Annotated in this window: 49 protein-coding genes (2 of these 49 running past the window's edge); 22 read left to right on the plus strand and 27 right to left on the minus strand. The window is 72.2% G+C overall.

Going from position 1 to position 56,592, the window contains the following annotated elements; genetic code table 11:
- The 5 genes in view from AABA78_RS32130 to AABA78_RS32150 are tightly spaced (at most 53 nt apart) and all read right to left on the minus strand, a layout consistent with a single transcriptional unit that may run on beyond the window.
- Positions 1 to 181, minus strand: partial view of a sensor histidine kinase gene (locus tag AABA78_RS32130; RefSeq protein WP_370469498.1) — the 5' end (the start) only. Its footprint begins 1,130 nt before the window's first position; the window shows 181 of its 1,311 coding nt (coding positions 1-181); its start codon is at positions 179 to 181; the stop codon falls past the left edge of the window.
- Positions 182 to 234: 53 nt separating this feature from the next.
- On the minus strand, positions 235 to 1,653 hold the full coding sequence (locus AABA78_RS32135) for a sigma-54-dependent transcriptional regulator (RefSeq protein ID WP_338269065.1): 1,419 nt from the start codon (positions 1,651 to 1,653) through the stop codon (positions 235 to 237).
- Between the two features lie 30 nt (positions 1,654 to 1,683).
- On the minus strand, positions 1,684 to 4,104 hold the full coding sequence (locus AABA78_RS32140; RefSeq protein WP_338269066.1) for an ABC transporter permease: 2,421 nt from the start codon (positions 4,102 to 4,104) through the stop codon (positions 1,684 to 1,686).
- A 19-nt stretch (positions 4,105 to 4,123) separates the two neighbouring features.
- Positions 4,124 to 4,867, minus strand: a complete 744-nt coding sequence (locus AABA78_RS32145; protein ID WP_440588519.1) for an ABC transporter ATP-binding protein — start codon at positions 4,865 to 4,867, stop codon at positions 4,124 to 4,126.
- Complete coding sequence (locus AABA78_RS32150; RefSeq protein WP_338269070.1) at positions 4,867 to 6,111, minus strand: efflux RND transporter periplasmic adaptor subunit; 1,245 nt, start codon at positions 6,109 to 6,111, stop codon at positions 4,867 to 4,869. Before AABA78_RS32150 ends, AABA78_RS32145 begins: the two co-directional genes overlap by 1 nt.
- 220 nt (positions 6,112 to 6,331) lie before the next feature.
- Between AABA78_RS32150 and AABA78_RS32155 the strand changes: the two genes are divergently transcribed.
- From AABA78_RS32155 to AABA78_RS32165, 3 genes are all read left to right on the plus strand, one after another.
- Positions 6,332 to 7,435 carry a hypothetical protein gene (locus tag AABA78_RS32155; protein WP_338269072.1) on the plus strand — a complete coding sequence of 368 codons (1,104 nt, stop codon included), beginning with the start codon at positions 6,332 to 6,334 and terminating at the stop codon, positions 7,433 to 7,435.
- A 114-nt stretch (positions 7,436 to 7,549) separates the two neighbouring features.
- The gene (locus tag AABA78_RS32160; protein ID WP_338269075.1) at positions 7,550 to 9,097 is read left to right on the plus strand and encodes a class I adenylate-forming enzyme family protein; all 1,548 of its coding nucleotides are present in this window, start codon (positions 7,550 to 7,552) and stop codon (positions 9,095 to 9,097) included.
- A gap of 201 nt (positions 9,098 to 9,298) precedes the next feature.
- The gene (locus AABA78_RS32165) at positions 9,299 to 9,667 is read left to right on the plus strand and encodes a response regulator (protein WP_338269076.1); all 369 of its coding nucleotides are present in this window, start codon (positions 9,299 to 9,301) and stop codon (positions 9,665 to 9,667) included.
- A gap of 15 nt (positions 9,668 to 9,682) precedes the next feature.
- Here the strand turns inward: AABA78_RS32165 and orn are convergent, their stop codons facing one another.
- The 3 genes from orn to AABA78_RS32180 form a co-directional block, all read right to left on the minus strand.
- Positions 9,683 to 10,234 carry an oligoribonuclease gene (gene orn, locus AABA78_RS32170; protein WP_171413422.1) on the minus strand — a complete coding sequence of 184 codons (552 nt, stop codon included), beginning with the start codon at positions 10,232 to 10,234 and terminating at the stop codon, positions 9,683 to 9,685.
- A gap of 234 nt (positions 10,235 to 10,468) precedes the next feature.
- Positions 10,469 to 10,924, minus strand: a complete 456-nt coding sequence (locus AABA78_RS32175; RefSeq protein ID WP_338269078.1) for an archease — start codon at positions 10,922 to 10,924, stop codon at positions 10,469 to 10,471.
- A 65-nt stretch (positions 10,925 to 10,989) separates the two neighbouring features.
- The gene (locus tag AABA78_RS32180; RefSeq protein WP_338269080.1) at positions 10,990 to 11,676 is read right to left on the minus strand and encodes a phosphoribosyltransferase; all 687 of its coding nucleotides are present in this window, start codon (positions 11,674 to 11,676) and stop codon (positions 10,990 to 10,992) included.
- 136 nt (positions 11,677 to 11,812) lie between these two features.
- On the opposite strand from AABA78_RS32180, the gene AABA78_RS32185 reads away from it, so the two are divergent.
- Positions 11,813 to 12,724 carry a ribose-phosphate diphosphokinase gene (locus AABA78_RS32185; RefSeq protein WP_171413419.1) on the plus strand — a complete coding sequence of 304 codons (912 nt, stop codon included), beginning with the start codon at positions 11,813 to 11,815 and terminating at the stop codon, positions 12,722 to 12,724.
- A gap of 11 nt (positions 12,725 to 12,735) precedes the next feature.
- Positions 12,736 to 13,488 (plus strand): enoyl-CoA hydratase, encoded by a 753-nt coding sequence (locus AABA78_RS32190; RefSeq protein ID WP_338269083.1) that lies wholly within the window; start codon positions 12,736 to 12,738, stop codon positions 13,486 to 13,488.
- A 79-nt stretch (positions 13,489 to 13,567) separates the two neighbouring features.
- Here the strand turns inward: AABA78_RS32190 and AABA78_RS32195 are convergent, their stop codons facing one another.
- Positions 13,568 to 16,156 carry a M1 family metallopeptidase gene (locus AABA78_RS32195; protein ID WP_338269084.1) on the minus strand — a complete coding sequence of 863 codons (2,589 nt, stop codon included), beginning with the start codon at positions 16,154 to 16,156 and terminating at the stop codon, positions 13,568 to 13,570.
- A 260-nt stretch (positions 16,157 to 16,416) separates the two neighbouring features.
- On the opposite strand from AABA78_RS32195, the gene AABA78_RS32200 reads away from it, so the two are divergent.
- Positions 16,417 to 17,451 carry a lysophospholipid acyltransferase family protein gene (locus AABA78_RS32200; protein ID WP_338269086.1) on the plus strand — a complete coding sequence of 345 codons (1,035 nt, stop codon included), beginning with the start codon at positions 16,417 to 16,419 and terminating at the stop codon, positions 17,449 to 17,451.
- 91 nt (positions 17,452 to 17,542) lie between these two features.
- On the opposite strand, the gene alr is transcribed toward AABA78_RS32200, so the two are convergent.
- Positions 17,543 to 18,772: an alanine racemase gene (alr, locus tag AABA78_RS32205; protein ID WP_338269088.1), complete on the minus strand. Its 1,230-nt coding sequence runs from the start codon at positions 18,770 to 18,772 to the stop codon at positions 17,543 to 17,545.
- A gap of 306 nt (positions 18,773 to 19,078) precedes the next feature.
- On the opposite strand from alr, the gene AABA78_RS32210 reads away from it, so the two are divergent.
- Positions 19,079 to 19,939, plus strand: a complete 861-nt coding sequence (locus AABA78_RS32210; RefSeq protein WP_338269090.1) for a transcriptional regulator — start codon at positions 19,079 to 19,081, stop codon at positions 19,937 to 19,939.
- Positions 19,940 to 20,027: 88 nt separating this feature from the next.
- Positions 20,028 to 20,684: a metallophosphoesterase gene (locus AABA78_RS32215; protein ID WP_338269092.1), complete on the plus strand. Its 657-nt coding sequence runs from the start codon at positions 20,028 to 20,030 to the stop codon at positions 20,682 to 20,684.
- Between the two features lie 21 nt (positions 20,685 to 20,705).
- Here the strand turns inward: AABA78_RS32215 and AABA78_RS32220 are convergent, their stop codons facing one another.
- On the minus strand, positions 20,706 to 22,277 hold the full coding sequence (locus AABA78_RS32220; protein ID WP_338269094.1) for a serine hydrolase: 1,572 nt from the start codon (positions 22,275 to 22,277) through the stop codon (positions 20,706 to 20,708).
- 1,327 nt (positions 22,278 to 23,604) lie between these two features.
- On the opposite strand from AABA78_RS32220, the gene AABA78_RS32225 reads away from it, so the two are divergent.
- Positions 23,605 to 23,922 (plus strand): hypothetical protein, encoded by a 318-nt coding sequence (locus AABA78_RS32225; protein WP_338269095.1) that lies wholly within the window; start codon positions 23,605 to 23,607, stop codon positions 23,920 to 23,922.
- A 57-nt stretch (positions 23,923 to 23,979) separates the two neighbouring features.
- Here the strand turns inward: AABA78_RS32225 and AABA78_RS32230 are convergent, their stop codons facing one another.
- A complete protein-coding gene (locus tag AABA78_RS32230; protein ID WP_338269096.1) occupies positions 23,980 to 24,576 on the minus strand; it encodes a DUF11 domain-containing protein in 597 nt (198 codons plus the stop codon).
- A 136-nt stretch (positions 24,577 to 24,712) separates the two neighbouring features.
- Between AABA78_RS32230 and AABA78_RS32235 the strand changes: the two genes are divergently transcribed.
- Positions 24,713 to 25,780 (plus strand): hypothetical protein, encoded by a 1,068-nt coding sequence (locus AABA78_RS32235; protein ID WP_338269097.1) that lies wholly within the window; start codon positions 24,713 to 24,715, stop codon positions 25,778 to 25,780.
- 16 nt (positions 25,781 to 25,796) lie between these two features.
- Here AABA78_RS32235 and AABA78_RS32240 read toward each other — a convergent pair whose 3' ends face one another.
- From AABA78_RS32240 to AABA78_RS32250, 3 genes are read right to left on the minus strand one after another with little or no spacing between them, the layout of a single operon-like run.
- Positions 25,797 to 26,687 (minus strand): zinc ribbon domain-containing protein, encoded by an 891-nt coding sequence (locus AABA78_RS32240; protein WP_338269098.1) that lies wholly within the window; start codon positions 26,685 to 26,687, stop codon positions 25,797 to 25,799.
- A 23-nt stretch (positions 26,688 to 26,710) separates the two neighbouring features.
- On the minus strand, positions 26,711 to 29,038 hold the full coding sequence (locus AABA78_RS32245) for a serine hydrolase domain-containing protein (RefSeq protein ID WP_338269099.1): 2,328 nt from the start codon (positions 29,036 to 29,038) through the stop codon (positions 26,711 to 26,713).
- Positions 29,035 to 30,720 (minus strand): GDSL-type esterase/lipase family protein, encoded by a 1,686-nt coding sequence (locus AABA78_RS32250; protein WP_338269101.1) that lies wholly within the window; start codon positions 30,718 to 30,720, stop codon positions 29,035 to 29,037. Before AABA78_RS32250 ends, AABA78_RS32245 begins: the two co-directional genes overlap by 4 nt.
- 241 nt (positions 30,721 to 30,961) lie before the next feature.
- Here AABA78_RS32250 and AABA78_RS32255 point away from each other — a divergent pair, with 241 nt between their 5' ends.
- Positions 30,962 to 31,309, plus strand: a complete 348-nt coding sequence (locus tag AABA78_RS32255; protein ID WP_338269102.1) for a helix-turn-helix domain-containing protein — start codon at positions 30,962 to 30,964, stop codon at positions 31,307 to 31,309.
- A 77-nt stretch (positions 31,310 to 31,386) separates the two neighbouring features.
- A complete protein-coding gene (locus AABA78_RS32260) occupies positions 31,387 to 31,752 on the plus strand; it encodes a response regulator (RefSeq protein WP_338269103.1) in 366 nt (121 codons plus the stop codon).
- Positions 31,753 to 31,757: 5 nt separating this feature from the next.
- On the opposite strand, the gene AABA78_RS32265 is transcribed toward AABA78_RS32260, so the two are convergent.
- Both AABA78_RS32265 and AABA78_RS32270 read right to left on the minus strand, forming a co-directional pair.
- Positions 31,758 to 32,369, minus strand: coding sequence for a tudor domain-containing protein (locus AABA78_RS32265; protein ID WP_338269104.1), 612 nt, complete (start codon positions 32,367 to 32,369; stop codon positions 31,758 to 31,760).
- A 102-nt stretch (positions 32,370 to 32,471) separates the two neighbouring features.
- Positions 32,472 to 33,953 carry a HAMP domain-containing sensor histidine kinase gene (locus AABA78_RS32270; RefSeq protein WP_338269105.1) on the minus strand — a complete coding sequence of 494 codons (1,482 nt, stop codon included), beginning with the start codon at positions 33,951 to 33,953 and terminating at the stop codon, positions 32,472 to 32,474.
- A gap of 286 nt (positions 33,954 to 34,239) precedes the next feature.
- Between AABA78_RS32270 and AABA78_RS32275 the strand changes: the two genes are divergently transcribed.
- Positions 34,240 to 34,626 carry a serine/threonine protein kinase gene (locus tag AABA78_RS32275; protein WP_171413405.1) on the plus strand — a complete coding sequence of 129 codons (387 nt, stop codon included), beginning with the start codon at positions 34,240 to 34,242 and terminating at the stop codon, positions 34,624 to 34,626.
- A 39-nt stretch (positions 34,627 to 34,665) separates the two neighbouring features.
- Here the strand turns inward: AABA78_RS32275 and AABA78_RS32280 are convergent, their stop codons facing one another.
- Positions 34,666 to 35,598 (minus strand): LysR substrate-binding domain-containing protein, encoded by a 933-nt coding sequence (locus AABA78_RS32280; protein ID WP_338269106.1) that lies wholly within the window; start codon positions 35,596 to 35,598, stop codon positions 34,666 to 34,668.
- Positions 35,599 to 35,677: 79 nt separating this feature from the next.
- Here AABA78_RS32280 and AABA78_RS32285 point away from each other — a divergent pair, with 79 nt between their 5' ends.
- Complete coding sequence (locus tag AABA78_RS32285; protein ID WP_338269108.1) at positions 35,678 to 37,264, plus strand: NADH-quinone oxidoreductase subunit L; 1,587 nt, start codon at positions 35,678 to 35,680, stop codon at positions 37,262 to 37,264.
- Positions 37,261 to 39,774, plus strand: coding sequence for a YbcC family protein (locus AABA78_RS32290; protein ID WP_338269110.1), 2,514 nt, complete (start codon positions 37,261 to 37,263; stop codon positions 39,772 to 39,774). The genes AABA78_RS32285 and AABA78_RS32290 overlap by 4 nt, the downstream gene beginning before the upstream one ends.
- Positions 39,775 to 39,842: 68 nt before the next feature.
- Here AABA78_RS32290 and AABA78_RS32295 read toward each other — a convergent pair whose 3' ends face one another.
- From AABA78_RS32295 to AABA78_RS32325, 7 genes are all read right to left on the minus strand, one after another.
- Positions 39,843 to 40,847 (minus strand): hypothetical protein, encoded by a 1,005-nt coding sequence (locus tag AABA78_RS32295; protein ID WP_338269112.1) that lies wholly within the window; start codon positions 40,845 to 40,847, stop codon positions 39,843 to 39,845.
- Between the two features lie 2 nt (positions 40,848 to 40,849).
- Entirely contained in the window at positions 40,850 to 41,245 is a 396-nt protein-coding gene (locus AABA78_RS32300) for a hypothetical protein (RefSeq protein WP_338269113.1), read from the minus strand.
- A 12-nt stretch (positions 41,246 to 41,257) separates the two neighbouring features.
- A complete protein-coding gene (locus AABA78_RS32305; protein WP_338269115.1) occupies positions 41,258 to 41,935 on the minus strand; it encodes a hypothetical protein in 678 nt (225 codons plus the stop codon).
- Positions 41,932 to 42,957, minus strand: coding sequence for a hypothetical protein (locus AABA78_RS32310; RefSeq protein WP_338269116.1), 1,026 nt, complete (start codon positions 42,955 to 42,957; stop codon positions 41,932 to 41,934). The genes AABA78_RS32305 and AABA78_RS32310 overlap by 4 nt, the downstream gene beginning before the upstream one ends.
- A gap of 64 nt (positions 42,958 to 43,021) precedes the next feature.
- On the minus strand, positions 43,022 to 43,990 hold the full coding sequence (locus AABA78_RS32315; protein ID WP_338269118.1) for a hypothetical protein: 969 nt from the start codon (positions 43,988 to 43,990) through the stop codon (positions 43,022 to 43,024).
- Between the two features lie 69 nt (positions 43,991 to 44,059).
- Positions 44,060 to 45,052, minus strand: a complete 993-nt coding sequence (locus AABA78_RS32320) for a hypothetical protein (RefSeq protein WP_338269120.1) — start codon at positions 45,050 to 45,052, stop codon at positions 44,060 to 44,062.
- Positions 45,053 to 45,086: 34 nt separating this feature from the next.
- Positions 45,087 to 46,106: a hypothetical protein gene (locus AABA78_RS32325; RefSeq protein WP_338269122.1), complete on the minus strand. Its 1,020-nt coding sequence runs from the start codon at positions 46,104 to 46,106 to the stop codon at positions 45,087 to 45,089.
- 223 nt (positions 46,107 to 46,329) lie between these two features.
- Between AABA78_RS32325 and AABA78_RS32330 the strand changes: the two genes are divergently transcribed.
- Positions 46,330 to 47,376, plus strand: a complete 1,047-nt coding sequence (locus tag AABA78_RS32330) for a pirin family protein (RefSeq protein ID WP_171421531.1) — start codon at positions 46,330 to 46,332, stop codon at positions 47,374 to 47,376.
- A gap of 242 nt (positions 47,377 to 47,618) precedes the next feature.
- Positions 47,619 to 48,752, plus strand: coding sequence for a hypothetical protein (locus tag AABA78_RS32335; protein ID WP_338269126.1), 1,134 nt, complete (start codon positions 47,619 to 47,621; stop codon positions 48,750 to 48,752).
- 10 nt (positions 48,753 to 48,762) lie between these two features.
- On the opposite strand, the gene AABA78_RS32340 is transcribed toward AABA78_RS32335, so the two are convergent.
- On the minus strand, positions 48,763 to 49,575 hold the full coding sequence (locus AABA78_RS32340) for a hypothetical protein (RefSeq protein ID WP_338269128.1): 813 nt from the start codon (positions 49,573 to 49,575) through the stop codon (positions 48,763 to 48,765).
- Positions 49,576 to 49,644: 69 nt separating this feature from the next.
- On the opposite strand from AABA78_RS32340, the gene AABA78_RS32345 reads away from it, so the two are divergent.
- Positions 49,645 to 50,868 carry a glycosyltransferase family 4 protein gene (locus AABA78_RS32345; RefSeq protein ID WP_338269130.1) on the plus strand — a complete coding sequence of 408 codons (1,224 nt, stop codon included), beginning with the start codon at positions 49,645 to 49,647 and terminating at the stop codon, positions 50,866 to 50,868.
- Here the strand turns inward: AABA78_RS32345 and AABA78_RS32350 are convergent.
- Positions 50,799 to 51,992: a glycosyltransferase gene (locus AABA78_RS32350; RefSeq protein WP_338269132.1), complete on the minus strand. Its 1,194-nt coding sequence runs from the start codon at positions 51,990 to 51,992 to the stop codon at positions 50,799 to 50,801. The genes AABA78_RS32345 and AABA78_RS32350 overlap by 70 nt on opposite strands.
- An 88-nt stretch (positions 51,993 to 52,080) precedes the next feature.
- On the opposite strand from AABA78_RS32350, the gene AABA78_RS32355 reads away from it, so the two are divergent.
- The 4 genes from AABA78_RS32355 to AABA78_RS32370 all read left to right on the plus strand — a co-directional run.
- Entirely contained in the window at positions 52,081 to 53,523 is a 1,443-nt protein-coding gene (locus AABA78_RS32355; protein ID WP_338269133.1) for an MATE family efflux transporter, read from the plus strand.
- A gap of 200 nt (positions 53,524 to 53,723) precedes the next feature.
- Complete coding sequence (locus AABA78_RS32360) at positions 53,724 to 54,950, plus strand: inositol-3-phosphate synthase (RefSeq protein ID WP_338269135.1); 1,227 nt, start codon at positions 53,724 to 53,726, stop codon at positions 54,948 to 54,950.
- 3 nt (positions 54,951 to 54,953) lie between these two features.
- Complete coding sequence (locus AABA78_RS32365; RefSeq protein ID WP_338269137.1) at positions 54,954 to 55,886, plus strand: hypothetical protein; 933 nt, start codon at positions 54,954 to 54,956, stop codon at positions 55,884 to 55,886.
- 44 nt (positions 55,887 to 55,930) lie between these two features.
- Positions 55,931 to 56,592, plus strand: the 5' portion of a protein-coding gene (locus AABA78_RS32370) for a Gfo/Idh/MocA family protein (protein ID WP_338269139.1). 373 nt of this gene lie beyond the right edge of the window; only the first 662 of its 1,035 coding nucleotides appear in the window; the start codon lies at positions 55,931 to 55,933; its stop codon lies off the right edge, out of view.

Raw genomic sequence — 56,592 nt, forward strand, 5'->3', positions numbered from 1 at the left:
GCCCCGCGACGGTGTGCAGGGGCCGCACGACGCGCTCGCGGACGGACAGACAGGCTCCGGCGTGGACGCCCACCACGAGCACGGACAGCGTCCAGCGCACCTTCGCGGTGAAGTCCCCCGTCCACAGCAGCGCGAGCGACACGACGACCGCGGGCAGCCCCGCGAGGACCGTGAGCCACATGACGCGCAGGTCGTGGGGCACGGGTGGCTTCTGTTCGCGCGCTTCGTCGCGGCTCACCGTGCGCCCTTGATGCCGTAGTACTGGAGGCGCCGGTAGAGCGCGCTGCGCGACAGGCCCAGCGCCTTCGCCGCTTCGCTCACGTTGCCGTCGTGCCGGCCGAGGGCGCGCTCAATCAGGTAGCGCTCCACCTCCTCCAGCGTCATCTCCTCCAGGCGCTTGGTTCCCCCGCTCGCGAGCCCTACCCTCTTGAGCAGCAGGTCCTCCGCCTCCACCCGGTCCCCCACCGCCATCAGCAGCGCGCGCTCCACCGCGTGCTCCAACTCGCGCACGTTGCCCGGCCAGGGATACGCGAGCAGCGCCTCCAGGGCTCCCGGCGCCAGATGGATGTGGGGACGGCCGTAGCGCTGGCCCTGCGCGGACAGGAAGTGCGCCGCGAGCAACGGGATGTCCTCGCGCCGCTCCCTCAAGGGCGGCAGCTGCACCTCCACCGTGTTGAGCCGGTAGAGCAGGTCCTCGCGGAAGCGTCCCTCCACCACCGCCTTGCCCAGGTCCACGTTCGTCGCGCTCACCACGCGCACGTCCACCCGCCGCGTCCGCGACGAGCCCACCGGGTGCAGCTCCCCCGTCTGGAGCACCCGCAGCAGCTTCGCCTGCTGCGCGAGCAGCATGTTTCCAATCTCATCCAGGAAGAGCGTGCCGCCGTCCGCCAGCTCGAAGCAGCCGATGCGGTCCGCCTTCGCGTCCGTGAAGGCGCCCTTCACGTGACCGAAGAGCTCGCTCTCGAAGACGCCCTCGGACAGACCGCCGGAGTTCACCGCCACGAAGGGGCGGTCCGCGCGCGGGCTGGCCGCGTGGAGCAGCCGCGCCACCACCTCCTTGCCCGTGCCGTGCTCTCCCGTCACCAGCACCGGCGCTGACGACGGCGCCACCCGCTCGATGAGCCTGCGCACCGGCTGCATCGCGCGCGACTCGCCCACCAACGGAGAGCGACCGCCCTGCTCGCGGCGCAGGTGCTGGTTCTCCTCCTCCAGGCGCCGGCCGCGTCGCAGCGCCCGGGACAGCTCCAGCTGCGTGCGCAGCGTGGCCAGCAGGCGCGTGTTGTCCCAGGGCTTCTGCACGTAGTCGCGCGCGCCCAGGCGCATGGCCTCCACCGCGCCCTCCACGCTGCCCCACGCCGTCATCACCACCACGGGCAGCAGGGCATCCCGCGCGCGCAGCTCGCCCAGCAGGTCCAGGCCCTCGCGCCCGGACGTCGTGTCGCGCGCGTAGTTGAGGTCCATCAACACCAGGTCCACGTCCTCCGCGTCCAGCGTGGCCTTCACGCCCGCGGGGGACTGCGCGCTCACCACCGTGTAGCCGTCGCGCTTGAGCAGCAGCCGCAACGCCTCCAGCACGTCCGGCTGGTCGTCGGCGACGAGGATGCGGGTGGGGCGAGGAGAGGAAGCGGCGGGTTCGGACACGGGGGACACCACGGAGCGGAACTGTGCCAGAAAGAGGGAACGTCAGTCGGCCCGGAGCGCGATGATGGGGTCCACGCGCGTCGCCCGTCGAGCCGGCAGCCACGACGCCCCCAGCGCCACCCCGGTGAGCAGTAGCGCGACCCCGCCGAACGTCCACGGATCGTCCACCGATACGCCATACAAGAGCGACCCCAGCAGCCGCGCCAGTCCCAATGACAGGCACAGCCCTACCGCCACGCCCGTGAGCGACAGCCGCAGGCCCTGCGCCAGCACCAGCCGCAGCACGTCCCCTCGCGCCGCGCCCAGCGCCATGCGGATGCCCAGCTCCCGCGTGCGCTGCGTCACCGAGAAGGCGATGACACCCGACAACCCCAGCGACGCGAGCAGCAACGCGACGCCCGCGAACAGGCCCATCACCAGCGCGGACAACCGCCGGGGCCCGGTGGCCTCGTCCATCCTCCGCGTGAGCGGGGACACGTCGAACAGCGGCAGGTCCGCGTCCACCGCGCGCACCTCCGCCTCCACCTGGGCGCGCAGCGCCTCCGGGTCCCCCGACTTCACGCGCACCGCCAGGCCCATGGACACGGACGGCAGCTGCGACAGGGCGTAGTACGCCGCCGGACGCGCGGGCACGTCCAGGCCCCACTCGCGCAGGTCGTCCACGATGCCCACCACCGTGGTCCATTGCATGTCCTGGCCGTGCAGCTTCACCCGCTGCCCCAGCGCGTCGCCCTGGGGCCAGAAGAGGTTCGCGAAGGAGCGGTTGATGACCACCGCCCACGGCGCTTCCGGCCCGTCCGCGTCCTCCAGCAGCCGGCCCTGCCGCAGGTTGACGCGCAACGCGCGCAGGTAGCCGGGCGTGACGGCCCGGAACTCCACCGCCTTCCACTGCTCGCCCGGCTGGCGTGGGCGCCCGTCGATGTCGAAGCTGTTGTCCGTGGAGCCTCCCAGCGGCAGCACGTTCGTGAGCCCCGCGGACTCCACGCCCGGCAGCACCTGGAGCCGGGACAGCAGGGCCTGCTGGAAGCCCGCCTGCTTCGCCCGGTCCGGGTACTGCACCCTGGGCAGCGCGAGCGCTCCGGTGAGCACGCCGTCGGACACGAAGCCCGCGTCCACGCGCTGGAGCGCGAGGAAGCTCTTCACGAACAGCCCCGCGCCCACCAGCAACACCAGCGCGAGCGACACCTGCGCCACCACCAGCGCCGCGCGCAGCCGGCCCGTGCGGTGGCTCCCCGTGGCGCGCGCGCCCTCGCGCATCGCCGCGTGCAGGTCCACGCGGCTGGCCTGGAGCGCGGGCACCAGCCCGAAGAGCACGCCCGTGAGCACCGACACCCCCAGGGTGAAGAGCACGGAGGCCACGTCCAGCTTCACGCCCTGCGCCCGAGGCAGGCTTTCGCCCACGGTGGCCACCAGCGCGTCCGTGCCCCACAGCGCCAGCAGCAGCCCCACCGCGCCCGCCACCAGCGCCAGCAGCAGGCTCTCCGTGAGGAACTGCGCCACCAGCCGCGCGCGGCCCGCGCCCAGCGCCGCGCGGATGGACACCTCCCGGCCCCGCGCCACCGCCCGCGCCAGCAGCAGGTTGGCCACGCTGGAGCACGCCACCAGCAGCACGAAGCCCACCGCGCCCCAGAGGAGCCACAGCGTCTCACGGACGCCACCCACCACCTGGTCCTCCAGCGACTTCACGCTCATGGACCAGCCCCACCGCTGGTACTGGTCCACCAGGTCCGGCGTGCGCGCGTTGCCCATGCGCACCAGGTCCGCGCGCACCGCGTCCAACGTCATCCCGGGCTTGAGCCGCGCCACCACGCTGAGGAAGCGGTTGCCGCGCCGGGACTCCTCCTGCTGCTGCGGCGTGGGCGCGAAGGGCAACACCGCCTCCATGTCCTCCGGGTAGATGCCGCCCGGTGGCAGCACCCCCACCACCGTGTGCGGCACCCCGTCCAGCCGCAGCGTGCGCCCCAGCACCTCCGGGTCCTTCGCGAAGTGCGTGCGCCACGCGGCGTCCGAGAGCACGACGACCTGCTCCTGGCCCGGCGTCTCCTCCTCCTGGGTGAAGCCCCGGCCCAGCACCGGCGCGACGCCCAGCGTGGGCAGGAAGGACGCCGTGGCGACGACGACGCGCAGGCGCCGGGGCGACTCCCCACCGGTGAGCGTCATGTCGTTGGGCCGGAAGGCCGCGAGCGACGTGAAGGCCTTCGTGTGCGTGACCATGTCCCGGTACTCCGGCACCGAGTTCGACACCTCCTTGAGGCCGAAGGCGTCGAAGTTCGGCGCCAGCAACACCAACCGCTCTGGCTGCGCGAACGGCGGTGGCGTGAGCAGCACGCCCTTCACCACGCTGAACACGGCGCTGTTCGCGCCGATGCCCAGCGCCAGCGTCAGCACCGCCACGGCCACGAAGCCGGGTGCGTTCTTCAGGGAGCGCCACGCGTAGCGCAGGTCGCCGAGCAGGTGTTCCATGGTCCGTGTTCCCCGTCCTTCAGCGAAGCTGTTCGTCCTGCACGACGCGGCCGTCGAAGAGGCTCACCGTGCGCGTGGCGATGCGCGCGTGCGCCGGGTCGTGCGTCACCATGCAGAGGGTCGAGCCCGCCTTGTGCAGGTCGGACAAGAGCTGCATCACCGCCTCGCCGTTCTTCGAGTCCAGGTTGCCCGTCGGCTCGTCCGCCAGGAGGATGAGGGGGTCTCCCGCCACGGCGCGCGCCACCGCGACGCGCTGCTGCTGGCCGCCGGACAGCTGCCCCGGCAGGTGCCGCGCCCGGTGCGCCATGCCCACGCGCTCCAGGGCCCGCTCCACGCGCTGCTTGCGCTCCTGCGCGGGCAGTCCGCGGTAGGTGAGCGGCAGCTCCACGTTCTCGAAGACGGTGAGGTCGCCGATGAGGTTGAAGCTCTGGAAGATGAAGCCGATGTGCTGGTTGCGCACCTTCGCCCGGTCCGTGGGCGACAGCTCCAGCACGCTCCGGCCATCCAGCAGGTAGCTGCCGCGCGTGGCGGTGTCCAGGAGCCCCAGCACCGCGAGCAGCGTGGACTTGCCGGAGCCGGACGGGCCCACGATGGCCACCCATTCGTTCTGGCGGATGGTGAGCTGGATGTTGGAGAGGGCGTGCGTCTCCACCTCCTCCGTCTCGAACACCTTGGTGAGCCCGTCGAGCTGGAGCAGGGCCCGGCCCGGCACCGCGCCCGGCACCACGGCCTTCGCCTCGCTGTCGTTCGTCATTGTCGTCATCATCGCAGCCTCACGCGCTCCACCGCATCCCACGCGGTCATGTCCGACAGCACCACCTGATCACCCTCTGAAAGTCCCTGCACGACCTCCACCGCGTTCACCGAGCCGCGGCCCAGCTTCACGGGGATGCGCACCGCCTCGTCGCCGCCGGGCAGGAGCCGGAAGAGCGCCAGCGTGCTCTCCGCCTGCGCTCCCGCCGGACGGCCCACGGACAACACGTCGTCCAGCCGCTCCAGCTCCACGGTGCCCTCCACGGTGAGGTCCGGCCGGGCACCCCTGGGCAGCGTGTCCGGCAGCGACACCTCCACGCGCACCGTGCCCTGGCTGGCCGCGGGTGCCACTCGCGCGACGGTGCCCTCCACGATGCCGTTGCGCGTGTCCACCTGCGCCTTCAGGCCCGGGAGGATGTCGCGCGCCTGCGTCTCCGCGATGCGCAGCTCCGCCTTGAGCCGGTCCGGCTTCACCACCTTGGCCAGCAGCACGCCGGGCGTCACCCACTGGCCCAGCTCCAATGGCAGCTCCTGGAGCACGCCGTCCTCGCCCGCGAGCACCTTCATGGACTCCACCTGCTGGCGGCGGAAGCGGGCCACGGCCTTCAGCCGCTCCACCTGCTCCTGCTGTGAAGCCAGACGCTGACGCAGGCTCTGGGACATGACGTCCAGGCGCTGGCGCTCCAACTCCAGACGCTGGCCGGCCTCCTGTGCCTTGTCCTGGGCCTGGCGCGTCTCCAGGTCGCCGGCGAAGGACTTCTGGAACAGCGCGGTGTTGGCCTGCGAGCGGCGGGCGGCGTCGGCGGCCTCGGCGGTGAGGGCGGCCACGGTGGCCTGCTGGGACAGCCGCTGCGTCTGGAGCACCTCGCGCAGCTCCAGGAAGTCGCCTTCGGCGCTCGCGAGCTGGCGTTCGGCCTCCAGGGCCTGGAGCTGCACGTCCGGGTTGGACAGCTCCAGGAGCAGCGTGCCCGCGGTGACGGTGGCGCCGGGCTGGACGTGGATGCGCTCCACGCGGCCGGCGGTGTCGGCGGTGAGCCAGCGGATGGACTCCGGCACCAGCGAGCCCGTGCCCTTCACCTGGCGCACCAGCGGGCCGCGCTTCACCGTGTCCAGCCACACCGAGGCCTTGTCCACGGTGGGCGCGGCGGGACGCAGCCGGGAGAGGCCCACCGTCACCGCCACGAGCGCGGCGAGGCCCAGGGCGGCCAGGAGATAGGGTTTGCGGCGGGGTGCTCGAGCCTTCGGGATGTCCACGGCCTCAGGGCATAGCGAGCCGCGTGCCAGGGCTTCGAGCCGGGACAAGCCCCTGGAAACACGGGGCTCTCGGAGGGGAAGCCGGCCGCGCTGACCGCCTGCGCGAAAGGCGCGTCCCAGGAACGGACACCGTGAAGCAGTGTGCTGGCGTTGAATAGAAACAGCGTCAGGCCGTCTGCCTGCTCGCTTCAATTCCCACACATTTTCGAGGAACACCCCGATGCGCTCCACCGCCCTCCGGATGCGCGCCAGCATGCTGCTGGCCGCGACCCTGCTGCCGTTCTCCGCCCTGGCCGACGCCATGTACCTGCAGCTCAAGGACGTGGGCAGTGACGTGGACGCCGCGGGCCTGGCGGCGGCGACCGTGGCGGAGCGGACGCGCTACGGCATCGAGGAGGCGCTGAAGACGTCCTCCACGCAGGCCATCTTGATGGACCCACAGCACGAGGGCGCGCCGGACCTGACGCTGAGCGCGAAGGTGACGCGGGCCGGAGAGAAGTACCGGCTGACGTATCAGCTGGCCACGACACACGAGCCGGTGCGCACCAAGACGCTGGCGTACGAGTTCGTCAATCCCAGCCTGAGCGACAAGGGCTCGGTGGCGATGGCGCAGGCGCTGCTGGCCGAGGCCCAGAAGCTGGAGGCCGCGAGCGCGGAGGTGCCGGCGGTGGCGGCGGCGGAGGTGCCGGTGGCCTCCTCGGGGGAGTCGGGCTCGGAGGCCAACTGGGAGGGCTATTCGCAGCGGTCGGACGGGGCGGCGGCGGAGGGGATGGGCCAGGACTCGACGGGGCGTGCGCAGGAGATGGAGGCGCCGCGCCGGGGCGGTGGCCGGACGAACCTGGACCTGGGTGTGGCGCTGGGCTTCAACAGCCCTTCGGGCATCTTCGGCGGTGAGATTGAGTACCGGGCGACGCCGGTGCTGGGCCTGAACCTGAGCGGCGGCACGGGCGCCTGGGGTCTGCGGGTGGGGCCGGTGGTGCGCCTGTATCCGCTGGGCGAGACGCGCACGAGCCCGTTCCTGGAGGGAGGCATGAGCTTCAACATGGGCGGCAAGTCGACGACCACCCTCACCTTCAACGGCGAGTCGGAGGAGTTCACGACGGACAAGCTGCTCACGCCGGTGGCGACGCTGGCGGTGGGCATGCGTCAGTCGATGGGCCCCATGTACCTGGGCCTGCGCGTGGGCTGGGGCTTCCGCCTGCGTGAGGACAACTGGCGCACGTCGGACGGCCGCGACCCGAACCTCCTGGATGATCTCGACATCGCCACCAGCCAGCACGGCGGCTTCCTGTGCAGCGTCACGCTGGGCGTGTCGGTGTTCTGAGACGCCGTAGGCAAATGGCTGGAGCTTCCGCCAGGACATGGAAGCCCAGCCGGCAATAGCAGCGGAGGACATGCGGCCTCCCATCCCCGCCATCAGGCGCTAGGCTCGCGCGCCATGCCGGACTCCCTGCTCGAAGTGTTCCTGGACCACGCCCGTCACGAACCCGCGCGCCCGCTGCTCTCCTTCGAGGGGAAGCGCTACACGCGCGGCCAGCTCGCGGAGCAGGTCAACGCGTTCGCTCGCGGACTCAAGGCCCGGGGACTGACTCCCGGTGACCGCGTCGCGCTCTTCCTGGAGAACAGCGACGCGTTCGTCATCACGTGGCTGGGGGTGCAGGCCGCGGGCTGCGTCGCCGTGCTCGTCAACACCGCGTACCGCCAGGTGGAGCTGGCCCACATCCTCTCCGACGCGGAGGTGAAGGTCTGCGTCACCGGCACCTCCGGGGCCTCGGAGCTTGCGCCGCTGCGTGAACAGCTCCCCGCGCTGCAATGGCTCATCACCGTGGAGCCGCCTCCACCGGGCCTGCCCGCGTCCCTTCCCACCGTTGGCTTCGACGCCATCGTGGAACAGGGCTCGGCCTCCACCGTGGACCTGCCGCTGCCTCGCGCGGAGGACCTGGCAGTGCTGGGCTACACGTCCGGCACCACCGGCCGCTCCAAGGGAGCCATGCTCCAGCACCGGCAGCTGCTCGCCAACGTGCGCGCCGTCACCGAGGCGTGGCGCTGGACGGACGCGGACCGGCTCCTGCTCACCCTGCCGCTGTTCCACACGCACGGGCTCATGGTGGGCCTCCATGGCACCCTGTTCACCGGCGCCAGCGTGGACCTGCGCCGCCGCTTCGTCGCCTCCGAAGCGCTCACCGCCCTGCGCGACGACGCGTCCCTCACCCTCTTCTTCGGCGTGCCCACCATGTACGGCCGCCTCCTGGAGGAGTCCCGCCGCACCGGCGTGACGCCGCGCCGCTTGCGCCTGTGGGTCTCCGGCTCCGCCCCCTTGAGCCCCCAGCTGTGCCTGGACATCGAGGCGCGCTTCGGCGCCCGCATCCTGGAGCGCTACGGCATGACCGAGACGCTCATGAACACCACCCAGCCCTACGACGGCGAACGCCGCCCCGGCACCGTGGGCATGCCCTTCCCCGGCCAGGAGGCCCGCGTCGTGGACGTGCGCTCCCGCCAGCCCCTGCCCCGCGGTGAGACGGGCGAAATCGAGGTCCGCGGCCCCCACGTCTTCACCGGCTACTGGCGCCGCCCGGACGCCACCCAGGAGGCCTTCGACGCGGACGGCTGGTTCCGCACCGGCGACCTGGGCGAATGGGACCCCGACGGTTTCCTGCGCATCACCGGCCGGGCCCGGGAACTCATCATCAGCGGTGGCTTCAACATCTATCCCCGTGAAGTCGAAGAGGTCCTCACCGCGCACCCCTCCGTCGCCGAGGCCGCCGTGCTGGGCCTGCCCGACCCGGACTTCGGTGAGCAGGTCGTCGCCGTCATCGTCCCCCACCCCGGCGCCCCCACCGACGCCCAGGCCCTGGTGGACTGGTGCCGCGAACGGCTCGCCGCCTTCAAGAAGCCGCGCCGCGTCGTCTTCACCGACGCCCTGCCTCGCAACGCCCTGGGAAAGGTCCAGAAACACGTCCTCAAGGAGCGCCTGGCCGCCTCCTAGGACACATCCGCCGCCATCCACACAACAGAACCCACATCGTCCACTGGCCGAAATCGCGGGAGGACCTACCTTCTCCGGCAAGAGAAAATGGAGCCTCATCCCCGTGAAGTCCCACCCCGCCCGCCTCCCGTCCCACCTGCTCCCGGCCTCCCGGCTGGCAGGAGCGCCGGGCCCTGTGCGGACGGTGGAGGGGAGCCCCGAATGAAGCGGTTGCTCATCGTGGACGACGAGCTCGCCATCGTGGAGGCACTGGAAGACATCCTGTCGCTGGAGGGCTACGACATCGTCACCGCCTACAACGGCGACGAGGGCCTCCAGCGGCTCCTGGCCTCCAAGCCGGACCTGGTGCTGCTGGACCTGATGATGCCGGTGATGGACGGCGGAGAGCTCTTGCGCCGCATCCGCGCCCACCCGGACCTGCAGGACCTGCCCGTGGTGGTGATGAGCGCGGGCCGCCTCACGGACGAGGAGCGCAACGCCAGCTCCCACTTCCTGGCCAAGCCCTTCGAGCTGGACGACCTGCTGGGCACCATCGCGAAGCAGCTGCCCGCGGAGGGCCCCCGCGCGTAGCGCGCGTTGCTCGGCTCAGCCCGGCGTCGCGCGGAAGAGGATGTCCCGGTAGTACTGCAGCTCGCTGATGCTGGAGCGCAGGTCCGCGAGCGCGGTGTGCCCGCTGGGCGGCTTGCGCGGCTCCACCAGCGCCGGGTACCAGGCGCGCACCAGGACCTTGAGGCTGGTCACGTCCACCATGCGGTAGTGCAGGTAGCGGTCCACCATGGGCATGTGGTCGATGAGGAAGCGCCGGTCCGTGTGGATGGAGTTGCCCGCGAGGATGCCCTCGCCCAGGTCGCAGAACTCCGCGATGAAGGACGTCACCTCGCGCTCCGCCACGCGCAGGGACGTGTTCGACGCGCGCACCTTCTCCAGCAGGCCGTTCTTCGTGTGCATGTCGCGCACGACGGGCTCCATGCGCTGGAGCATCTCCTCCGGCTGCCAGATGACCCGCTCGAACTCCCCCAGGGGGCGCAGGTCCGGGCCGGTGACGATGACGCCCACCTCGATGATGCCGCAGGTCTCCGGATCCAGACCCGTCATCTCCAGGTCGAGCCACACCAGGCGGGTGTCACGGGAAGCCATGTCCGAAGAATCCTTGTCGCGAAGGGAAGAGACGTCCCTATAGCAGCCCGGGGCCCCCGCGCACTCACTCCGTGGACGAATCGTCCCGCCGCGCCCGCACGTCCACCTTGGATTCGAGCGTGCGGTGCACGGGGCACCGCTCCGCGACGCGCGGCAGCCGCGCGCGCTGCTCCTCCGTCAGGGGACCCTCCAGCCGGACGAGCCGCCGGGGAAGGAGACGGCCCGCACCGGCATCTAGAAGTCCACCAGCGCCTCGGCGGTCCAGACGCCCTCCGGCCCCTGGCGCACGGACACGTCCGTGAGCGACGCGCCCGTCAGCGCCACGTGGGTGCCGTGGCGCGCCTGGCCCGCGCGCTCGCCGAAGCCGTGGCCGAAGAGGTTCAGCCCGTCCAGGCGCACCGCGAAGCACTGGAAGCGCAGGCGCCGGCTGGCCATGGCGCCCACCACCTCCCGCAGCCAGTCCGCGAGCAGCTGGTCGTGGTCCACCGACTGGCAGGTCACCTCCAGCTCCTCGTGCGCCTCCACGCTCCGGGGGTCCGTCACCAGCGCGGAGAGCCCGAGCGCCGCCATCTCGAAGGCCTGCTCCATGGAGCGGCCCACGCCCCGCACCCCGAGCAATTCGGCGCGCGTGAAGTGCTCCCAGTGCGTCCGGGGCCTGCGGTCCTCCGCCTGCAAGGTTTCGACGTCCATACGTCCTCCTCGTGTCCTCGTCGTGCCGTGTTCCACGCCCGCGCCAGCCACGCGCGGGCCGTCTGTCAGAACCACCACCCGCCCGCCACGTCCGGCGCCGCGCTCCCGGTCCGCGCGGGGCCGGCCTCCCGGGCGCGCGTGAGCCAGCGCCGCAGCTCGTCCTGGTTGAGCGCGGGGAAGGCGTCGTAGGCCTCGGAGACCTCGCGCAGCGCGGGGTCCAGCGTGAGCGCGTGCACCGCGTCCGCGCGGCCCCGCACCAGCTCCAGCGCGCGCGGCGTCGCCACGCCCACCGCCACGACGCGCTGGCGCACGCCCTGCTGCTTCAGCCCCAGGAGCGCCGCGGCCACGGTGGCGCCCGTCACCATGCCGTCATCCACCAGCAGCACCGTGCACCCGCGGACCTTCGGCGTGAGGCCGCCCCGCAGCTGCCGGGCCTGCCGCTCCACGTCGTCCACCTCGTCGTGCACGAAGCGCTGGAGCGCCTCCCCGGGCAGCTTCGCCTGGCGCGCGGCCTGGGGGTCCAGGTACAGCCCGCCCCCTTCCGACACCGCGCCCAGCGTGAGGCGGCTGCCCGGCACGTGCAGCCGGCGCGCGACCCACAGGTCCAGGGGCTTCTCCAGCGCCCGGGCCACCTCGTACGCCACGCGCAGTCCGCCGCGCGTCAGCCCCAGCACGCACACGTCCCCGGAGCGGTAGGGCGACAGCACCCCCGCGAGCTTCTGTCCGGCCTCCGCCCTGTCCCGGAAACGCATCCGTCCGCCTCCCCTCCCCCGACAAGGTGCGCTTTCCACCAGAGCGCGGCGGCGGAGGCGCGGACAGTGGCTCCGCTGGCGGGATGCCCGGGAGGCCAGGGCACCGCGAGCGAATCCCGCGCTAGGGTGCGGCCTCATGACGCCATTCGCCCTCGTCGTCGGCAGTGCCAGTCCCCACCTCGGCCGTGCGCTCGCCCAGGCGTCCGGCGCGGCCCCCGTGGGAGTGAAGCTGGAGCGCTTCCCGGATGGAGAACTGCACATCGAGGTGCCCCCGGAGGAGGTGCGCGGCCGCCGCGTCGTCCTCCTCCAGTCATCCACCCCGCCCGTGGGGGAGCACCTGCTGGAATTGCTCCTGCTGGCGGACGCGTGCTGGCGCGCGGGCGCCGCGTCCATGGAGGCGGTGGTCCCCTACGTGGGCTACGCGCGGCAGGACCGGCGGGCCCGGGCGGGCGAGCCCCTGGGCGGCCGGCTGGTGGCGGACATGTTGTCCCATGGACGCTTCTCCCGCGTGTTCACCGTGGACCTGCACAACCCGGCCCTGGAGGGCTGCTTCGGCGCCCCGCTGGAGCACCTGTCCGCGCTGCCGCTGCTGGCGGACGCGCTGCGCCCCCACGTCACCGACACCACCGTGGTGGTGGCGCCGGACCTGGGCGCGGTGAAGCGGGCGGAGGCGCTGGCGAAGCTGCTCGGCCGCCCGTGGGCGGTGGTGCACAAGGCGCGGCTGAGCGGCGAGGACGTGGAGACGCTGGGCCTCTTGGGCCAGGTGCGCGGCATGCGCCCCATCCTGGTGGACGACATGATCTCCACCGGCGGCACGCTGGCGGCGGCGGCGAAGGAGCTGAAGGGCGAGGGGTGCGTGGACGACTTCATCCTCGCCACCACGCACGCCCTCCTGGTGGGCCCCGCGCTGGAGCGCCTGCACGGCGTGCCCGTGAAGCGGCTGGTCAGCACGGACAGTGTGGAACCGCGCCAGGACCTGCCCTTTCCCCACCAGACGGTGACGCTGGCCCCGCTGCTCTTGCGCGCACTGCGGCCCGACGCGCGTTAGGCTGCCCGGCCATGTCCGACACGCTTCTGACGCAGCTCGACGCAGGGGTCTTCTCCGTCACCTTCAACCGGCCGGAGAAGAAGAACGCCTTCACCCACGCCATGTACGAAGCGGCCACCGCCGCCCTCCTGGAGGCGGACCGCCGCGACGACGTCCGGGTGGTGCTCCTGTCCGGCGCGGGCGGCGCGTTCACGGCGGGCAACGACATTGGCGACTTCCTGGAGCACCCGCCCACGGGCGAGGACAGCGCGGTGTTCCGCTACCTGCGCGCCCTGGCGGGCCTAGCCAAGCCGGTGCTGGCGGCGGTGGAGGGCGCGGCGGTGGGCATCGGCACGACGATGCTCCTGCACTGTGACTACGTGGTGGCCGGGGAGAAGGCGCGCTTCAGCATGCCCTTCGTCAACCTGGGCCTGTGCGCGGAGGGCGCCAGCAGCCTGCTGCTCCCGCGCGCGGCGGGCTTCGCGCTGGCGTCGGAGCTGCTGCTGTTCGGAGACCCGTTCGACGCGGCCACCGCGCTACGCGCCGGCATCATCAACAAGGCAGTCCCGGAGGCGCAGCTCAAGGACGTGGCCCTGGAGCGCGCCCGCGCCCTGGCCCAGCGTCCCGCCCAGGCGCTGAAGGTGACCAAGGCGCTCATCCGCGGCCCCCTGCGCGAGCAGGTGGAGACCGCCCTCAAGCGCGAGGGCGCGGAGTTCGTCCAGCGCCTGGCCTCCGACGAGGCGAAGGAGGCCTTCATGTCCTTCATGTCGCGCGGCCGGAAGTAGTCCCGCTCCCTTCGCGACGAAGGCTCTACCCACCGGGTCCGCGTGCATGTCACGCGGACCCGGCGTCGTTTCATGTGCCTTACCGGGGCGCGGGCGGCGCCTGCGGCGTCTTCGGCTTGCCGGACAGGAACGTCCCGATGCTCGCGCCCTGGGCCTCCTTCAGCGCGACGCACTGGTCCACGATTTCGAGCACCTGTCGCAGCACGCGCTCGGAGCCGGGGAGCTTGTCCGCGCGCGGCTCGAAGAAGGCGGCCAGCTCCTTGCGCTTGCCCGCGTCGCAGTAGCCGGCGGCCATGTACGGCAGTCGGGAGCCCATGCCCTCCGGCAGCAGGCCGGGCTTGTCGTCGGTGCCCACCAGCGCGTCGAAGTGCGTCTTCAGGAACTCCACCGCGGTGTCACGGGTGCGGGGGTCGCGCGACGCGCCGAAGAGCAGCCACAGGTTCTCCCGCATGTCCTGCTTCGGGTCGAGCAGCAGCTCCAGGTTCGCCTTCACCAGCTTCGGGTCCGCCACGCGGGACAGGCCGCCCAGCAGTTGCTGGCGCTGGTAGCGGTCCTTCTCCCCGCGCAGGGCCTCCAGCAGCTTCGCGTGGAAGGCCGCGTCCCCGTGCTGCGCGGCGATGGAGAGCACCGCGCCCACCACGTCCGCGGACAGCGCCTTGCGGTCCTTGAGCCACTGGTCCGCCAGCGTGCGCGCCTCCGCGACGAGCTTCGGGTCGTCGCCCTCGTTGCCGGCGAGCTCCAGCAAGCGCGGGCGCAGGAGGCGCAGGTCCTCGCTCTCACCGGGGCGCGGCTTGAAGCCCAGCTTGCGCGCGCGCGGCCCGAAGGTGTCCCGCACGTAGCGGGCGCGGTCCGCGTCCTGCGCCTCCGTGAGCAGCCGCGACGACACCAGGTCCATCAGCTCCAGGCCCGCCTCCAGCACCTGCCGGTCCGGGTCCTCCGCCACGCCCGTGAGCAGGGGCAGCGCCTCCGCCGCGGGCATGAGCCCCGCCTGCGCCAGCGCCAGCGAGTCGCTCAAGAGCACCACGCGCTCCGCGCGCGACAGCTTCGTCAGGCCGGACTTCATCAGCTTGGCCCGCGTGTCATCCGCCAGCCGCAGGCGGTAGTAGCCCGCGCCGTCCGCGTTGGGGAACACCCAGGCCGGGCAGGCCTTGGCCTCCGGCAGCGCGACCTCCGCCTTCTCCTCCGTCATCAGCGTGCACGCGGTGGCGTCCTTGCCGGCGCCCGGGTACTTCACGCACACCGGCACCTTCCAGGACTGCGCGTCCGGGGCCTTGGAGCCCAGGCGCACGTAGCGCTGCTGGGTGAGGGCCACGCGCGGCTTGCCGCCGTCGCACAGCAGGGTCGCGGTGATGAAGGGCGCGCCCGTCTGGTCCAGGAAGCTGTTCATCACCTGGGCCACGTCCTTGCCGGACTCCTGCGACAGCGCGTCCAGGAAGTCCTTCGCGGTGGCGTTCTTGCCCGCGTGCGCGCGGATGTAGCGCTGGATGCCCTTCTGGAACACGTCGCGGCCCAGCCACGTCTCCGCCATGGACAGCACCGCGCTGCCCTTGCCGTAGGTGATGCCGTCGAAGGCGTTCTGGATGTCACCCGCGTCCTGGATGGGCTGGCGGATGAAGCGCGCGGCCACCAGGCTGTCCGCGTCCAGCGCGCCGTTGCGGTCCTGCACGCGCTCCACCGGCGCGTCCCACGTGGGCTGCCACGACTCCAAAATGCGCGGGGTCATCCACGAGGCGAAGGACTCGTTGAGCCACAGGTCGTCCCACCACGCCATGGTGACCAGGTCGCCGAACCACTGGTGCGCCAGCTCGTGCACCTGCGTGCCCGCGAACGCGCGCTGGCGGCCCACGGTGTCCTCCTCCGGCTTCGCTAGGATGAGGCGCGAGTTGAAGGTGACGAGGCCCGGGTTCTCCATGGCCCCGCCCATCAGCGGCACCGCGAGCACGTCCAGCTTCTCGAACGCGTACGGGATGCCGAAGTACCCCTCCAGGCGCTCCAGGATGTCGGGCGTCACCTTCGCGGCCCACGCGGCCTCGCTGGCCCGGCCGCGCGGCGTGATGATGCGCGTCTTCACGTGCTTCTGCCCCGCGTCGCGCGCGGGCAGGAAGTCGAACGGGCCCACGCCGAACGCGACAAGGTAGCTGGGCAGGGGCTGCGTGGGCGCGAAGCGGTAGATGTGCCAGCCGTCCGCGCCCTTCTCGTCCGCGAGCTGCGGCGTGTTGGTGACGGCCACGTTGCCTTCCGGCACGTGGAAGGTGAGCTGCCACGGCACCTTGAAGCCGGGCTCATCGAAGGACGGGAAGGCGCGGCGGGCGCCCAGCGGCTCGAACTGCGTGTAGATGTACCAGTCGCCGCCCTCGTTGACGCGGAAGGCGCCGGAGTTCTCGCGCTCGGACGCGGTGCCCGAGTACGTCAGGTGCAGCTTCGCGCCGCCCACGGCCAGGGGCTTGTCCAGCGTCAGGCCCAGGAAGTCCTCGCCTGCGGTGGAGGCCTTGAGCGTGTGCGTGACGCCCGCCTGCTCCAGCGTGGCCTCCTTCACGATGAGGCCCTTGCCGTGCATCCAGATGACGTTCGTGGCCTTGGCCACCTCCAGCATGACGTCGACGGTGCCTTCGAAGGCCTCCGCCTTCGGATCCATCTTCAAGACGATGGAGTACTTCGTGGGCCGCACGTCGTCCGGCAGCCGCAGCGTGGGAGGAGTGGGCGCGGCGGCAGCCTGAACGGCAGGCGGCGTTTCAACGGCACCGGGAGCGGGAGCGTTACCCTGACGGGCACCGCATGCCGCAAGGAAGGTTGCGGTGGCCAGGGCCACCGGACGGAGCAGGTTGGGCATGGCCGCGCAGTGTGGACCAGAGCAGCCTGCCAAGGTAGCGACGAGCGAGCGGCGTGTGGCCTTGCTGTCAGGTCGTGTTCGCGGTGGAGTGCGCCGCCGTGTCCGCTCCCCTCTCCTCGCATCCGCTGCCATCGCAAACGAACACCCCTCCCGAGGGGAAGACGCCGCCGGAGCACCTGCGCCGCATCATCGGTTCGCCGCCGGGTCCCGTCGTGGCGTTCCTGACGCGGGGCGTCTGGGCGCTGCTCACGTGGCTGTCGCCCGCCGCACGCGATGCGCTGGCGCGCTTCGTCGCGAGCCTGGCCTACACGCTGGGCATCCGCCGCAAGGTGGCGCTGGACAACCTGGCGCGGGCGCTGCCGGAGAAGAGTGAAGCGGAGCGCCGCGACATCGCGCGCGGCGCGTACCTCACCATGGCGCGCGTGGTGGTGGAGTCGCTGCCGTCCGGGGACCGGATGACGCCGGACTGGGACCAGCAGGGCATCGTGGGCGAGGAGGCGTTCGCGGCGCTGAAGGCGCACGTGGCCACGGGCAAGGGCGCGCTGCTGGTGACGGCGCACTTCGGCAACTGGGAGCTGGTGGGCCAGATGCTGATCCGCTGGGGCATCCCGCTCAACGCGCTGGTGCGGCCGCTCAAGGGCGCGCTGAACACGCGCATCGCGGTGAACCGGCTGGGCGCGGGCGCGGGGCTCATCTACCCGAAGGGCGCGATTCAAGAGATCACCGACGCGGTGAACCGCGGCGAGTCCGCGTACATGCTGCTGGACCAGGCGCTGCCCGCGAAGTCCGCGGTGTTCGTGCCCTTCTTCGGCCAGCTCGCGTCCACGACACCCGCGATGGCGGTGGCCGCCGAGCGCACGGGCGTGCCGGTGTTCGTGGTGATGGGCGTGCGGCCTCCGGGCCCGGGCGCGCGCTACAAGCTGGAGGTGGAAGGCCCCATCCTCCCGCCGAAGCCCGGTGAGTGCGCGGACCCCATCACCGAGCACACCGCGCGAGTCACGGCGGCGCTGGAGCGCGCCATCCGCCGGCATCCGGAGCAGTGGCTGTGGCTGCACCGCCGCTGGAAGGTGCAGCCCCCTGCGGTCGTCACCGCGCCGTCCCCGGGACTCACCGAGGGCACGCCGCAGAAGTAGCGCGGGCTCGCGCGGCGTGAGCGCTGGAAGGTGCGGTCCTCAACGCGCGTCACCGCGCTGGAGGCTCCGGAGGTACGGCCCGCGAGCCGCGTTACTCCACGACGACGCGGCGCAGGTGCGCGCCCAGGCGCGTCACCAGTTCGTAGTGGATGGTCTGCGCCCAGCCGGCCAGGGACTCGGCGGACACGGACTCCTCGCCATCGCGGCCCAGCAGCGTGGCCGTCACCGGACGCTCGTCGGACGAGGCGCGCGTCACGTCCACCATCAGGTGGTTCATCATCACGCGGCCCAGCACCGCGCACCGCCGCCCGTTCACCAGCACGTGCGCCTTGCCGGACGCGAGGCGCGGATAGCCGTCGTAGTAGCCCACCGGCAGCACCGCGATGCGCGTGGGCTCCGGGCAGCGGTAGGTGCAGCCGTAGCCCACGTAGGCACCCGCCGGCAGCCACTTCACCACCTGGCTTTTGCACCGCCATGACAGCACCGGCTTGAGCACCGGCAGCTCGCCCAGCACCAGCCGCGCCGACAGCCGCGTCTCCGGTGAAGGCCACAGGCCGTACAGCGAGATGCCCACCCGCGCCGCCTCGTAGCGCGCCCGGGGCAGCACCAGCGCCGCGGCGCTCGCGGCGATGTGCCGCTGCAACGGCTTCGCGGGCTTCAGCTGCGCGGCCAGGTGCCCCAGCGCCGTCTCGAACGCGTCCAACTGCGCCAGCGCGTACCCCTGCTCCGTCACGTCCTCCGTGTTGGCGAAGTGGCTGAGCACGCCCACCGGCTCGAACACGTCCGGCGCGTCCGCGAGGAATGCCGTCTCCCGCGGGAGCTGATCCAACGTGAAGCCCTCGCGGCCCAGCCCCGTGTCGATGTGCACGTGCACGCGCAGGGGGCGCGTCAGCTTCGCCGCGCGCAGGGAAGGCACCGCGTCCGCCCAGGAGCGGTCCGCCACCACCACGTCGATGCCCTGCTGCGCCAGCACGACGGCCTCTTCCGGGGCCACCGCGCCCAGCACCACCACCTGCCGCGCGGGCAGGCCATGCGCGGCCTCGTGCGCGCGCACCGTGAGCGCGTCCTGCGGGGCGATGAAGTAGAGGACGTCCACGCCCGCGTGCACCAGCGGCAGCACCTGCGCAAGCCCGTGGCCGTAGGCGTTGCCCTTGAGCACCGCGCCCAGCGCCCGGGGCGTGGGACCGGAGGACTCCAGCGCGCGGAACGCCGCCACGTTGTGCCTCAAGTGGGACGCGCTCACCTCCAACCACGAGGAGTACACCGCGTCACCGGGCCCGGCTCCGAGCCCACCACCGAGCCCACCACCGACTTCATCCACGTTCACACCTCCGCACCAGCCGACGTCCCTCCCGCCTCTACCAGCAAAGCGCAGGCCATGGGCGGCCGTGGCCGGAGGGCCACACGGGGTTGGATGCCGCTCGGGCGGACGAGGGCAAGAGGGGGAGCCCCACATGGCCGGGCGGGCGTGCGCGGGTGGACACGCGGGGTCCGGAGCGTATCCCGGGGGACACCTGACAGGTGGGAGCCCCGGCGCGACATGTCGGGTGACCCGGCGTCGCGACAGGGGCCGGTGGTAGTGTCCTGTCCCGTGGCCGCCCCGGACCTGCCCCTAGCCCAGGCCTTCATGACCGCTCGAGGAAAGACGGAGCCGGCAGGCGCCCTCTCCGTCCTCCAGGAGCGGCTGGCCCAGGCCCTGGAAGCGGCCCGGCAGTCCTGGCCGGACATCCCGCTGGAGGGCTCGCGCTTCGCGGCGCACCTGGCGCGGCTGGTGCCCGCGGACGGCCAGGAGGAGGCCTGGGGCAGGCTGCACATGGCGGACGTGTACCTGGCGCGGGCGGCGGCGGACGGGCTGCCCTCCGCGCTGGCCACGTTCGAGCAGCGCCTCATGCCGGAGGTGGACACGGCGGTGGCGCGGCTGAAGCTGCCCCCGGCCGGACTGGACGAGGTCCGCCAGGCGCTGCGGCAGCGGATGCTGGTGGGCAGCGCGGAGGCCCCGGCGCGGCTGGCGGCGTACCCGGGCACGGGGCCGCTCGCGGGCTGGGTGCGCGCGGCGGCGCTGTGGCTGGCGCTGGACTGGCAGCGCCAGCGCTCGGGGCAGGCGCAGTCGGAGGACGGCGACCTGTCCATGCTGGTGGCGCCGGGGGACGACCCGGAGCTGGCGTACCTGAAGCAGACGTACCGCGCGGAGTTCACCGCGTCCTTCCAGGCGGCGCTGGCGGCCCTCTCCGCCCGGCAGCGCAACTTCCTTCGGCTGAAGTACCTGGACGGGCTGGGCATCGACCAGCTGGGGGCGCTCTACGGCGTGCACCGCTCCACGGCGGCGCGGTGGGTGGTGGGCGCGCAGGAGGAGCTGCTGGACGGCACGCGGCAGCGGCTGACGGAGCGGCTGCGGCTGACGCGCTCGCAGCTGGACAGCGTGCTGCGGCTCATCTCCAGCCAGCTGGACGTGAGCCTCAGCCGGCTGTTGCGCACGAAGGCCGAGTAGTAACGCGGCGCGCGAGCCCCCGTCCGCACGCGAGGCGCCCGAGAATCCGGGCAGGGCATTCGTGGACAGTGCGTTAAAGAGAGGGGAGATGCGAACGCTCTTCATCGGAGATGTGCACGGCTGTTCCGCCGAGCTGGACGCGCTCCTGAAGGCGTGTGACTGGAGCCCCGGCGACCGGGTGGTGCTGGTGGGCGACCTGGTGGCGAAGGGACCGGACTCCGCGGGCGTGGTGCGGCGGGCGCGCGAGCACGGCTTCCAGGCGGTGAAGGGCAACCACGACGCGCACGTGCTGCGCTGGCACGGCGGGCACGCGGCGAAGGGCAAGAAGCTCAAGCCGGAGCACCGGCAGGTGCTGGACACGCTGTCGGCCGCGGACTGGGCCTACATGGCGACGCTGCCCTCGTATCTGCACTTCCCGGACCTGAACGCGCTGGCGGTGCACGCCGGGCTGGTGCCGGGGGTGCCGCTGACGGAGCAGAAGGAGGAGTTCCTCTTCAACCTGCGCAGCATCGCGGCGGACGGGACGCCGTCGAAGCGGCTGGAAGCCGGCGAGCCCTGGGGCAGCCTGTGGAAGGGCCCGGAGCTGGTCATCTTCGGCCACGACGCCATGCGCGGCCTGCAGAAGCACCCGTTCGCGGTGGGGCTGGACTCCGGCTGCGTCTACGGCGGCAAGCTCACCGCGTACGTGCTGCCGGAGGGCCGGTTCTACTCCGTGCCGGCGGCCCGCGCGTACATGGCGCTGTAGGCGCGGGCCGGGCCCTGGGGCTCAGGGCTTCGCGCTCAGCGTCTGCACGGCCCGCAGGGCGTTCTCGTTCTTCGGATCCGCCTTGAGCCGCTTCTGGAACACGGCGAGCGCCGCGGCATTCCTGCCCGCGTGCAGGTAGGCCATGCCCAGGCCGTCCTGCGCCTCCGCGTCGTCCGGGAAGAGGACCGCGTTCGCCTCGAACACCCTCAGGCCGTCCTCCACCTTGCCGGACATCATCAGCCCGTAGCCCACCTGATTGAGCACCTGTGGCGGCAGGCCGCTCTCGCACTTCGCCTTCCGCGCCCAGGCGATGACCGCGTCCGCGCCCTTCACGCGCGAGAGCAGATCCGCCGTCGTCTCCGGCGACTTCAAGTGGTCCGGCAGGGGCTTCCAGCCGTACTCCGCGCCGATGCTCGCGATGAGCCGCTCGAAGAGCAGCGGGCCGTTGTCCGAGTTGGCCATCAGCACCACGCCGCTCCCCGTGTCTCCCAGCGTCATCACCGTGGCGGTGAACCCGTCGTTCCACCCGCCGTGCTCGAAGCGGTCCGGCGCGTCCCCCAGCATGTAGCCCAGCCCGTACGGCCCGGACTGCTTCGTGAGCATTTGCTGCGCCATCGCCTGCGACAGCACGCGCTTCGACTTGCCGGCCTTCGCCTTCGCCACCTCCAGCTGGAGCAGCGCCAGGTCGGACGGCGTCGTCCACAGGCCCGCGGGCGCCAGCTCCGGGTACACCTTCCAGCGGCCCTCCACGGCCTCCCCATTGGCGCGCGTGCCCGCGGCCGTGCGCGCGGCGAGCGCCGGGGGCAGCGGCTGTGCGAACGTGCTGTGCTTCATCCCCACCGGGTCCAGCACCGCTTCCTTCATGAGCTGGGGGAAGGGCTTCTTCGCCAGGTCCATCAGCAGTCGCTGGACCACGACGTAGCCGCCGCCGCTGTAGCGGTTCTCCGTGCCGGGCACCCTGTCCACGCGCACGGCCTCCGTGTTCGCGGGCTTCACGCCGTCGAGAACCTGCTGGAGCGTGGGGAGCGGCTCGCCCGCGCCGTAGCCGGGGAAGCCGTGCACGGTGAGCCCCGCGCCGTGGCTGAGCAGCCGGCGCAGCGTCACCTTCTGCTCGCGCGTGAAGTCGTTGTCGGGGACCTTCCAGGACTTCAGCGCGTCGTTGACGTTCGCGTCGAGCGACACCCGGCCCTGCTCCACGGCGCGCAGCGCGGCCATCGCCGTCACCGGCTTGCTGACGGACGCGGCCTGGAACAGCGTCTCCAGCGTGACGGGCTCCCTGCCCCCGGCCTGCGTCACGCCATACGTCTTGCTCCACACCAGCGCGTGGTTGTCATAAACCGCCAGGCTCAGGCCCGGGATGCGGTACAGCTCCATCCAGCGCTGCACGGAGAGGGCCCGCGGCCTCTCCCCCGGCAGCTCCAGCGGCGCGAGGCCCGCCTCCACCCGCGCGATGCGGGCGGACTCCTCGGGCCGCGCGGTCCACTGCGTGACGGGCGGCGGAGGGGCCTTGGGAACGTCCGCCGCCGTGAGCAGTGCGACCGCCGTACAACCCAGGAACCACACCGGGACGAAGCGAGGGACGGCTTGGGGCATGACGCACTCCGGGGTTGACCCACGGGAACGGAGGGTCAACCTACGAAGCCATGACTGTCTTTGGGCCTTGGCCGCTCCTTGTGTTCGTCATGGTTCCGTCATGACGCGCGTTTGTCTTTGTCAGTACGGCAGGGCTTCGCCGCGCGCCTGCCACAGCTCCAGCGCGCCCGTGCCTCCGGACACCGCCGGGCCGCACTGGCCACGCTGGCGGCGCCCAACCCCATGGGCACCACGGCCGCGACGGCGGTCAAACCCTTCTATTGGAGCATTGCAAGCGTGCTGGCCGCGGCCGCATGGGGCGGCATGGCGATTCAGGTCCCTCTTCCTCAATCGCTATGGTTCTTCCATGAGCCCACCGCCCCCCTTCCTCTTGTCTTCGTCACGGCCCCTGATGGGACGGCGTGCCTTGCTGGGATGGATGGGAGCCCTCGCCCTCGCTGGCTGCTCTCGGGAAGGACCGACTGGAGCCCGGGCGAAGCCGCTGCGAGTACCCGTCCCCGGCTGGCGTGGGTTGCTGTACTTCAAGCAGGAGCGTCCAGGTTCGCGGCGTGACTTGTGGATTCAATCCCTGGATGGGCTGCGGCACCACGCACTCACGGACAGCGGGCGGCTGGCAGGCTGGAACCGTCCCCAGGTGGAAGGCCCCCTCAATGGGGCCTGCATCTCGCCGGATGGGACCCGCGTGGCCTATGCGGAGCGCCATCCCGCCGCTTCGGACGGAGCGAGCCTCGCGCCCGTGCAAGCCTGGAACGTGCTGCTCGTGGTCAATGCGGATGGCGCGGGCCGACGCATCCTCGTGGACCTGCGTGACCTGCCCTCTCCACCGAAAGGAGCCCGGGCCAGTTCGTTCATCTGGTCCTCGGACGGAAAGCATCTGGCATATGCCCTGGAGCTCCCCGGTCCTGGCTGCGAACTCCTGAAGCTGTACACGGTGGATGTCGAGTCAGGCCGGGTGACGGACGTCCCGCTCGGTCCCGTGCAGGGAAAGCCCCAGCTGTTGGCCTGGGCCCCTTCCCGGAACGAGTTCGTGTTCACTCTTCAGTGCGGCACCACCGGAGCGCAGCGCCTCTGCGTCCTGGACATACCCACGGGCCGCATGCGGGCACACGCGGCGGAATGGCCTGCCGTTTCGCCTGACGGCGGTCATGCCTTCGTCACGACCTCCACTCCGGAGGGAAGGAGGGCATCCCTGCTCGCCCTTGATGCAGCCTTCACCTCCGAGGCGCCATTGGGAGCCTTCACGGGAAGATTCAACTGGTACAACCAGCGCCCAGGGGGACTCTTCACGGCGGTGACGCCCGAGCCACCGACGACGGAGTGCGCGGGAGTGACGCCCCCACCGCAGCGCTTCTATCGATGGGCCACCCAGACACGCACGCCTCCGCAGGTGCGCCAGGATGCGACCGCCTTCACGGTCCTGGCCTTCTCGCCGGACGACACCCAGGCCCTGGTGAACATCCTCGTTGGCCGGGACGACTCCCAACCTGGCTTCTGTGGTGAGGGCTGGCTCCAGCGGCTCCACCTCGTCCAACGGGACGACCTGGAGAGCGACCTTCCGCGTGAGCAACTCCTCGCGAGAAGCACGCCGCTGGCCCCCTCGACGCCGTGGCCAGGGCCGTCGCTCTACATTGGCTGGCTGCGCTGACAGCGCCGTGGACCCGCCAGGAAGAGGCCGGACCCACGGCACCCTGCGTTCAGCGGACTACTCGCACACGTTGCTGCTGTTGCAGCTCTGCCCCGTGGAGCAGGTTCCGCAGCTCGCGACGCTCCGGACGACGCCGCAGTTGTCGGTGGCACTCACGGCCCCGCACGTCTTCGCCAACCGAGCACACAGCTGCGCATCCGACTCGCAGATCGCCTCCACCTCCTCCGAGGCCTCGTTGTTGCTTTCGATTGTCTCCTGAAGGCTCGTCGTCACCCGGGCCTCATAGGAGAAGGAGCCCGGCACCCGTGGCCGCAGCGTGCCCCCCACGCTCGCCGAGGCGCTGGGGGCCATGGCGCCCAGCGTGCAGACCAGCGTCTCCTCGAAGTGGGTGCATTGGCCCTGGGAAGCAGTCGCCGACACGTACTCGGTCTCCTCGGGCAGCTCCGCGGTCAGCACCACCTCCGGCTCGGACCGGGTGCCGGACTGAGACACTCCGAATGTGTACACGACGGGAGCGCCCACCAGCACAGGGTCGGGATTCGCGGTCACCGTCAGCGCCACATCGACGGTGCCGGAGATTTCACACGCATCGCCATTGCCATTGCCATTGCCATTGCCATTGCCGTCCGCCTGTCCCGCATTCGCGACCGCCACGCAGTTGTCCGTGAGGTTCGGGACACCGTCCAACGGCTCCGGCGACGCTCCGGATGTGGGCTCCGGGTGTCTTCCGCACGCACCCGGGGCTCTGACATATTCCATGGAGGTCATCTTTTTCCGGGAGGAGTCCACCATGGTCCGCACCTCGAGCCTCGTCAGCGCCCTGCTCCTCGTGAGCGCCTGCCAGAAGGCCCCGGAGACTTCGCCGGCCGCGCCTCCCGCGCCGGAGGTGGTGCCGGTGAAGACGGCGCCGTTCTCGCTGTCGGTGCTCCAGGACGCGGCGCCGTCTGGCTGTACGTGGCTGCGCCTGGAGTCGGACGGAAGACGCAGGGCGCTGGTGACAGTGGATGCGGCGTGTGACGGGCTGCAGCTCGCGTGGAGCGCGGATGGGAAGCACGCGGCGGTGCGGGACCCGGCCGGCAGCGCGCGGGGGCCCGGGCGCGTGTGGCTGGTGGACCTGACGTCCGGGCAGGGGGCGGCGCAGCTGTTGCCGGAGGAGGGGCTGACCGGCGCGGTGGGGTTCGATTCGGTGGGGCGCCTGGTGGCGCTGACGGCGCACACGGGCGAGCTGGTGCGGCGCGACGGCGCCTTCCTCTTCGAGGGCCGGCGCATCCCCCTCCCGGAGGAGGACGAGGGCGCGGGGCTCGCGCACGCGTACCGGCTGGAGGCCGGGGCGTGGAAGCGCATCGAGACGGTGGCCACGCGCGGTGACGCGGACGCCGTGTTCGCGCTCACCACGGCGGAGATGCTGGTGTCCTCCACGGTGGCCGGGGACCCGGAGTCGCTGGTGGCGCAGGGGCTGGACGAGGGCGGCCAGGACGCGGTCCGGCTGGACGCGGTGGTGCCGCGCCGGGGCCACGACGTGTTCGGCGGCTGGGCGCGCATGGAGTCGCGAGGCGGCCCGCTGTTCGCGTGGCAGACCGCGGGCGAGCAGACCGCGCTGATGATGCCGGTGCGCTGGGAGATGGAGGACGGCCACCTGGCCGAACCCGAGGGCCTCGCCCTGCCCGCCCGGAGCCCCGTGCGCGCGATGGCGCGCGGGGACCTGCTGCTGCTCGCGGGCGCGACGCAGGTGCGCGTCTACGACCTGGGCTCCCGGCGCCTCGTCGCGTCGCTCGACGGCTTCCGGGCCGCGCGCTTCTGGCCGGAGCCGGGTTCGCGGGTGCCGCGCGGGGCCACGGCGGCGTCCGGGCAGCAGTAGGCGCGGTGCGTGACGCTCAGCCCTGCGCGCCCAGGCCGCTCTTGAAGGCCGCGAAGATGAAGGCCCCGTAGACGCCACCGCAGAGGCAGCACGAGAGCACGGGCACCAGGAGTGCTCCCGCCAGCGCCGTGCCCCAGCTGGTGCGGTGCAGCGTGCGGTAGGCGAAGGCGCGCAGGCCCATGGCCCAGAAGGGCGCGGCGTACACGGCGACGAAGGGAATCACGCCGACGATGTACGGCGCCTGCGAGAGCGCGTGCGCGCGCATCGTCACGGAGAAGCCCCGCTCCACGCCGCCCATGCGCAGGATGAGGTGGTCCAGGCCCGCGTTAACCAGCGTCATGCCGGTGCTGAAGAAAGGCATCAGCACCGTCCAGGCCGCCATGCCCACCGTCATCCACAGCTTCAGGGTCTTCGGATCCGCGCCACCCGTGTCCGTCTGGGGGACGAGCCCCAGGACGATGCCGATGATCGCCGTGTAGACGATGCCCGTGGTCAGGAAGCCGGCGATCGCGGACAGGAGCACGAACGTCATGGAGCTGCTCACGGGCGCGTCGGGGTTGATGCCCCGGAGCGTGTTCGTGGGCTGCATCAGCAGGCCGTAGCACGTGCGCCAGAACGCCTTGAGCGTGCCCAGCTGCTCGCGCTGGTCCCACGGCAGCTGGCCCAGGGGCTCGCGTTCGTGGCAGGTGACGCAGATGGCCCCTTCCGGCCCCTGGCGCAGGCAGCGGGCACAGGCGAACGCGCCACAGCGCGGGCACGTGGCCACGCTTTGCCACTCGGGGTGCACGGCGCAGACGGGCTCGGCGCTTCCGGGAGCGGAGGCCACCAGCAGCGAGGCCCCACACCGCTCGCACGTCTCAGCGCCGGGGGTGAAGGGGGCCTGACAGGAAGGACAGGAAGGCGTCATCGCCGCGCATCGTAGGCGATGCGCTACGGCTCCGGCGCCGTTTCCGGATCCACGGGCACCGAAGGGGACGTGCTCCCGGCCTTGTCCTGCGCCGGCGCGCTCCCGGCCGGCGCCACGGCACCGGTCGCCTTCGGGGCCCGGGCCTCCTGGGCGGCTCGGGCCTGACGGGCCCGCTTCGCCTGTGCCACCGCTGTCTTCGCCGCGCCCGCGTCCCCCAGCGCCCGCTCCCGCTTCGCCAGCGCGTCCCACAGCTCCGGCGCGTCCGGGTGCAGCGTCACCGCCGCTCGCAGGAGGCCGCGGGCGACCTTCGGCGAACGCGTGTCCAGTAGCCGCCTCAGGAAGCCCGCGGGGGACAGCACCAGCGACCCCTCCGGCGTCTCGAAGGCCTCGCGCACGTGCGGAATCGCCTCCGCCTCGCGGTCCGCCTCCATCAGCCCCACCGCTTGGGCCAGGTGCGCGTCCATCGACTCCGGATGCAGCTCCGTCGCGCGCTCCAGCCAGCGCATCCGGTCCGTGGGCTTGCGCTTCGCCCGGTCCGCCAGCGTGAGCAGCTCGTCCGTGTAGTCCGGCCGCACCTGGGGGGCACGCACCGCCGCCTCCTTCAGCGCGGGCCACACCCGCTCGGGGTCCTTCAGCGCCTCCAGGCGGGAGCGCCGCAGCGCCGGCACCTCCGCGCGCTTCCACCCCGCGACGAAGCGGGCCACGTCGCTCCGCACGGTCGGGCTGAAGCGCTCCGCCTCCGGACACTTCAGCGTCTCGCACGCGGCCAGGTAGTCCGCGAACAAGCCCGCCGCGCCTTGCGTCCGGTACGCGCGCAGCCGCTCCGCGCCCATCACCTTCTCCACCGTGGCCGCCATGTGCGCGCCCACGCGGATGAGGAGCGACTCGCCGCGCGGCTCGTGCGCGCCGCGGATCCGCTCCATCGCGCCCCGGCCGTCCCTGGCGATGGCCGCCCGGTCGAAGAGCGCCGACACCTTCGTGAACGCCCCCGCCAGGTCCGTCTCCGGCGGCAGCGTGCCCGGCCCGCGCGTGGCCCAGTCGTGGTACGCGAGCCCGTAGCTGGCCAGCCGCCCCATGCCCTCGTACACGACCGCGTCCACGGGGTCCGTGAAGTGGCCGCCGCGGCCCGGCGCGCCCTCGTCCAGCACCGTCTCCATCAACCGCAGGGACAGCCGGCGCAGCCGCTTCGCCTCGTCCTCCACGTTGGTGGCGAGCGCGATGGCCGTGTCCTCCGCCGGCAAGATCACCAGCAGCGTCGTCGTCTCCGGCTGCCCGCCCGCGTGCGCCACGATGTAGTGGCCCCTGAGCGGATAGGTCGCGAAGCCCATGCCGTAGTCGGTGATGTGCCCGTCGCGCGTGACCATCGTCGCCTGCATGCGACCCATCGTCTCGCGCGTCACCAGCGTGTGGTCCAGCACCGCGCGAGCAAAGCCCAGCAGGTCCTCCACCGTCGCGCGCGTGCCGCCGCCACCGAAGCGGCTGGTGACGTCCAGGAAGCGCGACGGCTTCAGCGCGGCGCCCGCCACGCGGTAGCCCACCGCCTGCTGCGCGTCGCGCGTGCTGATTTCATCCAGGTCCGCGTGGCTCATGTTCGCGGGGCCGAAGACGTGGTCGCGCATGTACTCGCGGTAGGACTGGCCGGAGGCGGTCTCCACCGCCGCGCCCAGCAGGTTGAAGCCCCACGTCGTGTACAGGTAGCGCGTGCCCGGCTCCGACATGAGCGGCCGGTCCGCGAACATCGCGATGGCCTCCTTCGTCGTCACCGGCTTCGTGTTGTTGCCGGCGCTCGGGCTGTCGTAGGTGGGCACGCCGCCCAGGTGGCCCAGCAGCTGCCGCACCGTCACCGGCCACTGCTTCACCGGGTACTCGGGCACCAGCGTGTGGATGTCCGCGTCCAGGTCCAGCTTGCCCGCCTGCGCCAGCTGCATCACGGCCACCGCCGTGAAGGACTTGGTGATGGACGCCATGCGGTACGTGGTGCGCACCGTGGCCGGCAGCTTCTTCGCCAGGTCGCGGTAGCCGTAGCCGTTCATCCACCGCTGGCCGCCCCGCATCACACCCACGGACAGGCCCGCGGTGGGGCCCTGCTTCAGGTCCGCGCGCACCAGCGCGTCCAGCGCGCGCTGCACCTCCGGCGGGAACTCGGAGGCCTTCGCGCCCGGCTCCGGCGCGACCTTCGCGCTGGACTCCGGTGGCGACGCGGGCTTTTCAGCGGGCTCGGAGGGCGCCGCCTCCGGCTTCGGCGCGGCGGCGGGAGCCTGCGCCACGGGAGCAGGCTTCGCGGCGGGCACCTGCGCGAACGCGGGGCCTGCCTCCAACAACAAACACAGCGCGACGAAGAGCCGCTTCATGGCACCGCCTCCGCGGTCTGGCCGCTTCCACTGCCCGCCGGTGCATCTTCACGCGAGGACGTGAGCGCCGGGGCCGGCACCGCGCCCTCGTTCGCCCATCCCGCCAGCAGCGCGTCCGAGACCAGCTGCCCCAGCAGGTCCAGTCCCTGACCGCGCGGATGCACCAGGTCCTCGTGCATGAACCCCGCCTGATGGAAGCGCGCGAGCGACCCCGCGCCGCCCATCGCCGTGTAGAGGTTGAAGAAGCCGCAGCCCTCGGCGAGCGCCACCTCGCGCTCGGCCTGGATGGCGGCCTCCAGGAACGGCCGCTGCGTCAGGGGCTTGCCCTTCGCGTGGCCGTCCTGCACCGCGTCCATGGGCCCCACCACCATGCACGCGCTGCCGGGCGCGGCGGCGCGGGCGCGGCGCAGGAGCGCGGCCAGGTCCTGGCGCACGGTGGGCAGGTCCGTGCGCTTCCACTCCAGGCGCTTGGACTCATTGCCCCCCAGGAAGAAGAGCAGCAGCTTCGGGTCGCGCTGCGCGAGCTGCGCCTTCAGCGCGTCCTCCTCCAGCCGCGCATACAGCGTGGCGTCCGCGGACGGCACGCCGAGCATGTCCAGCACGACGCCGGGCGCGTCCTTTTGCAGCACAACGCCCTGCACGATGGCGCCCTTGCCTTCCGCGGTGACGTCCAGCCACTTCGCGCCCGCGGGCAGGTCGAAGGACGTGGTGCGGCTGGCACCGTCCCCCTGCGGCTCCGTGCGCGCGAGCACCGCTCCGTCCACGGACACGACCAGGCGGCCCGCGCCCTTCACGTCCTTCCACCACAGCGTCCCGCGCGGCTCGCCGTCCAGCTTGAAGCGGCCCCGGGCGCGGTTCTCGGTGGCCACGTGGTACACGCCGGTGATGCCGAACGGGTGCGGCGGCGCGTGCAGCTCGCCCAGCGTGCGCGGCTGCCAGCCGTTGCTCACGGCGGCCGTGCGCGACCGTCCACCGTAGGGCGCCATGCGGTCCACCAGCAGCGCGCCCCGGCCCGCGTGGCCGAAGCCCGCCACCAGCTCGTCGCGGACCACGTCCACGATGCGGTCCCCCGCGATGAGCGAGTTGCCGAACGCGGCGACGACCGTGGGCGTCTTCGCCGTGCCCTCCAGCAGCCCGTCCAGCGCGCGGAAGAACGGCGTCAGCGCGGACCGCGCGCAGCCGGTGTCACTCGGCTCCACGCACGGATCCTCCACCGCGCCGCCCGGTGCCTTCAGCCGCGTGGCCAGCGCGTGCAGGTGTCCCGCGCGCTCGGTGGTGGGCGGCAGGGCGCGGAACGCGGAGCGCCCCGTGCTCCGGGCCGGCGCGGACACGCTCGCGGAAGAGGGCACCACCGAGGGAGCAGCGGCCGCCGTCAGCTCGCGTGCGGACTCCGAGGTCGCGGGCCGCGCGGATGTCGCCGCCTCACCCGACGAGGGCTGCGCGGAAGCCACTCCGTCGTGGGACGCGAGCTGCGCGGATGCGGGCCGTGCGGACGTGGCCTCGACGGAAGCGGGTCGCGCGGCACTCGCCTCCGGCGGCGGCGCGGAGTCCGTCGCGGGAGCCGTCGTCAGGGGGAACCGGTGTGGGGGTGTGCGGGACTCGCACCCGGGGAGCAGCGCCCCCGCCAGGACAGCGAGCAACCCCGCCCGCCGGAGCCCCCGCGAGACATCGGGAACCTTCATGTGGCCCGCGAGCGTAGACGAAAGGCCGGGGGTGCGCATGTTCTGGACCCCACGCTCGGCCGCCTTGCGGGCCGCCCCGGCGTGGCTTCCCGGACATCGCATCCGTCCTGCATCACACGCTCCGCCCGGACGCCCGCGAGCAAGAACCGAATTTCCCGCAGCCCAGCGCGAATGCAGGGTCCGACCGCGAACATGGTCCCTTCACATGGCGAGGTGCGCCCCCAAATTATCCGCCGCGAATATGGGCAAGAACCGGCTCACAACGTGGACGAAGCTCCACCGGCGATTTGGCGACCACGTGCGCCGCATGCGCAACAGCCGCTCGCTCACGCAGGAGGCGCTCGCCGAGCGCAGCGACCTGTCGGTGGACGCCATCCGCCGCATCGAGCGGGGCGCCTTCTCTCCGTCGCTCGACACGCTGGGCAAGCTGTCCGTGGGGTTGGACGTGTCGCTGAAGACCCTCTTCCATTCCTTCGACCTGGAGCGCACCGACGGCGTGGCGGAGATCTGCGACTTTCTCGCGGGCCGCTCCGGCTCCGAATTGAAGCTCGCGTGGCGCGTGCTCCAGGCCATGTTCGACGAGCCCTGAAGCGCGCCCTCGTGCCGGTCGCACCCGGCAGATGTTCCCTGTCACCCCGGCCGCGTTTGCCCTATGCGTCGGGGCAGATGAGCCGCGCGCCTCCCACCCTCCTCCTCGTCGAGGACGACAGCGACCTGCGCGACGCGCTCGTGGAGATCCTCCACGCCGAAGGGCACACCGTCGTCGCCAGGGCGACGGGTGACGAGGCGCTCTCCTGGCTGGAAGCCCACTCTGTCCCCGCGCTGGTGCTCGTGGACATGTGGACGCCGCGCAAGGACAGCTGGCGGCTGCTGGACGCCCTGCACCACCAGCCGCGCTTCGCGGACCTCCCCGTCGTGGCCATCAGCTCCAGCGAGGAGCGCCACCCCGCCATCCGCGAGGTGCTCTCCAAGCCCTTCGACCGGGAGGCGCTGCTCGCCGGGGTGCGCCGCTTCGTGCACGCGCTGCACTGACGCGCTCAGCCGCCGGGGGCCCGCTGGACCAGCCGCCCCGCCACGCCCGGATCCAGCCGGAACGAGTCGAAGAAGCGGTCCGCGTCCTTCGGCGCACGCCCCTCCGGGTGCAGCAGCAGCTGCTGGTACAGGCGCGGGCCCACCATGAAGAAGCGGCCCCGCAGGCGGCGCGGACCGGACAGTCCCCCCACCTCCTGGCCCGGGAAGCCGCCCTCCATCTCCAGCGGCTTCGCGGTGATGGCGGTCGCGCCCAGGGCCTCCAGCGCGCCCTGGCTGGCGCGGTCCACCACGTCGCGCGGGCTCACCTGCGCCACGGCCGCGGGCGGGAAGTCCGTATAGGAGACGTAGTAGGCGGTGTCCTCCTGCGCGCGCGCGGCGATGAACGTGTGCAGCGTCACCTCGCCCACGTCCGTGGGCTGCACGCGCCGCTCCTCCGTGACGGGGCCGGGGAACGTCACGCTGAAGCCCCCTTCCGGGGACTGGACGACGGAGGACGGCACCTCCCGCACGGGCTCGGCGGCGGACACGGGGGGCTCGGTCTGGGTGCGCCCCGCGCACCCTCCCAGCACCAGCAGGGCGGCGGCCAGCGGCACGGCCCGGTGGGAACGCTTCATCATCCAGACGGCTCCTGACATGGGGCCGCAAGGTACGCCCTGCCCCGCCCGGGCGCATCCCTTCGCGTCACCCGGGCACGCTTCAGGCAACGCTTCCCCCCGCCCTCAGTGCATCGTGCCGGCGGGTTCCTCCTCGTCGGCGGGCGGGGGCGGCTCCGGCGGGCCGGCGGAGGACACCCGGGCCAGGTGGACGCGGAACACGGAGCCCCGGCCGGGCTGGCTCTCCACCTCGATGTGGCCGCCGTGCGCCTCGATGATCCGCCGCGACACCGACAGCCCCAGCCCCACGCCCGGGGCGCGCTGCTTCGCGTTGCCCGCGCGCTGGAACGGGATGAAGAGGCCCTTGAGGTCCTCCGGCGACATGCCGATGCCCTGGTCCGCCACGGCCATCACCACCTGCTCGGCGTCCCCGCGCACGGACACCTCCACGCGGCTGCCCGAGGGGGAGTACTTGAGCGCGTTGCTCACCAGGTTGGTCAGCACCTGCTCCAGCCGGGCGGGGTCCGCGCGCACCAGCACCGGGGTGTCCGGCGTCACCAGCTCCAGCGTGTGCCCGGAGTCGCCGGACTGGTACAGCTCCACCACGGAGCGCGCCAGCTCGCGCGTGTCGCGCACCTCCGGCTGGAGCTCCAGCTTGCCGGCCTCGATGCGGGTCGCGTCCAGCAGGTCCCCCACCATCCGGTCCAGGCGCGCCACCTGCCGGCGCACCAGCGCCAGCGTGCGCTGCATCCGCTCCGCCGTCATCTCTCCGCGGCCCGTCAGCGACGTGGACAGCTTCAGCGCGGACAGGGGGTTGCGCAGGTCGTGCGCCACGCCGGCCAGGAACGCCAGCTGCTGCTCCTGCTGGTGGGTGAGGCTGTCCGCCATCTCGTTGAAGGTGTGCGCCATGTCGCGGATCTCCGACGGGCCCTGCTCGGGCGCGCGCAGGTGCCGCCCGCCCCGGCCGAAGCCGGACATCGCCTGCCGCAGCGCCGTCACCGGGCGCAGCGCGAAGCGCCGCAGCCAGAAGATGACCAGCCCCAGCGTCATCATCAGCAGCAGGCCCAGCACCAGCCCCAGCACATTGGCCGTCTCGCTCCAGTACGCCGCGCGCTGCCGGGCCTCCTGTGCCTGGCCCACGTTGATCTGGATGAGCCGCTCCAGCGAGCGCAGCGCCGCGTCCAGCGACGCCATGGCCGCCGCGTCGTGCTGGGCCGCGGAGAGCCCCGGACCGAGCGGCGCCTGCTGCGCGTGCAGGTAGGCGTACACCTGCGTCTGGACCTCCGCCACCATCCCGCGCTCCTCCTGGGTGGAGGCGGTGCCGTGCATCTCCACCAGCTGGCGGCGCAGGTCGGCTTCAATCTGCGGCGGCGAGCGCCCGCGCGACGGGTCCGCGAGGATGGGAGCGCCCGGCAGCGCCACGAGGCGCGAGTGGACGAGCAGGTCCACCTCCAGCTCCTCGGCCTGACGGACGCCTTCCACGGATTCACTCAGCGTGGAAGCCATGCGTTCCAGGGCGGTTGTCAGCACCACGAGCAGGGTGGCGGCCACCAGGGTGAGCAGCACCAGCCCGCCCACCACGGTGGAGAAGAAGGCGCGCAGGCTCATCGCGCCTCCTGTGCGGGCCTCCAGCCGACGTGACCGGTCATGTTCGGGCATCCTCCCTCCGGGCCCACGCCAACCCATCTGGTCGCCGCCCTGTTCCTGAGGAAAGCAACAAGCGTCCGATATCGTGGATTCGCGCCCCGGATGCGGGCAGGCCCACGGCTGACGTGGCCCCCAAAAGGAGCCGGCCTCCCGAGGCCCGGCCATGCTAGTCAGCACGCACAACGCGGCTCGATGCGCCCTCCCCCGGACTTTCGGGCGCCCCCCACCTGCTTGAAGAGGTCACCCGATGGATCTGCTCGCACCACCGGCCCGCACGCTGAACTTCGACGCCTTCTGGCGTTGGCTCCAGGAGCACACCAACTGCATCCTGCGCTGTGGCTCCCCCGACATGACGTTGTTCGACCATGACGACTTCCACTGGATGCTGATGGAAGAGGAGCGACAGCACGTCCTCCAGCTCATCAAGGGCAAGTCGCTGGTGGGCGAGATGGTGATGGTGGGCCGTGAAATCTCCGAGGTCACCATCTCCCCGGATCCGGACGCGGATCCGCAGGCGGGCCACTTCCTGGCGGAGCTGATGGGGGGCCCCAAGGAGGACCCGCAGGTGCTGTACCACTTCATCATGGCCCACGGCATCGAGCCGGTCGCCGGCCACCAGGGCTTCAAGCACTAGGCGTCTGTTGGACTCCAAGGCCCGCCCCCTGGCAAGCCGCTACCTGCCTGGCCTGCCCTTCGGGGGGTGACTCCGGGGGGGCACCTCGAGGAGCTCGTGTTCCTCGCGCGCGAGCATCGTCGTCAGCAGCGGGTGCTGGAACCTTCGCTCCGCCGTGATGGCATAGAACGTCTCGAAGAGCCCCGGAACCACGCAGTGCTCGTGCAGCACGCCCTCGCGGAGCTCGTCGCGAACCACGACGGACGGCACCAGCGCGAACGCATGGGTATCGCGCGCCAGGAGCCGCATCGTCGCCATGTCGTCCACCTCGGCCAGGGTGCGGACGCGCACGCCGAGCTGCTCGCACAGCGCATCGAACTCCGAGCGGATGGCGCTCTCCCGGCCGGGGACGATCATCGGCGCGTCGGTGAGGCTCTGCGGAAAGCGGAAGCCCTTCTGGCGCTTCGACCCGACGATGCTGACCGGCTGCCGCGCGATGCGCCGGCAACCGAGGCGGCCGCCCGGCTCCCGCGAGGGCGGCCGGTTCGCCAGGACGAGATCGACCGCGTGGTCCTCGAGCCGGAGCAGCAGCTCCGCCAGCCCCCCGGACTCGAGGCAAAGGCGCACGTGGGGCTGTTCCAGGAGCGGCTTGACGAATGACTCCTGGAAGTTTCGCGACAGCGTGGCGACCGCGCCAATGCGCAGCACCTGCCCGGACTGCCGGCCGTGCTGGAGCGTCGAGACCAACTGGCTGCCCGCCGTGAAGATCTCCTCGGCGTAGGCGAGCGCGATCTCCCCGGCCTCCGTGAGCACGAGCCGGCGCCCGGCCCTGCGGAACAGCGCGTTGCCCAGCTGCGCCTCCAGCTGCTGGATTTGAGACGACAGCGCTGACTGCGCCACGCACAGGCGCGCCGCCGTCCTCGTCAGGTTGCCGTCCTTCGCGACCGCCCAGAAGTAGCGAAGGTGGTGGAAGTTGATCTGCTCGACGTTCACGTTCCATCTCCCAAAGAGAACGGTATGAGCCTTTTTATGTGTTTTTCAAGAACCGATGCGCCTGGGTACACAGCGCCGCATGAACACGCCCGAGGAGTGGTCGTTCGTCGTCCCCGTCATCGCCCTGGCGATTCCCGTGACCCTCGCGCTTGCCGCGGTCATCTCACCCCGGCGCGCCGGACTCGCGAGCGGCGCCGCGCTGGGGCTGGCGCTTCTCGTGACCGGCGGTGCCGCGCTGACGTGGGGCGCGGCAACGCAAATGGGTCCGCGTCTGGGGGTGCGCGTCGACGCCGTCACCTGCGTCATGCTGCTCCTGGTCGCCACCCTCGGGGCCATCATCGTCCGCTACTCGCGGACCTATCTCCAGGGCGCCCCCGGGCTCGTGAGGTACCTGCGCTGGTTGTTGCTGACGCTGAGCGCCGTCACCGCGCTGGTCATCGCGAACAACCTGCTCGTCGTGGTGCTGGGTTGGACCGCGACGAGCGTCGCGCTGCACCAGTTGCTGACGTTCTATCGCGAGCGCCCCGCCGCGCTCGTCGCGGCGCACAAGAAGTTCCTCGTCAGCCGGCTCGCTGACCTCTGCCTCCTGGGCTGCCTCGCGCTCGTCCATCAAGACGTGGGCAGCCTCGAGCTTGACCGCATCGCGGCCTGGGCTGGAGCGCATCCAACGCTGTCCCCTTCGATGCAGGCCGCCGCGGTGCTGCTCGTCATCGCAGTGGCGCTGCGGTCCGCGCAGCTCCCGTTCCACGGCTGGTTGCTCCAGGTGATGGAGGCCCCGACCCCGGTCTCCGCGCTCCTGCACGCAGGCGTCGTGAACATCGGCGGCTTCGTCCTGCTGCGGCTCGCACCGTGGATGGCTCACGCGGCGCTCGCGCAGCTGCTCCTCGTGGTCATCGGGCTCGGCTCTGCCCTCATCGCCGCCCTCGTCATGACGACCCGGGTCAGCGTGAAGGTCTCGCTCGCCTGGTCCACGTGCGCGCAGATGGGGTTCATGCTGGTGCAGTGTGGCCTGGGCTTGTGGCACCTGGCGTTGCTGCACCTTGTCGCGCACTCCCTCTACAAGGCCCACGCCTTCCTGAGCGCGGGGACGGCCGTCGACGAATGGCGGCTGCGCGCCATGACGAAGCAACCGCCCCCGCCATCGTGGGGCCGCCTCGGCATCGGGGTCCTCGTGGCGGCCGGGAGCGCGGCGCTCTGTGTCCTTGTCTTGCGGCACGCCGCCGCCTTGCGCCCGGCCGATGAGCGCTCCGTTGCCCTGCTCGCGCTCGTCGTCAGCCTCTCCCTGGTCCCGCTGCTCACCCGAAAGACGACCGGCATCTTCACGGCCGCCGGCGTGGCACTGCGCGTGAGCGGAGTCGTCCTGCTCTATGTCGGTTGGCACGCGGCCGCGGCGCAGCTGATGCCCTCGCGGGACGCGACGCCGAACGGTCCCGTCTGGGTCCTGGTCGGCCTGGGCTTCGTTGGCCTCTTCGCCATGAAGGCAACCCTCCAGCTGTTCCCGGAGGGGCGGCTCGCGCGTGCCGTCTACCCCTGGCTGTTCGCCGGCCTCTACCTCGACGAACGCTTCACCCGCCTCACCTTCCGCGTCTGGCCGCCCCGGCTCCAGCGGCGGTCGGAGTCCGCTCCCGCAACCCGCATCCAGGAAACCCTCGAGGCCCACACATGAGCACGCCCAACGCCGCCGCCATGGCTCGAAGCCAGGAGCCCTCCGTCACGAGCGCCTCGCCCGACCCGCGCCTCGACGAAGTCTTCCAGCGCGCCTGCGCGCGGATCGCCCCGACCTGGCCACTCGACCGCTTCATCGCCGTCAATCCCTTCTGGGGGCTGATCGACTCGCGGCTCCCGGAGGTCGCGGCACGGCTGCAGTCCCTGTCCGGCGCGCGGCTGCTCATGCCGCGCTCGTGGTACCGGCAGGCCTATCGCGAGGGCCGCCTCCGCGACGAACATCTCCAGGCCGCGCTCGACGCGAGCGATTCGACCGCGTCGCTCACCCACCTCCGTGCGCTGCTCGAGCAGGACGAGCCGGCGCCCACGACGCGCGCTCGCGTCGTGGACGTGGTGGACGCGGGGCGAGACCTGGTCCACGAGGCGTCGTGGCGCGGCTTCATCACCCAGAGCGTCAGCCAGTTCTGCGCGGGCTACTTCGACGAGGGGCAGGCGCAGCTGGGGCCTCCGCGGGACCGTGGGCTGTACGCGAGCTGGCGGCAGCATGCGATGACAGACCGGAGCCCGGCGCTGCTCATGCGCGCGACGTCCTACCGGAGGCACGCCAGTGCGCTCCCCGCGACCGCCCGCGAGCTCGCCCGGACCGCGCTCGCGGCGCTCGAGGTCCCGCCGCGAGAGCAGGAGAACTACCTCTGGAGCCTGCTGCTGGAGCAGAACGGCTGGGCGTCCTGGTGCGCGTACCGGCGCTGGACCGCGCGGCTCCAGGGAAGCGACGACGACACGCTCCACGACCTCGCCGCGATTCGCCTCGCCTGGGAGTGGATGCTCTACCGCGCCGGCGGAGACGCGGTCGCCCGGAGCTGGAAGACCGCCATGGCGAATTGGACGCAGGTTGACGCCGCGGCGGCGGCTTCCCGCTCCAGCGATTGGCTGCTCCAGGCGGCGCTGGAGATCGCGTGGCGAGAGCCCGTCCTGCGCGCGCTCCCGGCCGGTCTTCGCACCCCGCGCCGCACGGCCCCGTCGGTGCAGGCCGTCTTCTGCATCGACGTGCGCTCGGAGGTCTTTCGACGCGCCCTCGAGGCCATCGCGCCTTCGGCCCACACGCTCGGCTTCGCCGGCTTCTTCGGCGTTCCGATGGACTACCAGCCGCTCGGGGCCGCCGCTGCGCGTCCGCAGCTGCCTGGACTCCTCGCGCCTCGCCTGCGCGCATCGGACACGGGGCTGGGGCCGGACGCTGAAGCGCGACGTGCCGGGCACTTCGACCTCGCCGCCGCGTGGAGGACGTTCAAGACGGACGCGCTGTCGACCTTCACGTTCGTCGAAGCGCTCGGGCTCACCTACGCAGGAAAGCTCGTCAGGGACAGCCTCGGCCTGGGAGGGGCGCAGCGCCTCGACAGCGTCGGGCTTTCCCGCGAAATGGACGCCAGGCGCAAGCCCCGCGTGAGCGGTGCGGTGGATGGCGGGCCCCTGGAGCCCGAGGCGCGCTGCGACCTCGCCGCGGGCATGCTCCGCGGCATGAGCCTGACCCACGACTTCGCGCGGTTCGTCCTGCTCGTGGGACACGGCAGCGCCACCCGCAACAACCCCCACGCGGCGGGGCTCGACTGCGGGGCGTGCTGCGGACAGACCGGCGAGGTCAACGCGCGTGCCGCCGCGGCACTGCTCAACGAGCCCGAGGTGCGAAAGGGGCTCGCGAAGAGGGGAATCCACGTCCCCGAGAGCACGTGGTTCGTGGCGGCGCTCCACCACACGACCACCGACGAGGTGGAGCTGTTCGACGTCGACGAGTCGCCGCCGGCCTATCGCGTGGACCTCGACGCGCTCCGGGCGTGGCTCGCGGAGGCGGGGGCCCGCGCGCGGACCGAGCGCGCCCGCCTGCTGGGGCTCGAGGGTGTCGGGCCTTCGAGGCTGCACCAGGCCATTCGCGCGAGGACCACCGACTGGGCCCAGGTTCGCGCCGAGTGGGGGCTCGTGAACAACGCGGCGTTCATCGTCGCGCCACGCGAGCACTGCCGTCACCTGGACCTTCAGGGGCGCGCGTTCCTCCACGAGTACCGGCACCAGGAGGATGAAGGCTTCGCCGTCCTCGAGCTGATCATGACGGCCCCGATGGTCGTCACGCACTGGATCAACTTCCAGTACTACGCGTCCACGGTCGACAACGCGCGCTACGGCAGCGGGGACAAGGTGCTGCACAACGTCGTCGGCGGCCATCTCGGCGTCTTCGAGGGGAACGGCGGCGACCTTCGGATTGGACTGCCGATGCAGTCCGTACACGATGGTGAGCGGTGGGTGCACACGCCGCTCAGGCTGAGCGTGTTCATCGAGGCGCCGCGCGCCGCGATCGCCGCGGTGCTGGACAAGCACGCGCACGTCCAGGCGCTCGTCACCAATGGATGGCTCTCGCTCTTCCAAATCGATGAAGAGGAGTGCGCCATCCACGCCCTGCGCGGCGGGCGCTGGCACCGCGAGGCGCCCTCGAGCGACTCAGCGCCAACGCAGCGGGCCTGACGGACGCACACGCGCACGGCCAACGACAGGCCCGGCCTCCTTCTGCCCGCGAACCGGGCCTCACCCTGCTAGCGCGCCACGCGCTCGATGGCCTCCACCGCCGCGTGGACGCCGTTGACCCATTCGCCAGGCCGCGCGCGGGGCCCGCCCTGGAGCAGGAGCTGGAGCACGGACGCGACCTTCGCCTCCAGCTCCGCCGCGTCCCCCACCCGCTCCGCCTCCGTCAGCCGCAGGGCCTGCCGGTCGTAGAGCCGGGGCCGCGCCCAGGCCACCAGCGGCGTCCCGGTGGCCCGGGCCTCCTGCACGGTGTTGTAGCCGCCCGCCCCCACCAGCACGTCCACGCCTCGCAGCACCGCGAGCGCCGGCCAGACGGCCAGCCCCGACGCGTGGGCCGTGGGAACCAGCCACCGCACCACCGCCCGCCCGTCGAGCGACACGCGCAGCCGGTCCGCGGTCGCCCCGGTCTCCGCCACCTCCTCCTCGCGGCCGCAGCCCATCACCGCCACCACGGGCCGCGCGTCCCCGTCCTCCAGGCCCAGCCGCCGCCGGGCCTCGTCGCGGGGCATCAGCGCGTCCGCGTCCAGCAGCAGCCACGGCGCCGTGCGCACCGCGCGCGGGTGGTGCGCGAAGGGCGCGTCCTCCCCGGGCACGACGAGCAGGTCGAACGCGTCCGCGGCGCGGGCCACGTCGAAGCGCTCCACGTAGACGGGGGTCAGGTCGCGGTGCACCAGCACGCGCGGCGCATTCACCGTGGGCAGCAGCGTCACCAATTCTCCAGCGAGCCCCCGGGGGAAGGTGTCCACCACCAGCACGTCCGGTGTGGCCTCCGCGAGCCACGCGCCCACCGCCGCCACGGTGGCGGCCTTGTCCAGCCGCGCGTCCACGCGGTGCACGGTGGCGCCGGGGCCCAGCCACGACTCCAGCGGCAGGCCGGGAGCGAACGGGCTGTTGGTGAGGACGTCCACCACATGGCCCCGGGCCACGGCCGCGCGGGCCAGGGCCGCGGCGCGCGTCAGGTGCCCCAGGCCTCCTCCGAGCGCGTAGAGGCGCCAGTGCTGACGTCGCGCGGCCACGCTCAGCTACCGCCCAGGTCCTCCTCGAAGGAGGCGTCGTCCTCGCGCCGCACGCTCTCGCCGTCGGCCTCGGTGAAGTCGTTGGTGTCGCGGGAGGAGGACGACGCACCGGAGCCGCTCCACGCGTCCCGGCCGTAGTAGCCGTAGTCCTCGTAGTAGTAGCTGGGGTCGTCCTCGTCGGCGGTGTCGGAGCCGTCGCGGTTCTCGTCGCCGTTGTCGGCGGCGCGCGCGCACGTCACGCAGACCGTCTCCTCGCCGTCGAGCGTGCGCTGGTGCAGCGCGCAGATGGGCTTCTGGCAGCGCATGCACTGCGTGGACGCCCCGCGCTCACAGGGGTGGGAGAAGAGGAAGCCGGAGGTCTCCAGGCACTGCTCGGCGGACGGGAAGGAAGGGGACATGGCGTTGAAGGCTCAGGGCGACGCGGCGCCCGCGGGAGACTGGAGGCGGAAGAGCAGGGCCATGCGCACGGGCAGGTCCAGCGAGGAGAAGCCCAGGCACGCGGCGGCTTCCGGGGACACCGGCTGCTTGGTGGCGAGCACCGTCTTGCCGGACGGGTCGCGCAGGGACAGCTTGCCGTCGCGCACCTTCACGTGGACCTCCTCCGCGCCGGACGCGCCCTTCACGGACGCGCCGCCGCCGTCGGAGGCCACGGTGTAGAGCACCGCGCCCTGGGCGTCCGTGAGCTTCCACCCGGCGCCCTCGCGCGTCAGCGTGTAGCGCACGGCCGAGCGCGCGGCGTCCTTCACCTGGAACGCATCCGGCCCGCCCGTGACATAGGCCAGCACCGCGTCGTCCGGGCCGGACACCTTGAGCTCGCCGCCCTTCCACTTGTAGCGGGCAAGCTCGTGGTCCTCGCCGTCGACGAGCTTCGCGCCGTCCTCCTTGGGCTTGAGCGAGAAGCGCTCGCGGTCGTCGCCGTCCTTGAACTTGAGCTTGACGCCGGCCTCCTTCGGCTCGGCGGCGGAAGCGGCGGCGGTGGCGGGCATCGCCTGCGTGTGCGGAGCGCCAGAGGCGGGAGCACCGCCCTGCGAACAGGCCGAGGCCCCGAACACACCAAGGCCCACGAGGAACAGGACACGAAGCTTCACGACGTGGACCTCACGTTCCCGGGCTGGCCCTGGGAGCTGGAGTGGTTGAGCACCTGGCAGAGGCTCAAGAGCATCATCGTCGCGGTGCGCGACGCATCCGTCTTCGGGGCGCCCGCCTTCCGGGCCTTGCCTGGCGGCACCTCGGACGGGGCCGGGGCCTGGGCCACCCAGTCCTCGTCCAGCAGCACGCGCAGCTCCAGCCGGTCCTCGGCCACGAGCACCCACTTCAGCGTGGAGCCGGAGGGCAGCCGCACGGCATCCCGCGTGCGCTTTTCCAGGCCCGCGAGCCCGGGGTGGCGCTCTGGCTTCACGCGCAGCGCCACCTGCATGAGGCTGACCGCGCGGCGCTTGCGCCCGGTCTTCACCTGGCGCGGCAGGTTCTTCGTGTGCTGGAGCATCCGCACCAGATCCACCACGGACAGCCGCAGCTGCGTGCCGTCCGCGAGCCGGCCCTGCAATGACAGCCACGGGTTGGTGAAGTCCTCGCGGGTCTCCTTGCCGTGAATCTCCTCGGCGAGGACGCACTTGCTGGGATTCAGGGAGAACGAGAGGTCCAGCGTCACGTCCACGGGCGTGTCATCCAGCAGGTCCAACTGGAAGCGCTGGAGCAGCGTGGCCAGCAGCAGGCGGCGCTGCTCTTCGTACGGATCCACGAACCGCATCTCTGGCCAGGTGGACCTCTCCATCGGGAAACCGGACTTCGTCCCCACCCAGGACGCGATGAGCGCCAGGACGCCGCTGAGCGGCATGATGAAACTGAGGAAGATCAGCAGGCCGAAAAGCTCACCCCGCGGGTCCAGGGGCACGAGCCAGAGGACCCCAAGGCTCACCCCGGTGGCGAGGAGCAGCCCCTTGCCCAGGCGCCCCATACCGTCCGTCTGGCGGCTGGCGGGCTCGGGCTTCACGTCCGGGGCGCCCTTGGGCTGCGGGGCCAGGGCCCGCAGGTCCTCCAGCACCTCCGCCACGGTCGCGCGCCGCTGGTAGACCTGGGTCTTCTTGAAGGCTTCGAGGTCGAGCGGCACGGGAGGGAAACCTTGTTCAGCGGGAGCGGGCCGCGACCGAGCGTAGGAGGCGCCTCCGGGCAGGTCAAACCGGCTGCTGCCGGCCCGGCGGCGTGCTCCGCCGGCGCGTGGTGCCCAGCACCTGGTAGAGGCTCAGGAGCATCATCGTCGCGGCGCGCGCCGCGTCCTGGGGCGCGGGAGGAACCCGCCCCTGGGGCGTCGCTCCGGCGGGCGGGGCGGGCTTCGTCGTCAGGACGCTCCACTCCTGATCCAGCACGACGCGCATCGACAGGCGGTCCGCCGCCACGTCCAGCCGCGACAGCGCGACGCCCGGAGGAAGCCGCGCGGCCTGCTTCGCGTTCGCGCGCAGGCCCGCCAGTCCGGGGAAGCGCTCCGGCTTCACGCGCAGCCCCACCTGGAGCAGCGTCTTGCCCTTGCGCTTGGTCTTGAGCTTCGTCTTGCCGCTGCTGCTGCGGCCGTAGCGCTTGCGCTTCTGGAGGTGATCCACGACGGACACGTGCAGGTGCGTGCCGTCCGCGAGGCGGCCCTGCAATGACAGCCACGCGTCGGTGAAGTCCTCGCAGTCCCACCGGCCCCGCCTGGTCTTGCCCACGCACTTGCGCTCTTCGTCGCGCGGCGCCAGGTCCAGCTTCACGTCCACGGGCGCGTTCACGTCCAGGTCCACCTGGAAGCGCTTGAGCAGCGTGGCCACCAGGCCGTAGCGCCGGTTGTCCAGGTCCGTGCGGCCCGCGCGCGCCCGGAGGATGAAGAGCACGATGCCGGCCACGAAGCTCGCCGCGCCCACGAGCAGCGGCATGCCCGCGAGCGCGTCCTGCTGCTCGAACGAGAGCTGCCCCACCGCGAGGGACAGGAGGGCGCAGCCGAGGATGCTGAAGGCCAGCAGGCTCCAGGCGGCGATCCACAGCGTGCGCCGCTTCTGCTCCGCCTTGGCGTCCAGTTCCTCCAGCGACTTCAGGTCCGCCAGCACCTCCGCCACCGGGGCGCGGGATTCGTAGACGTATGTCTTCTGGAACGCGGAGGGGTCGAGCGCCACGGTGGAGGGCCTTGGTCAACGGTCAGCGGAAGAAGCCGCGCGGGAGCGTAGGAGTCGCCCCCGGGCAGGTCAAACCGTCCCGCGCCGTCCGCGCGCCGCCTGCTGCTTCGCGCGCCGCCGGGCATGGCCCAGCACCTGGTAGAGGCTCAGGAGCATCATCGTCGCGGTGCGGGACGCGTCGTCCTTCTCCAGCGCCTGCCTCCAGAAGGCGGGCGCGTCCGGATCGCCCGCGACCTTCTCCGGCCGCGCCACCCATTCATCGGACAGCCGGGCTCGCAATGACAGCCGGTCCACGGCGACGCGCACCCGCTCCAGTTCCACGCGCCGGGGCAGGCGCGTCGCGTTCGTGGCGCGGGCCTTGAGCCGCTCCAGTCCGGGGTAGCGCTCCGGCTTCACGCGCACGGACACCTCCAGCCGCGCGAAGCCCTTGCGCTTGGTCTTGGTGCGCGACTTGCCGCTGGCGCTCGTCTTGGAGCGCTCGCGTTTCTGGAGCCGCTCCACCATGTGGATCCGCAGGAAGGTGCCGTCCACCAGCCGGCCCTCCAGCGTGAACCACGGGTCGACGAAGAAGTCCGTGTTCCACCAGCCCACCAGGTCCTGCTTCACGCGCTTCTCGCGCACGTCCGTCGGGCGCAGGTCCAGCTTGAGGCGCACCGGCGCGTCCGGGGCCAGGTCCACCTGGAGGCGCCGGAGCAGCACCTGGGCCAGCCCATAGCGGCGGTTGTCCAGGTCGCGCTGCTTGAGCAGGAACCGCCAGAAGAACAGGCAGAGGCCCACGGCGAGCAGCGTCACGCCCACCAAGCCCGTGACCTTCAGGAGCTGAGCGCCCGCCTCGGTGATCTCCTCCCGCTCCACGGTGCCCGCCCACACGCCATAGGTCAGCAGGGCCATCACCCCGCCCGGAATCGCGGTGAGCCACCCGCCCCATGCCAGCGCGCTCCGCTGCGCCTCCGCGCGGGCGTCCAGTCCGCCCAGGACCTTCAGGTCCTCCAGCAGCACCGGCACCGGTGCGCGAGACTGGTAGAGGAAGACCTGGTGGAAGCGCTGGATATTGACCGACACGGCGGCCGAGCGTAGGAGCCCGCGCGAACGACGGTCAAACCGCCTTGCGTCCGCGCCGCTTCTTGCGCCCCCGCTCCGGCTTCGCGAGAGGCCCGGGGATGGCCTTGGGCGGTGGCGACGGTGGCAGCGGAAACCGGGCGACGTGGAGCATCTGGTAGAGGCTCAGCAGCAGGCCCGTGAGCAGGCGGGAGGCGTCGAGCCAGCCCAGCCGCGTGCGCCAGAAGACCGCCTCGTCGGGGGCGAGCTTCCCATCTGAACGGTAGGACACGCCCTTGGGGAGGCGCGCGCACCAGGGCTCGCGCACCTGGACCTGGAGCCGGAGCGCGTCCGCGGAAACCCGCAGCCGGCGGAAGGTCACGCCGTCGGGCAGACGCACGCACCGGCGGGCCTCGGCCTCCGTCAGGGTCGCGAGCTTCGGGTGCCGGCGGGCCTTCACCCGCAGCCCCAGCTCCACGTAGAGCACGTCCCGGTACTTGAGCTTCAGGCGATTCGGCTTCGTGGGCGCCGGCCTCGCGCGGATCTGGCACCGGCGCTTCTCCAGGATGCCCAGGCGCAGGTGCGCGCCGTCCACCAGCCGCGTCTTCAACTCGAGCCACGCGTCGACCTTGGTCCAGGCCGGGGTGTGGGGCACGTGCGCCGGTGGCAGCAGGGATCCGGGCCCGGTGGGGATGGGCTCCGGGCGCAGCTTCAGGCTCACGGTCCCGTCCGCCGGAAGGTCGCGCTGGAGCCGCCGCAAGAGCACGGCCACCAGCTCCGGGCGGCGGGTGCGCTGCTCGAAGCCCACGAAGGGGTTCACCCTCCCACCGAACCGCAGGGAGTACCGGAAGATGGCCAGCCCGCAGCCCATCCAGAACGCCATGAACCCGGCGATCTGCGGCACCGGCTCCGGGTAGACGAGGCACAGCACGACGCACGTCAAGATGAGCCCCGAGACGACGAGGGTGACCCACTGTCCCGGCTTCCGGTGCGCTTCACGGCGCGCCTCCCGCTGGAGCGTGTCCAGGAAGTCCAGCACCTGGGGCACGGGGACCTGATGGAACTCGCGCAGGGGCATGCGGACCTTCTTACCAGAGGCGAACCGCCGACCATGCAGGCAGGCAGGGCGCCGGGAAGGCCCGGCAGTTAGATAGGATGGAGCGGCCCCAACGGCATCGGGCGCGAGGTGGACCGTGGACGAAGTGAGCCGGAGAGCGGCGCTGAAACTCATCGCGGCGGCGGGCATCACTACTGCTGCCGCGGGGTGCTCACGCGGTTCGGGAAAGACAGAGGAGTCGAAGATGAGTCAGCAGCAGGCGCAGCAACCGGAAGCCGTGGTCCGCGTGGATCCGCTCGGGCCGTCCCCCAGCCCGTGGCGGACGCCGGATCCGTTCCTCTTCTGCGTGCACCACGACGACCGCTATCCCCAGGGCAACGAGCAGCTGGGACCGAAGGCGTCGCTCGCGGGCCGCGACATCGGCCAGGACTTCGCGGGGCGGGACGGCTGGAACATGTACCACGGCACCGTCGTGCCGGGCTTCCCGCAGCACCCGCACCGGGGCTTCGAGACGGTGACCATCGTGCGCAACGGGCTCTTGGACCACTCGGATTCGCTGGGCGCGGCGGCGCGCTTTGGCGGGGGCGACGTGCAGTGGCTCACCGCGGGCGGCGGCATCAACCACTCGGAGATGTTCCCGCTGCTCAAGCAGGACCAGGGCAACCACATCGAGCTGTTTCAAATCTGGCTCAACCTGCCGCGCGCCAACAAGATGGTGCAGGCGCACTTCTCCATGCTGTGGGACCACGTCATCCCGCGCCACGAGGCGAAGGACGACGCGGGCCGGACCACGAACATCACCGTGGTGGCGGGCAACCTGCGCGACGTGAAGGCGCCGCCTCCGCCGCCCAAGTCCTGGGCCGCGAACCCGGACGCGGACGTGGCCATCTGGACGCTGAAGATGGAGCCGGGCGCGCGCTGGACGCTGCCCGCGGCGTCACGCGGCACGAACCGGATGCTCTACTTCTTCCTGGGCTCGCGCCTGAGCGTGGGCGGCAAGACCGTGCCGGTGCGCAACGCCATCGAGCTGCGCGCGGACGTGGACGTGGTGCTGGAGAACGGCCCGGAGACGGCGGAGCTGCTGCTGCTCCAGGGCAAGCCCATCGGCGAGCCGGTCGTGCAGTACGGCCCCTTCGTGATGAACTCGCGGCAGGAGATCCAGCAGGCCTTCGCGGACTACCAGCGCACGGGCTTCGGCGGCTGGCCCTGGCCCAGCCACGACCCGGTGCACGCGCGGGAGGAAGGCCGCTTCGCGCGGCACGCGGACGGCCACATCGAGCGGCCAGCCTGATCAGGGCCTGCCCGAGGCGCCCGCTCCTGCTCAGTGCTCCGGTGGGTTGAGGGGTTCGGGAGAAAACCAGGCCCGCACCTCCGGAACCGGCACCGCCTCCGCACTGCGCGCCAATTCGCGCTAGAACGCCTCCCGTGGGGAACATGGGAGGCACCATGGAGAAGCAGGCGCTGGCGGAATCCGGACACGCCTTGGCCAGGACCGAGGAGCGCCGGACAGTGGCGCAGCGGGTCCTGGGGAGGGTGAGTGGAAGTCTCCTCTTCGGGAGCTCGGTCCTGGGCCTCGCGGGTGCCTTCCACACGCCCTCGCTCTTCATCGGCGCGGGCGCGCTCGCCGTCGGCTCCGGCGTGCTCTTCATCGTGCGCAGCGCCCTGGGCGCGGCGGGCGCCACCCCGGCGCAGGGGGACGGTGCCGCGCGGATCGGCATGGGGGCGGAGATCGCCAGCTCGGCGCGCGTCGAGCCCGGCGCCGTCATCGAGATGGGCGCCACGGTGCAGGCGGAGGCGGTCATCGAAAGCGGTGCCGTCATCCGCATGGGCGCCACCGTGCAGCGCGGCGCGACGGTGCAGCAGGGGGCCATGGTCGGCTGGGGCGCCACGATCCAGGAGGGCGCGATTGTGGAGCGCGCCGCCAGCGTCGGCGCGGGAGCCACCCTCGGCCGGAACGCGCGGCTGTCCGCGGGCGGTCACCTGGGCGCCGGCGGGCACATCGACTCGACCGAGGGCCCCGGTGCGCCCTTGAAGCGGGCTCCGGACGCGGTCGCGGTGGTCCAGGAGGATGCGCGACTGCGGGAGCTGGATGAGGTCTGCGACCGGCTGGAGGTCGCCTTCCGCAAGGCATCGCCGGCCGTGCGGGGTTTCCTCAGCGGGGGCGAGGAGTCCGTGAAGGCGCTGCGCCGCTCCTGCCACGACCTGCGGGAGCGCGAGCAGGGTCTGCGCCGCGAGGTCAGCCCGGAGTTGATGGGCCGGCTGGACGCGGAGCGCACGACGCTCTCCGCGCGCATCACGGCTTCAACGGATCCGCAGGTGCGCGCCTCGCTCCAGAGCGCCGTGGAGGCCATCGACGCACAGCGGGCGCAACGCGAGCGGCTGGCGCGCAACGCGGACCGTCTGGATGCCGAGCTCACCCGCCTGCGCTGGAGCATCGAGGGCGTGGCCACCCAGCTCGTCCAGGTCCACGGTCAGAGCGGACCGACGGCCGCGCCCGCCGAGACCGAGCTGGGCTTGAGCCGCGTGCGTGAAGAGCTGGCCGCCATCAGCGAGGCGCTCGAGTCGGTCAACGAGGCGGAGCGGACGGGACTGCGGCCGACGCAGGAGCCCATCGCGCCCCAGGAGTCCCAGGAGCAGGGCCTCCGGCCTCCGCGCGTCCGCGGCTGAGCCAGTTGGCTCAGGGCTTCTTCGGTTTGGAGCCGGCCCACGTGAAGCTCACCGTGGGCGCCTTGACGGCCTTGGCGTCTTTCATGAGGAAGCCCTCCTGGCGCGTGCTCGCGCGCTCCAGGGCCGGCTTCAGGGACGCGGGGATGGGCAGCAGCAGGCCCACCACGTACATGTTCCCGCGGCACATCTCCGCCGCGTAGCCGAAGGAGATGCGCACGGCGACCTTGTCCCCTTCGACATGGTGGAACGCGACGGAGCGCTTCACGTTGTCCAGGCCGTACTCGAAGCCCACGCAGTCCTCGCCGGCCTGCAGGCTCGCGAGCAGCGCCTCCACGGTCTTCGCGTTCTCGAAGGCCTTGGGGTCGTCGCCGATGTACTTCCGCACGTAGCCGTCCGCCTTGAGGGCCTTGAGGACGTCCTTCTCCGGGAACACGTCCAGCAGGTTGAAGGCGTCCTTGCCCTGGGTCACGTCCTGGGTGACGTAGATGCGGCTCGCGTACGGGTGCGCGCCGCCGGTGTAGCCCCCGTTGGAGTCCTCGTAGCTCACCCACGGGCCCACCACGGACAGCACGGTGAAGGACTGCGCGGCCTCCCAGTCGGACGTGTCCTGCGTGGCGTCCACGCCCTCCGTGACGCTGGCGAGGAAGTCCTTCTTGCGCGACTGGAGGCCGAAGACCTCCTTGCCATCGCGCGTCGCGCGCAGGTCCTTGGACGACATCTCGAACGTCACGTCGGAGCCGGTCACCTTCCACGTGAGCGGCTGCGATTTGGGAGCGGGCGCGGCCGCGAGCAGCGCCACCATCACCACGGGGCTCAGGAGCATGCGGCCATCCTGCCCCAACTCCGGCCCACCCGGTTTGCCGCCGGGCCGCCGTCGCGGTAGCACCGGGCCGTGGGCACCTCTGGAATCGTCTACGCGTCCTTCGACCGCTTCCCCGCGCCCAAGGGCGCCGCCGTGCACATCCGCGCCTTCGTGGAGGCCCTGGGCGCCGCGTTCGGCCCGGTGGACCTCGTGGCCATTGGCGATGCGCCGGGCGCTCCCCCGCCTGCCCTGGGCCCCCACGTCGCCTACCACCCGCTGGGTGCCCGCGGGAAAGACCTGGTCGCCCAGGCGCTGACGTTCCGCTCGCACCTGGGTGCGTGGTGGCGGGGCCGGCCGCGCGCGAAGGTCGTCCACGTCCGCTCCATCTTCGAGGGCTACCCCATCGCCCGGCGCAAGGCGGCCCTCACCGATGCCCTCGTCTACGAGGTCAACGGCCTGCCCTCCATCGAGCTCAAGTACCACCACCCCGACGTCGCCGATGACGCGGAGCTGATGCGCAAGCTGCTCGCGCAGGAGGAGGCCTGCCTCCACGCCGCGGACCTCCTCGTCACCCCCAGCGCCGTCACCGCTGAACACCTGGTGTTACGCGGCGCGGATCCGAAGCGCCTGCGCGTCATCCCCAACGGCGTGGACCTGGACGTGTTCCGCTACGCACCTCCACGCCCCCCGGAGGCCGGGCGCCCCCTGCGCATGCTCTACAGCGGCACCATGACCGCGTGGCAGGGCGTGCACCACGCCATCGAGGCCTGCCGCCTCCTGCGCCGCGACCTGCCGGTGACGCTCACCCTCGTGGGCCCCCTGCGCAAGCACGCGCGCCGCGCCCTCCTGGACCGCTGCGGCGACCTCGTGCTCCAGGGCGCGGTCGAAATCCTCGAACCCCTGCCCCAGGAAGAGCTGGCCCGGCTGCACCACGCCTGCGACGTCGTGCTCGTGCCGCTGCCCGTGAACGACCGCAACTGCGTGCAGGGCTGCTGTCCCCTGAAGCTCCTGGAAGCCATGGCCACCGGCACGCCCGTCATCGTCAGCGACCTGCCCGTGGTGCGCGCGCTCGCGGAAGCCACCGAGGCCTTCCGCATCCGCCCCGGCTCGCCCAAGGCCATCGCGGAGGCCGTGAAGGACCTCCTCGCGAACCCCGCCCTCGGCGCCGCGCTGAGCGCCAACGCCCGCGCCCGCGTGGAGCGCGACTTCCCGTGGGGCCGCGCGCAGGAAGCGCTCGTGAACGCCTACGCGGACGACCTGGGAGTCGCGCGCGCCAGCACCCGCGACAACACCGCGGCCTCCGCGTCCGCCTGAAAGCCCGCCTCGATGCGAGCGCGCGCCGCCGTCCCCAGCGCCGCGCGCTTCGCCTCGGGCATCCCCAGGACATCCAGGCACGCCTGCCCCAGGTGGTTGAGCAGCGCCTTCTCCACGATGAAGCCATTCACCCCGGACTCCACCGCCTCCGGGATGCCGCCCGCGTCGCTGGCGATGACCGGCCGCGCGCACGCCATCGCCTCCAGCAGCGCGTTGGGCATGCCCTCCCACAGCGACGGCTGCAGATACACGTCACACAGCCGCAGGTGCTCCGCGATGAGCGCCGGGGACTCCAGCGCGCCGGAGATGAGGATCCGCGCCGCGTCCTCCGGGTGCTCCGCGCGGTAGGCCACCAGGTGCTCCGCGTCCCGGGCGCGCACCTCGCCAATCACCAGCAGGCACGCGGGCCGCACGCGCCGCACCTCGGTGAGCGCGGACAGGAGGAACGGCAGCCCCTTCTTGTGGCGCAGCTCCCCGGAGAAGCCGAGCACCGCCTCGCCCGGCTGGATGCCCAACCGCTCGCGCAGGGCCGCGTCCGCCGGGCCCGGTGAGAACAGCGCCGTGTCCACCGCGTTGGGGATGACCTCCACGCCCGGGTCGCGCCCCAGCAGCATCGCCATCTTCCGGCCCAGGTCCGCGGAGGCGGCGGTGAGCACGTCCGCTCGCTGGATCGTCCAGAGCAGGCGGGCGAAGTCCCCCGGCGGGAACATCAGCTGATCCACGTCGTTGCCCCGCGCGCTGATGACGGACGGGAGCCCCGCGCTCTGCGCGAACACCACCGCGAGGAAGCCCGGCGGGTACAGGTAGTGCCCCCACACCAGGTCATACTTGCGCCGCGCGTGCAGGTGGCCGAGCACATCGAGCGTGTGCTGCATGGACAGGTCCGCGCTGCCGAACAACCCCAGCCGGTGCAGCGTCACGCCCCTCGCGAACGGCGACACGTCCCCCGCGTCCTGCACCGTCTCCAGCGCCCCCGGCGGCGCCGTGCGCGTCCACGCGACCACGTCCACGCGTGCGCCCAGCCGCACGAGCGAGCCCGCGGTGCGCGCGCCGCTGCGTGCGAGCCCTCCGATGTCAGGGGGAAAGCGCTCGGCGAGGAGGAGGACGCGGGGACCGGAGACCATGCCCTGAATCTACCCGGCCGCGCGCACCGGCAGGCGGGGAACCGCGAGGGATGAAAGGCGGAAGGCGTCCCGTTGCAACGGCCAATCCATGACGCAACCCTCACCTGAATCCTTCTCCCCGGACGCCTCCCCTTCCACCACGGGTGCCAGGGGCCTCCTTGCCTCCCTGTGGCTGGCGGTGAAGGGCTCCACCGAGGACCTGGCCACCGGGCCCGTGGATCGCGCCTTCCTGCTCTTGTCCGTGCCCATGGTGCTGGAGATGGTGATGGAGTCCATCTTCGCCCTGGTGGACGTGCTCTTCGTGTCGCGCCTGGGAGCGGACGCCATCGCCACCGTGGGCCTCACGGAGTCCGTGCTCACGCTCTTCCAGACCGTGCCGCTGGGGCTGTCCATCGGCGCCACCGCGCTCATCGCCCGGCGCATCGGGCAGAAGGACCCGGAGCGCGCCGCGAGCGCCGCCGTGCAGACGCTGGGCCTGGGGCTCGCGCTGTCCGTGCCGCTGGCGCTCGCGGGCGCCCTCTTCGCGCGTCCCCTCCTCGGGGTCCTGGGCGCCGCGCCCGGCGTGGTGGAGCACGGCGTGGGGTACACGCGGCTGATGCTGGGCGGCTTCCCCGTCATCATGCTGCTGTTCCTCATCAGCGCCATCCTGCGCGGCGCGGGGGACGCGGCCACGTCCATGCGCGCGCTGTGGCTGGCCAACTCCGTGAACATCGTGCTCGCGCCGCTGTTCATCTTCGGCCTGGGCCCCGTGCCCGCCATGGGCGTCACCGGCGCCGCGCTGGCCACCACCCTCGGCCGCTCCACCGGCGTGGTGTATCAGGTGTATCGCCTGCTCAAGGGCAGCGGACGGCTGGAGCTGCGCCGCCGCCACCTGCGCGTGGAGCCGGACACGCTGCGCTCGCTGATGAAGCTGTCGGGAGGCGCCACGCTCCAGTCGCTCCTGGGCATGTCCAGCTGGCTGGTGCTGATGCGCATCGTCGCCACCTTCGGCAGCACCGCGCTCGCGGGCTACACGCTGGCCATGCGCATCCTGCTCTTCGTGCAGCAGCCGTCGTGGGGCCTCTCCCACGCCGCGGGCACGCTGGTGGGCCAGAGCCTGGGCGCGGGCGACACCGACCGCGCGGAGCGGGCCGCGTGGCGCGCCAGCTTCTACACGCTCGCGTTCCTGGGCGTGGTGGCGGTGGGCTTCCTCTTCTTCGCGGAGCCCCTCATCCACCGCTTCACCACCGAGCCGGAGGTGGCCCAGCACGCCGCGAACTGTCTGCGCATCGTCAGCTGCAGCCTGGCCCTCTACGCCTTCGTCACCGTGCTGCCCCACGCCTTCAACGGCGCCGGGGACACCACCACCCCCACCGTGGTGAACGCCCTGTTCTCCTGGGGCCTCCAGCTGCCGCTCGCGTGGGTCCTCTCCCATCCGCTGGGCCTGGGCCCGGCGGGCGCGTTCATCGCCATCGCCGTCACCTACGGGGCGCTCGGCCTGGCCAGCGCCGCCCTCTTCCGGCGCGGCGGGTGGAAGCTGCGACACGTCTGAGACCGCCCTCCACCAGCCGACAGTCCATACCGCCCGGGGGCTGAGTTGAAAGCCCCTGGGGAGTGCGGACTTTCCCGAAACTCTCGCGGCGTGTGGGCGCACCAGGCGGCCCCCAGCCACGAGGCTCCTGCCACCCCGGGGGGCCTCCAACGTGTCGCCGCGAGGGCACGGGGATCCACGGTTGGGGAGGGGCTTCACACATGGCGGGCAACGAGCGGCTGGGCGTGGCGGTGGTGGGATTGGGCGGCGCGGTGGCGACGACGGCGGTGGCGGGCATGGAGCTGCTGCGCCGGGGGCGGGTGGACACCCGGGGCCTGCCGCTGGCGGACGCGAAGGGCATGGGGCTGGTGGAGTACGGCGCGCTGACGTTCGGCGGCTGGGACCTGTTCGAGGACGACCTCGCGCACGCGGCGCGAAACCACGCGGTGCTGACGGAAACGCAGCTGGAGGCGGTGGCGCCCACGCTGGGACGCATGCGCCCCTGGCCCGCGGCCTCCAACGCGAAGTTCTGCAAGAACGTCGTGGGCACCGCGGCGAAGAAGGCGCGCACCCTGCGTGAGCAGGTGCAGGCCATCCGCGAGGACCTCACCCGCTTCAAGGAGCACGAGAAGCTGGACCGCGTGGTGGTGGTGAACCTGGCCTCCACGGAGAAGGCCGTGGACCTCACCCGCCCGGAGTTCGCCACGCCGGAGGCCTTCGAGAAGGCCCTGGACGCGAACGACCCGGACATCGGCCCCGCGATGCTCTACGCGTACGCGGCCATCGTGGACGGCATCCCGTTCGCCAACTTCACGCCCAGCGTCGCCGCGGACGTGCCCGCGCTGCTGCTGCTGGCGAAGCGCACCGGCGCCCCTGTCGCGGGCAAGGACGGCAAGACGGGGCAGACGCTGCTCAAGACGGTGCTCGCGCCCGCGCTGCGCGACCGCGCGCTGCACGTGGACGGCTGGTACTCCACCAACATCCTGGGCAACCGCGACGGCGAGGCCCTCAACGACCCGGCGTCGAAGCAGAACAAGCTCGACACCAAGGGCGCCGCGCTGGACAGCATCCTCGGCTACAAGGTCCAGGACCACGTCGTCTCCATCCAGTACTACCGCCCGCGCGGGGACAACAAGGAGGCCTGGGACAACATCGACGTGACGGGCTTCCTGGGGCAGCCCATGCAGCTGAAGCTCAACTTCCTCTGCAAGGACTCCATCCTCGCCGCGCCGCTCGTCGTGGAGCTGGCGCGCACGCTGGACCTGGCGAAGCGCCGGGGCGAAGGCGGCGTCATCGACGCGCTGGGCTGTTTCTTCAAGGCCCCCATGTCGCAGGACGGCCAGCCCGTGGAGCACGCCATGCCGGAGCAGCAGCGCCGCCTGATGGCGTGGCTCTCCAAGGGCCACGTGAAGCAGGCGGAGCGCACCCCGGAACGCATCAGGGGCTGAGCCATGAACGCACCCGCGCGTGACACGGCGGCCCCGGGCCGTCTGGCGGAGCTCCGCCCGCTCCTCTCGGAGCTGATGGACCTCAAACGCATCCGCACCCCGGACCACCCGGACGGCCTGGCGGCGCACGGCTTCCGCCGCGCGTGGGCGGCCCTGGCGTCCGGCATGGACCCGCGCATCGTGGCGCTGCAGGAGACGGCGCGCGCGGTGGCGGCGGTGCGGCTGGGCGGCCTGGACATGGACGTCCTCCAGCGGGCGGGGCTGTCCTCCCAGGAAGCGCTGCGGGTGCTGGGCCGGGGGCTGGAGGCGGTCTCCCGGCCGCTGGACCCCCGGCTGCGGGAGCGGCTGTCCGTGGCGCTCGCGCAGACGCCGGAGGAAGCGTGTCACGCGCCGCCGCCCCTGTTCGTGGAGCGGCTGGTGCAACAACCCCGCGCCGGGGCCACGTACCCCGGCCGGCCGCGCATCGTCGTCTCACCCCAAGAGAGCCACGCGGACCACTGCTACGCGGTGGCGGTGGGCGCGGTGCTCGTCGCCCCGTGCTTCGGCGCGTCCCCGGCCCTGCCCTTCGTGGCGGGGCTGTCGCATCACCTCTTCAACGCGGCGCTGCCGGACGCGGGCTACGGCGGTGAGGCCCTGCTGGGCGACCTGCTGGAGCCCGTCATGAAGCGCCTCACGCAGGAGGCCCTGGCCACGCTGCCGGAGCGGCTGGCCGGCGTCGTGCGGCAGGCGCTGGCGCTCACCGGCAACGTGGACTCGGCGGAGGCGCGCGCCTTCAACGCGTCGGACGCGCTGGACCGGGTGCTGGAGCTGGAGGCCCACGCGCGCGCGGCGGGCTTCACCCTGCGCCAGGCGATGGAGGACCTGCAGCTCATCCACCCCGGTCCCCTCCAGGCCTTCGGCGACGGCGTGCTGCGTGACGCCGCGGTGTGGCCCTGAGCGGGCGGCGGTTTCCTGAACCTTCTGAAGACGAGGCGGTGCGCATGTTCGAGGCGAAGCCGAAGGCCCACAGGCTGGGCTGGGCGGTGGTGGGCTGTGGCTGGGTGGCGAGGGACTACGTCATCCCGGCGCTCCAGGGCGCGAGCAACGCGCGGCTGGCGGCGCTGTGCGACGCGAACGCGGAGGCGCTGCTGCGCATCCCCGCGGACGACGTCGCCCGGTACACGGCGCTGGGGTCGGTGCTGGCGGACAAGGCCGTGGAGGCCGTCTACATCGCCACGCCCAACCACCTGCACGCGGCGATGACGGAGGCGTGCGCGGCGGCGGGCAAGCACGTGCTGTGTGAGAAGCCCATGGCCGTCACGCCCCGGGACGGCCTGCGCATGGTGTCCGCCTGCCAGCGCGCGGGCGTGCACTACGCCACCGCGTTCGACCAGCGCCACCACGCGGCGCACCGCAAGCTGCGCACGCTGGTGAAGGAGGGCGTGCTGGGCACCGTCACCCAGGCGCGCATCCACTACGCCTGCTGGCTGCCGGCGGACTGGACGCCGGACAACTGGCGCATCGACCCGGAGCAGGCCGGCGGCGGCGCGATGATCGACCTGGCGCCACACGGCCTGGACCTGCTGGAGGTGGTGCTGGGCGACGAGTGGGAGTCGCTCTCCGCCATGACGCAGCGGCGCGTGCACGCGTACGCCGTGGACGA

Origin of the sequence: Corallococcus caeni, from assembly GCF_036245865.1 — a bacterium.
GTDB classification, from domain to species: Bacteria; Myxococcota; Myxococcia; order Myxococcales; family Myxococcaceae; genus Corallococcus; species Corallococcus caeni.

Bases quoted from the DNA above. Each gene is read 5' to 3' on its own strand.
- AABA78_RS32140 (WP_338269066.1), bottom strand. From the start codon at position 4,104: ATGGAACACCTGCTCGGCGACCTGCGCTACGCGTGGCGCTCCCTGAAG.
- AABA78_RS32145 (WP_440588519.1), bottom strand. From the start codon at position 4,867: ATGACGACAATGACGAACGACAGCGAGGCGAAGGCCGTGGTGCCGGGC.
- AABA78_RS32155 (WP_338269072.1), top strand. From the start codon at position 6,332: ATGCGCTCCACCGCCCTCCGGATGCGCGCCAGCATGCTGCTGGCCGCG.
- AABA78_RS32160 (WP_338269075.1), top strand. From the start codon at position 7,550: ATGCCGGACTCCCTGCTCGAAGTGTTCCTGGACCACGCCCGTCACGAA.
- AABA78_RS32165 (WP_338269076.1), top strand. From the start codon at position 9,299: ATGAAGCGGTTGCTCATCGTGGACGACGAGCTCGCCATCGTGGAGGCA.
- orn (WP_171413422.1), bottom strand. From the start codon at position 10,234: ATGGCTTCCCGTGACACCCGCCTGGTGTGGCTCGACCTGGAGATGACG.
- AABA78_RS32175 (WP_338269078.1), bottom strand. From the start codon at position 10,924: ATGGACGTCGAAACCTTGCAGGCGGAGGACCGCAGGCCCCGGACGCAC.
- AABA78_RS32180 (WP_338269080.1), bottom strand. From the start codon at position 11,676: ATGCGTTTCCGGGACAGGGCGGAGGCCGGACAGAAGCTCGCGGGGGTG.
- AABA78_RS32185 (WP_171413419.1), top strand. From the start codon at position 11,813: ATGACGCCATTCGCCCTCGTCGTCGGCAGTGCCAGTCCCCACCTCGGC.
- AABA78_RS32190 (WP_338269083.1), top strand. From the start codon at position 12,736: ATGTCCGACACGCTTCTGACGCAGCTCGACGCAGGGGTCTTCTCCGTC.
- AABA78_RS32210 (WP_338269090.1), top strand. From the start codon at position 19,079: ATGACCGCTCGAGGAAAGACGGAGCCGGCAGGCGCCCTCTCCGTCCTC.
- AABA78_RS32215 (WP_338269092.1), top strand. From the start codon at position 20,028: ATGCGAACGCTCTTCATCGGAGATGTGCACGGCTGTTCCGCCGAGCTG.
- AABA78_RS32220 (WP_338269094.1), bottom strand. From the start codon at position 22,277: ATGCCCCAAGCCGTCCCTCGCTTCGTCCCGGTGTGGTTCCTGGGTTGT.
- AABA78_RS32235 (WP_338269097.1), top strand. From the start codon at position 24,713: ATGGTCCGCACCTCGAGCCTCGTCAGCGCCCTGCTCCTCGTGAGCGCC.
- AABA78_RS32240 (WP_338269098.1), bottom strand. From the start codon at position 26,687: ATGACGCCTTCCTGTCCTTCCTGTCAGGCCCCCTTCACCCCCGGCGCT.
- AABA78_RS32245 (WP_338269099.1), bottom strand. From the start codon at position 29,038: ATGAAGCGGCTCTTCGTCGCGCTGTGTTTGTTGTTGGAGGCAGGCCCC.
- AABA78_RS32250 (WP_338269101.1), bottom strand. From the start codon at position 30,720: ATGAAGGTTCCCGATGTCTCGCGGGGGCTCCGGCGGGCGGGGTTGCTC.
- AABA78_RS32255 (WP_338269102.1), top strand. From the start codon at position 30,962: ATGGGCAAGAACCGGCTCACAACGTGGACGAAGCTCCACCGGCGATTT.
- AABA78_RS32260 (WP_338269103.1), top strand. From the start codon at position 31,387: ATGAGCCGCGCGCCTCCCACCCTCCTCCTCGTCGAGGACGACAGCGAC.
- AABA78_RS32265 (WP_338269104.1), bottom strand. From the start codon at position 32,369: ATGATGAAGCGTTCCCACCGGGCCGTGCCGCTGGCCGCCGCCCTGCTG.
- AABA78_RS32270 (WP_338269105.1), bottom strand. From the start codon at position 33,953: ATGAGCCTGCGCGCCTTCTTCTCCACCGTGGTGGGCGGGCTGGTGCTG.
- AABA78_RS32275 (WP_171413405.1), top strand. From the start codon at position 34,240: ATGGATCTGCTCGCACCACCGGCCCGCACGCTGAACTTCGACGCCTTC.
- AABA78_RS32285 (WP_338269108.1), top strand. From the start codon at position 35,678: ATGAACACGCCCGAGGAGTGGTCGTTCGTCGTCCCCGTCATCGCCCTG.
- AABA78_RS32290 (WP_338269110.1), top strand. From the start codon at position 37,261: ATGAGCACGCCCAACGCCGCCGCCATGGCTCGAAGCCAGGAGCCCTCC.
- AABA78_RS32300 (WP_338269113.1), bottom strand. From the start codon at position 41,245: ATGTCCCCTTCCTTCCCGTCCGCCGAGCAGTGCCTGGAGACCTCCGGC.
- AABA78_RS32325 (WP_338269122.1), bottom strand. From the start codon at position 46,106: ATGCCCCTGCGCGAGTTCCATCAGGTCCCCGTGCCCCAGGTGCTGGAC.
- AABA78_RS32330 (WP_171421531.1), top strand. From the start codon at position 46,330: ATGAGTCAGCAGCAGGCGCAGCAACCGGAAGCCGTGGTCCGCGTGGAT.
- AABA78_RS32340 (WP_338269128.1), bottom strand. From the start codon at position 49,575: ATGCTCCTGAGCCCCGTGGTGATGGTGGCGCTGCTCGCGGCCGCGCCC.
- AABA78_RS32350 (WP_338269132.1), bottom strand. From the start codon at position 51,992: ATGGTCTCCGGTCCCCGCGTCCTCCTCCTCGCCGAGCGCTTTCCCCCT.
- AABA78_RS32355 (WP_338269133.1), top strand. From the start codon at position 52,081: ATGACGCAACCCTCACCTGAATCCTTCTCCCCGGACGCCTCCCCTTCC.
- AABA78_RS32360 (WP_338269135.1), top strand. From the start codon at position 53,724: ATGGCGGGCAACGAGCGGCTGGGCGTGGCGGTGGTGGGATTGGGCGGC.
- AABA78_RS32365 (WP_338269137.1), top strand. From the start codon at position 54,954: ATGAACGCACCCGCGCGTGACACGGCGGCCCCGGGCCGTCTGGCGGAG.